Below are 57,671 nucleotides of genomic sequence, written 5' to 3'. Positions count from 1 at the left end.
CTGATTGACGCTCAAGGCATTAACTCTCTCGATGAGTACTTCGAGCTGGTTAACTTCTTATTAAAGAAGTAAGGTAATGATTAAAGGAAGCTTCGGCTTCCTTTTTTTTGCTTGTTCAAAAATCATCATTGATAAATAATTAACCTGGAAATTTAAAGCTTTACTGCTATTAATAACCCGTCCTAAGAACCGGTGGGCAAGGAGCCCTTGAATGAAAATAAAAATAACTCTTCTCGCATTGAGCGTTGCAGCCTCTCCCGCTTTTGCCAAGCTTGCAGACGAACAAGGTTTCAGTGGTGAAATATCTATCAATACCGGGGTTGCCTCTTCCACCTCAAACTTTAATACCGATGCTGATAGCACCATTTCGTCAAATACACAGAAAGCCTCATCTGAGAGCTCATTTCTTGTCGCACCTTTAGGCAGTGTCGCTTACACCTTTGGTGAAAAGCTAAATCACCAGGTGTACACAGGTACCGCTCGTGATGATGTGGCTACCGGTACTGTTGTACTGGAGGTTGGCTATAAATACCAACTAGAGTCAGGCATGACCATCGACGCGTCACTTCTGCCAACCATAATGTCAGGTGAGACTTGGGCAAATCCTTACGCAGAAGGCGTTGCTCGAAGCAAAACCGATGAAACCGGCAATGCCTTTCGTTTGAAATTAAGTAGCATCGCAGGTTCTGCATTCTCGCTAGACATGGCTTACGCGACTAAAGATGTCGACAATGATGAGATTCAAGAACAAGAGCTCAAACGAGATGCGAATACTCTCTACCTGAAAGGCCAATACCGCGTTCCATTGAGCCGCACCATGATGCTTATCCCATCGATCATTTATCAAACCAGAGATGCCGACGGTAACGCTGAGTCTTACGACCAGTTTGGTGGTGAAGTGAGTTTGTTTGGTGGCATGGGCCGTCATCAGTACGCATTAACCGCAGGCTACAACCAACGTTCTTACGATGCTAACAACTCGATTTACGACAAAACTCGCAGCGATGACAACATTAACCTTTTCGCCGCGTATGAATATGACCAATTCATGAACTGGGACAACTGGTCATTTATTTCACTGGCGGGCTACGGCACCAGCGACTCGAACATTACCTTCTACGACGAGTCTCAATATATCGTTTCAGTTGGCCTGAACTACAAGTTCTAGTTAGGCATTACTGCTCGCTAATAACCATTAGTTCATAACAATTGGTTCATAACAACGAAAGCCTGCGTAAAAAGCAGGCTTTCTTGTTTTTATACCAATCACAGTAAATAAATGACCCGTTGTTTACTACGATTGGTATGACTACACAGCTTGAGCTGAAAGTTGTTTCAGCAAGCGATCCATCGCTCGGTAGCCAAGTGCCTCTGATAAGTGCTTCTTTTCAATCTGCTCGTTACCCTCTAAGTCTGCAATAGTTCGCGCTACCTTGATGATTCGATGATAGGCACGAATCGATAAACCTAATCGATGCAGTGCGGTCTCAAGAAACTCCGCATCCTCACGCCTTAACGGGCAATATTTTTCAATTTCTCGGCTACCTAACAGTGCATTCGACTTATGGTTTCGAGATAACATCAACTGACGCGCTTGTTTAACTCGTTGCTTCACGACTTGAGTGGTTTCTCCACGATCACCGCCTTCGGCTAACATCCCTTTGGGCAATAGAGGGATCTCCAATGACATATCGAATCTATCCAATAATGGCCCAGATAAGCGGTTGAGGTAACGCAGGATAATTTGCGGGTTCGCTCGAGCTTGATTGCCCTCGTAATAACCTGTTGGGCTTGGGTTAAGTGCACCGACTAATTGAAAGCGAGCAGGAAAGCGAGTCTTACCCGCGACACGGGAGATAATGATTTCACCCGACTCTAGCGGCTCTCGCAGTGAATCAAGCACCTTACGCTCAAACTCTGGCATCTCATCAAGAAACAATAAGCCATTATGCGCCAAAGATATCTCACCGGGGCGAGGTATCGAGCCACCACCGACCAATGCTGCCATCGAACTCGAATGGTGTGGGGAACGGAAAGGTCGTTGTTTCCAGTTGTATTGATTAATCTCTTGTTGCGTTAAAGAAGCCACCGAAGCGGTTTCCATCGCCTCGTCGTCACTCATCTCAGGTAACAAATCGCGCAATCGAGAAGCCAACATGGTTTTCCCAGTTCCAGGCGGGCCGAGAAAAAGCAGGTTATGGTTGCCCGCTGCGGCGATCTCCAGTGCTCGCTTACCTTGCTGCTGGCCAATAATATCTTGTAAGTCACGATTATCAGACACATCGACATGATGATGCTCGGTTCGATATAAACCAAGCTGAGCCTGACCACACATATCCGCACAAACCTCTAGCAAGGTTTGTGCTGATTTATGGGCCCCCTTGCCGACTAAGGCCGCCTGATCACCATTGTGATGTGGAACTACTAAGCATCGCTCGACACTATCGGCGGCTAACGTCGCAGGCAGAACGCCCTTTACCGAGCGCAACTCTCCTGACAATGCCAACTCACCGATAAATTCATGTTGAGCTATTTTTGATGTCGGAAGCTGATCTGACGCCACCAAAATCCCAAGCGCGATTGGCAGATCGAAACGCCCTCCCTCTTTGGGTAAATCAGCAGGCGCGAGGTTGACCGTGATCCTTTTCGAAGGAAATTCAAAGCGAGAATTGATGATGGCACTCCTGACTCGATCTTTAGATTCTTTGACCGTCGTTTCAGGTAGCCCCACCAATGTAAACCCAGGCATACCGTTGCTTATATGCACTTCAACGGTCACTTCTGGTGCCTCTACTCCCACACTAGCCCGGCTGTGAATTATCGCGAGTCCCATAACTTTCCTTTGTCTTTGATTTAAAAGTATTCGCTCTGGGTATTCGTTGCTCACCAAAGCGATAAGGTTGTTATATAGCTTGGTGGAATGGTGTTTTAATGTGAAAAAAGAATGACATTTTCCTTGTCATACTGCAGATTTGTGTGATAACACTAGAGATGTAGACTTTTACTGAAGACAATAAACGAGAAAACTCGAATATTATGATTTTTAACGCTCGCATTTACGCACTGATTAACCTGATTATCGTAGTCATTATTAAGACTGCGCGGGGGCGAGTGGGAAGAAAGTAACCACGAATTAGAAAAAACCCCCGCACTGAAAAGTCCGGGGGTTTTTTCTAATTTAGCGATTCGATTTTTATAATTTTTATTATTTTCGGCCTTGCCGATTTACAGGAAGAATGGGAGCACAAGATGTGCAAAGACAACGGAAACAATGACCAAAATAAAGGTAATACGGAGGGATTACGATGAAAGGCGCAGAACTAGTCGTATCCGCACTCAAGCAACAAGGCATTGAGACCGTATTTGGTTACCCAGGTGGTGCCATCATGCCAATCTACGATGCACTTTATGACGGCGGTGTTGAACACATCCTTTGTCGCCATGAACAAGGTGCTGCAATGGCTGCCATTGGTATGGCGCGTGCAACACAAGACGTGGCTGTTTGTATGGCAACCTCAGGCCCAGGCGCGACTAACCTAGTAACAGGTCTTGCTGATGCCTTTATGGACTCCATCCCACTCGTCGCTATCACAGGTCAAGTTGCTAGCTCCCACATCGGTACCGATGCATTCCAAGAAATGGATGTGATTGGTATGTCTCTGTCATGTACTAAACACAGCTACCTCGTTACCGATATTGAAGATCTTGCGCCAACATTGGCTGAAGCATTTATCGTTGCAAAAGCAGGGCGTCCCGGTCCGGTTATTGTCGATATCGCTAAAGATGTTCAACTAGCCGAATCCCCTGTAAAAATTCTTCCTGAATTTACACCACCAGCCATTCCTGTTGTGACAACGGATGCTATTGAACAAGCTCAGTATTTCTTGTCTCAAGCGACTCGTCCTGTTTTATACGTAGGTGGTGGCGTTCAACTGGCGAAAGCAACCGATGCAGTTCGCGAGTTTTTACACCTTAACCCAATGCCGGCCGTAAGCACACTGAAAGGCTTAGGCACCATTGAACGTGACGACCCGCACTACCTTGGCATGCTTGGTATGCACGGCACTAAAGCCGCTAACCTAGTGGTTCAAGAAAGTGACCTATTGATTGTTGTCGGTGCTCGTTTTGATGACCGAGTAACAGGCAAGCTTGATACTTTTGCTCCTCACGCAAAAGTTATCCATATCGATATCGATGCCGCAGAGTTCAGTAAACTGCGCCTTGCTGATGCGCCAATTCGCGGTGACATCAACAAGATCCTGCCTCAACTAGAACTGAGCCAAGACATCTCATCTTGGGTTCACCACTCAGAAGGCCTTCGTAGCTCATTCAAGTGGCGCTACGACCACCCAGGTGATCTGATCTTTGCTCCACTACTGCTAAAGCAGTTATCAGACATGATGCCAGCAAGCTCTATCATTTCGACGGATGTTGGCCAACATCAGATGTGGGCCGCTCAGCACATTCAGCCTCGCGATCCACAAAACTTCATCACCTCAGCCGGTTTAGGCACTATGGGCTTTGGTTTACCAGCCGCTATGGGTGCATCGGTTGGCCGTCCTGATGACCAATCGATTCTTATCTCTGGTGATGGTTCATTCATGATGAACATACAAGAGCTTGGCACGCTAAAGCGTCGTCAGATCCCAGTGAAGATGGTGCTTCTGAATAACTCTCGCTTGGGCATGGTTCGCCAATGGCAATCTCTGTTCTTTGATGGCCGACACAGTGAAACCATCTTAGATGACAACCCTGATTTCGTCATGCTCGCGAAAGCATTTGATATCCCGGGCAAAACCATCACTCGTAAAGAAGAAGTAGAGCCAGCATTGAAAGAGATGCTAGAAAGCAAAACTGCTTACCTACTTCACGTCCTTATCGATGAAGAAGAAAACGTATGGCCACTAGTACCGCCAGGTGCTTCAAACAGTGAGATGTTGGAGAACACATAACATGAAAAGATACCTATTAGACATCAAAGCCGATGATAAGCCTGTACTACTAGAGCGTGTTCTTCGTGTTATCCGCCACCGTGGCTTCATTGTTAAGCAAGTTGCGGGCACTCAAAACCACGAAAGCAAAGTGGCGAGTGTTGAGATCATTGTCGACAGTGACCGTCCGATCTCTTTTTTGGTAAACCAAATCGAAAAGCTGTGGGATGTACGTTCCGTTGACGTTATCTCTATCAGTCGTAATGAATTGCCAAACAACAACTTACAGCAAAAGATAAACGCATAAGGAACCGCAAACATGACAGCTAAAACAGCAGACTATATTTGGTTTAACGGTGAAATGGTTCCTTGGGCAGAGGCGAACGTTCACGTCCTGACTCACGCAATGCACTACGGTACTTCTGTGTTTGAAGGCGTTCGTTGTTACAACACGCCAAAAGGGCCGGTAATCTTCCGTCACCCAGAGCATGCAAGACGCCTAAAAGACTCAGCGAAAATCTACCGCTTCCCTATTCCTTTTACTGAGGAAGAAATTATGGAAGCGACTCGCGAAACGCTACGCCAAAATAAGCTACAGTCTGCGTACATACGCCCACTGGGCTTTGTCGGTAATGTTGGTTTGGGTGTGTGTCCGCCAGAAAATACTGAGATGGATCTGATCATCGCTGCGTTCCCTTGGGGTTCTTACCTAGGTGAAGAAGCGCTAGAGAATGGTGTAGATGCGATGATTTCAAGCTGGAATCGTGCCGCTCCAAATACTATCCCTACCGCTGCGAAAGCCGGTGGTAACTACCTATCTTCATTACTGGTTGGTGGTGAAGCTCGTCGTCATGGTTACGATGAAGGTATCGCACTGAGCGTCGATGGTTACCTTTCAGAAGGTGCTGGCGAGAACATCTTTGTGATTCGTAATGGTGTGTTATCAACGCCACCAGCAACCAGCGCGATTCTACCGGGCATCACCCGTGATTCAATCATGACACTAGCAAAAGACATGGGTTACGAAATCCGTGAAGAGAACATTGCTCGTGAAGCGCTATACCTTGCCGATGAAGTATTCATGACAGGCACAGCTGCAGAGATCGTTCCGGTTCGCAGCGTAGACAAAATTACAGTAGGTGAAGGCAAACGCGGTCCTATCACTGAAAAAGTTCAAGCAGCTTACTTTGGTTTATTCAATGGCACTACTGAAGATAAGTGGGGCTGGTTAGATTATGTTTATCCAGCAGACCACGCGTCAGAAAACCAAACACAGACAACTAAGTAAGCAACAGCCAAATATTTTATAAGGATTTAAGCAATGCCAATCTATCGTTCAGCAACTACTACCCACGGACGCAACATGGCTGGTGCGCGCGCTTTATGGCGTGCAACTGGCGTTAAAGATGATGACTTCGGTAAGCCGATCATCGCGGTTGTAAACTCTTTCACTCAATTTGTTCCAGGCCACGTTCACCTTAAAGATATGGGTCAGCTGGTTGCGGGTGAAATCGAGAAAGCGGGTGGTATCGCAAAAGAATTCAACACCATCGCGGTCGATGATGGTATCGCAATGGGTCACGGCGGCATGCTGTACTCACTGCCATCACGTGAGCTTATCGCAGACTCAGTAGAATACATGGTCAATGCACACTGTGCGGATGCAATGGTATGTATCTCTAACTGTGACAAAATCACTCCGGGAATGATGATGGCAGCAATGCGCCTTAACATCCCAGTGATCTTTGTATCAGGCGGCCCAATGGAAGCAGGTAAAACCAAGCTTTCAGATCAAATCATCAAGCTCGACCTTGTTGATGCAATGATCCAAGGTGCCGATCCAACGATTTCAGACGAGCAAAGTGAGCAAGTAGAACGTTCTGCATGTCCAACCTGTGGTTCATGTTCAGGTATGTTCACAGCAAACTCAATGAACTGTCTAACAGAAGCACTTGGCCTATCTCAGCCGGGTAACGGTTCAATGTTGGCGACGCACGCAGACCGTGAAGAGCTATTCATCAACGCTGGTAAACGCATCGTTGATCTAACCAAGCGTTACTACGAGAAAGATGACGAGTCAGCACTGCCTCGCAACATCGCAAATCGCGCAGCCTTTGATAATGCTATGGCGCTTGATATCGCAATGGGTGGCTCAAGTAACACAGTACTTCACCTTTTAGCCGCTGCTCAAGAAGGTGACATTGATTTTGATATGGATGATATCGATGAGATGTCTCGTCGCGTTCCACACCTATGTAAGGTTGCTCCCTCAACACCGAAATACCACATGGAAGACGTTCACCGTGCTGGTGGCGTAATGGCTATCCTAGGTGAGCTTGATCGTGCTGGCCTACTGAATAATCAAACTCGCACCGTACTTGGCCTAAGTATGCAAGAGCAGCTCGCTCAATACGACATCATGCAAACAGAAGACGAAGCCGTGCTTAAGTTCTTCCGTGCAGGTCCTGCGGGCATCCGTACCACCAAAGCTTTCTCACAAGATTGCCGTTGGGATCGTCTAGATGACGACCGCAAAGAAGGTTGTATTCGTACCAAAGAAAACGCGTTCAGCCAAGAAGGTGGCCTAGCGGTACTTTCAGGTAACATCGCGGTTGATGGTTGTATCGTTAAGACTGCGGGTGTTGATGAAGAAAACCTTAAATTCCAAGGCCCTGCAATCGTATTCGAAAGCCAAGATACGGCAGTAGAAGGCATCTTAGCGGGTAAAGTAAAAGCAGGCGAAGTGGTTGTCATTCGTTACGAAGGTCCTAAAGGCGGCCCGGGTATGCAAGAAATGCTCTACCCAACGACTTACCTAAAATCTATGGGTCTAGGCAAGTCTTGTGCTCTTCTAACCGATGGTCGTTTCTCTGGTGGTACATCAGGTCTGTCTATCGGTCACGCTTCTCCAGAAGCAGCAAGCGGTGGTGTAATTGGTCTAGTGAACACAGGCGATATCATCACTATCGATATCCCTAGCCGCTCAATCACGCTTGATGTTCCTGAAGCAGAACTAGAAGCGCGTCGTGAAAAACAAGATGCATTAGGCTGGAAACCAGAAAACCGTCAACGTGAAGTGTCTTTCGCACTGAAAGCTTACGCAAGCATGGCGACCAGTGCCGACAAAGGCGCAGTGCGTGATAAGTCTAAGCTTGAGGGCTAACTATGAGTGATGACACCTCCAGTCCCAAAAAACAAAGTGGCGCAGATTATCTGCGCCAGATCCTGAGAGCACCGGTTTACGAAGCGGCAATCGTGACACCTCTGCAAGATATGCCACGCTTAAGCGCTCGTATCGGTAATCAGGTTCAGCTAAAACGAGAAGACCGTCAGCCGGTACACTCGTTTAAGCTGCGCGGTGCTTACAACATGGTTTCAAGCCTTTCTGAACAACAGAAAGCAGCCGGTGTTATCGCAGCGTCCGCAGGGAATCACGCACAAGGTATGGCGCTATCTGGCTCTAAGCTGGGCATTCAAACCACGATCGTGATGCCAAAAACGACACCGGATATCAAGGTCGATGCAGTACGCGGATTTGGCGGTAAAGTCGTTTTACACGGCAGTAATTTCGATGAAGCGAAAGCGGAAGCGGAACGTCTGTCGGCTGAACATGGCTTCACCTTTGTTCCTCCTTTCGATCACCCACTCGTGATTGCAGGGCAAGGCACTATGGGCATGGAGATGCTGCAGCAAAACGGCCACATGGATTATATCTTTGTGCCGGTTGGTGGTGGTGGCTTAGCCGCTGGTGTTGCAGTGCTTATCAAACAACTGATGCCAGAGATTAAAGTGATTGCGGTAGAGCCTGAAGACTCGGCTTGCTTGAAAGCAGCACTGGATGCGGGTGAACCTGTGGTGCTGGATCAGGTCAGCATGTTTGCTGATGGTGTTGCGGTTAAACGCATTGGTGAAGAGACATTCCGTCTTTGCCAACAGTACATTGATGGTCATATTACCGTCTCTAGCGATGAAATCTGCTCTGCGGTAAAGGACATCTTTGAAGACACCCGTGCGATTGCTGAGCCTTCAGGAGCACTTGCTCTGGCTGGCTTGAAGAAGTTTGCAGAACAAAACCAACTGCAAAATAAGCAACTAGCAACGGTACTTTCTGGTGCGAACACCAACTTCCACGGTCTACGTTATGTCTCTGAGCGTTGTGAATTGGGTGAGAAGCGAGAAGGTCTACTTGCGGTAACGATTCCAGAGCGACAAGGTGCGTTCCTAGAGTTCTGTAACATTATTGGTGGTCGAGCGGTGACTGAGTTTAACTACCGCCACAACGACGAAAGCCTGGCGAATATCTTCGTTGGTGTACGTCTACAAGGTGGACAAGAAGAACTCGAACACATCATCAATGACTTACGTGAGGGTGACTACGCGGTTGTCGACTTGTCTGATGACGAGATGGCAAAGCTGCACATTCGTTACATGATTGGCGGTAAACCATCGAAGCCATTGAAAGAACGTCTTTACAGCTTTGAGTTTCCTGAATACCCAGGTGCATTGATTAAATTCCTTGATACCTTAGGGACTCACTGGAATATCAGCTTGTTCAACTATCGTAACCATGGTGCTGACTACGGTCGTGTGCTGTGTGGTTTTGAGCTTGGTGATGACGATTTGGCTCAGTTCTCTACACACTTAGAAGAACTCGGCTACCAATGCAAAGATGAAACCGATAACCCTTCCTACAAGTTCTTCTTGTCTTGAGAGTTAACGACCGAATCAAAAAAGAGCGAGTATTTACTCGCTCTTTTTATTGGTGCTGATTCAGCTCAAGCTTGAAAAGGATCTTCTTGTAAAGAGAGCATTAGATCGCCTTGCGATGATCCAACCAATCTTGGTGAAGCTGTTCACTCGATCCTAAATACTTAACCATCCACTCGATCAACTTATGGTTGTCGTCTTTACGCCACACTAAGCAGCAATGACTCTGCGGGCTTGGCTCAGGCAATATTTTTTCCACCAGCAAACCTTGCTCAATAATAGGTGCGGCGATATGCCTTGGCATGTAACCCACCCCTACACCATTTTTAAGACACTCTATTGCGCTGTACCAGTTAGGTAATAGAAGACGTCTCTGACTTGCATAATGGCCAGTGTGACGCTTAGGCAGCACGCTGGAGGTATCATCCAAACAGATCGCTGGATATTGACTGACAAAGGCTTCATTGAGGTTTTGTTCTCGCACACAAGGATGACTGGGTGACATGACGAATGCCCAATCTAACCGCCCCATATCCTTTACTTCAAAATCACCGCCAACCGGAATCGCTGAAGTGGCGCCAATCACGACATCCGCCCTGCCCTGAGCAATGGCTTCCCAAGAGCCGTTAAACACTTCCATGTTGATCTGCAGCTCAGCGAACTCAAAGGTTTGATAAAACTCTTCAATCATCGGCTTCATCTTGTCGAGCTTAACCACGTTATCAAGGGTTAGACGTAAGGTTTTCTTCCAACCACGCGCAGCTCGGCGAGTTTGCGCACTGAGTTCTTCCATCTGTCTCAGCAGTTGACGAGCCTCTTCAATAAACAACTCCCCAGCAGGCGTCAGCTCTACTTTTCTTGGTAAGCGTCTGAAAAGTAGAACATCAAGCTCTTGCTCTACCTGCCTAACCCCATAGCTGATCGCCGATGGTACTTTGTGCAATTGCTCTGCAGCCGCAGTAAAGCTGCCCAAGCGAGCAACGGTATCAAGCATTTCTAACGAGGATTTAGAGAACATAAGCCTTCAAATTTTTTGATTGATAACTACATATTTTAGCGTTTTATTTTATCAGCTATGAAAAATAGAATGTCAGCATAAATAAACAGGGGCTTCTACTCCTGAGTATCTAACAATTTTTTTGATGATAAAAACATCACTACCTTTAGTTTAATGGCATCTTATGAATATTTCTAAATTTCAATTGGTCTACCTTGCAGTTCTTTCCATGCTTGGCTTTATTGCGACCGATATGTACCTTCCTGCATTTAAGGCAATGGAAGTCGATTTTGCAACCGGCCCTGAGCAGATTGCTTTGTCTCTAACCGTATTCCTTGGTGGTATGGCAATGGGTCAGCTTCTTTGGGGTCTGGCGAGTGACAAGTATGGTCACCGTAATACGCTAGCGGTTGGTCTTGTTATCTTTACTGCAGCTTCATTCGGCTTAGCATTCAGTACCGAAGTATGGCACCTACTAACGCTGCGCTTCATTCAAGCGATCGGTGTGTGCGCGCCTGCGGTAATCTGGCAAGCAATGGTTATTAAGCGTTACTCTCAAAGCAGCAGCCAGCAAATTTTTGCGACTATCATGCCTCTAGTAGCGCTATCTCCAGCATTAGCACCGCAACTGGGTGTGTTGCTAGCAGACAGCTTTGGTTGGCACAGTATCTTTATCACACTGACGCTAATGGGCGCATTGTTGATCGCAACGACCATGGCTCAACCAAAAGAAGCGCCAGAAGTAAAACAAACGTCGATCAAAACCGATATCAAAGCACTGCTTCATTCAAAGCCTTACATGGGTAATGTGTTGATGTTTGCTTCAGCGTCAGCAGCGTTCTTCGCTTACCTAACCGGTATGCCAGAGATCATGGCTCAACTGGGTTATGAAGCAAAAGACATCGGTTTGAGCTTTATTCCACAAACCATTGCATTCATGGCGGGTGGTTACTTCGGTAAGCAGGCAGTGAAGAAGTATGGCGATGGTGTCGTACTAAGAAATCTTATTGGTTTGTTTAGTGTTGCCGCATTACTGATTTTCATTGCATCACAATGGGAACTGACTTCAATCTGGCCTCTACTCGCACCTTTCTGTCTAATTGCCGTAGCGAATGGCGCACTTTACCCAATCGTAGTAAACCGTGCTCTATCAAGCGCGAAACAGAGCCCTGCGACAGCGGCTGGCTTACAAAACAGCCTGCAAATCAGTATTAGTGGCCTAGCAAGTGCATTGGTTGCAGCAATGGCAAGCCAAGCACTAAGCGCAACAGGAATCGCGGTAGTGATTTGTTTAGGTGCATTGTGGGTTGGCTATATTGTTTCGAACAAAGAGCTTTCTGAACACTTCGCAACACCGGATAACTCTCGAGTGGTTGCTGACGATAAGCAAGACTAGTTTCTCGTTTAACGAAAACAAAAAAGAGCGAGTAATCTCGCTCTTTTTTTATATGAAAGCAGCCAGTAGCATTGCTACTGGCTTGTATCAGAATATCTTTTGGACGTTAGTACTTACTTCTTAGTTGGACGTTTCCAATCAGCAATCTTACGTTCTTTAGCACGGCTGATAACTAACTCATTTTCAGCAACATCACGAGTTACTGTAGAGCCAGCACCAACGGTAGCGCCATTACCAATCGTAACTGGAGCAATTAATTGACTATCTGAGCCAACGAATACGTCATCGCCGATGATGGTCTTAAACTTATTTGCGCCATCATAGTTACAAGTGATAGCACCTGCACCCACGTTTACGCGCTGACCAATTTCAGCATCGCCTAAGTACGTTAGGTGATTCGCTTTAGAGCCTTCACCAAGGCGAGTATTCTTCATTTCGACAAAGTTACCAACGTGCGAGTTATTACGCATGTCAGCACCAGGACGTAGACGAGTGAAAGGACCAACCGTACAGTCTTCACCGACCGTTGCACCTTCAATTACACTGTATGGACGCACTATGGTGTTGTCATCGATCTCGCAGTCTTTCAATACACAACCTGTACCGATAACCACGTTGTCGCCAATGCTTACGCTACCTTCAATGATAACGTTAGTATCAATTTCAACATCCATACCGCACTGCAATTCACCGCGTAGATCAAAGCGGCTTGGGTCACGTAGCATAACGCCTTGCTTCAATAGTTTGTCGGCTTGCTCAGCTTGATAAGCGCGTTCTAAACGAGCCAGTTGAGAGCGGTCGTTCACGCCTTCAACTTCAATAGGGCTTACTGGGTGTACAGCTTCTACAGCACGACCTTCATCGTGAGCCGCTGCAATAACGTCAGTCAGGTAGTATTCACCTTGTGCGTTATCGTTGCTTAAGCCAGACAACCAACGCTTCAGATCGCCACCAGTCGCAACCATAACGCCAGTGTTGATCTCTTTGATAAGCTTCTGCTCATCCGTTGCATCTTTCTGCTCAACGATAGCCACAACAGGGCCATTACGACGAATAATACGACCGTAGCCCATTGGGTTGTCTAACACGACCGTAAGTAGCGCGATGCCACCGTTTGGTTGAGCGTCTAATAGGTTTTCAATGGTTTGAGGTGAAATCAATGGAACATCACCGTATAGCACCAGTACTTTTTCATCATCAGCGAAATGTGCAGATGCCTGATCCACAGCGTGGCCAGTACCCAACTGCTCAGCTTGCAGTGCCCAGTTTACCGATTCTTCAGCTAAAGTAGCCTTCATCTGATCACCACCGTGACCGTAAACCAAGTTGATGTTTTGAGCGCCTAAGCCGTTACAAGTATCAATAACATGTTTAACCATCGGCTTACCCGCAAGCGTGTGCAGAACCTTTGGTGTGTTTGAATACATGCGAGTGCCTTTACCCGCTGCGAGAATTACCGCGCTAAACTTCATTGTAAACCTATCCAACATTATTTTTATTAAGCCGATATTGTAACCGTTTTTGGCAAAAAAATTAAATCGCAATAACCATTTAACCAGTAGTTATACGTAAAAGAAGCATTTTTGAGAATCCAAAAATGCAAAAAGGCGACCCTTAGGTCGCCTTTATCTCAGAGTCAGTAATCTTATAAAAGATTAACGACGCTGTTTTGTCAGTTCGATAACTCGTAACTGAGCAATGGCTTTAGCCAGTTCACCGGCCGCTTGTGCGAAGTCTATATCGCCATGCTGATTTTGGATATTCTCCACAGCCTTGCGTTTAGCTTCTTCCGCCTTTGCTGCGTCTAGTTCTTCACCACGGATAGCCGTATCAGCCAGTACAGTCGCTGTACCAGGTTGAACTTCTACCATACCACCAGAAACATAAATAATTTCTTCGTGGCCGTGCTGCTTAACAATACGCACCATACCAGGCTTGATAGCGGTCAGCAGTGGAGTGTGACCATGGAAAATACCAAGCTCACCCTCACTACCGGTCACCTGAAACGTCTCAACAAGGCCTGAGAAAATTTGTTTCTCTGCACTTACAACGTCTAGGTGAAAGGTTATTGCTGCCATATCGCCTCCTAGTTAGCCTTATAGCTTCTTAGCATTCTCAATAGCTTCGTCAATTGCACCACAGTACATGAACGCTTGCTCTGGAATGTCATCGTATTCACCAGATAGAAGACCTTGGAAGCCACGTAGAGTCTCTTTAAGAGGAACGTAAACGCCTGGGTCACCTGTAAATACTTCCGCTACGTGGTAAGGCTGAGTTAGGAACTTCTCAATCTTACGAGCACGAGATACAACTTGCTTATCTTCTTCAGATAGCTCGTCCATACCTAGGATAGCAATGATATCTTTCAGCTCTTTATAGCGCTGAAGAGTAGACTGAACGCCACGAGCGATGTCGTAGTGCTCTTGTCCAACTACCAATGGATCCAGTTGACGTGAAGTAGAATCTAGCGGGTCGATCGCTGGGTATAGACCCATAGATGCGATATTACGGTTAAGTACTACCGTTGCATCTAAGTGAGCGAACGTTGTTGCTGGAGACGGGTCAGTCAAGTCATCCGCAGGTACATATACCGCCTGTACAGACGTGATAGAACCAGCTTTAGTTGACGTGATACGCTCTTGCAGAACACCCATTTCTTCAGCTAGTGTAGGTTGGTAACCTACCGCAGAAGGCATACGACCTAGAAGTGCTGATACTTCAGTACCTGCTAGTGTGTAACGGTAGATGTTATCAACAAACAGTAGAACGTCACGACCTTCGTCACGGAAGCGCTCAGCCATTGTTAGACCAGTCAGTGCAACACGTAGACGGTTACCTGGTGGCTCGTTCATCTGACCGTAAACCATCGCTACTTTTGATTCTTCAGGGTTTTCGATGTTTACAACACCTGCTTCCTGCATCTCAAAGTAGAAATCGTTACCTTCACGAGTACGCTCACCTACACCTGCAAATACAGATAGGCCTGAGTGTTGAAGTGCGATGTTGTTGATAAGTTCCATCATGTTAACGGTCTTACCTACACCAGCACCACCGAATAGACCGATTTTACCACCCTTAGCGAATGGACAAATCAAGTCGATTACTTTAACACCAGTTTCTAGAAGAGAAGTCTCATTAGACTGCTCTTCGTAGCTTGGAGCTTCACGGTGAATTGCGTAATGCTCTTCAGCACCTATTTCACCACACTCATCAATTGCGTCACCTAGGACGTTCATGATACGACCAAGTGTCTTAGTACCTACTGGTACCGAGATTGGAGCGCCAGTATTTTCAACTGTCAAACCACGACGTAAACCATCAGAGCTACCCATTACGATTGCGCGTACTACGCCACCGCCAAGTTGTTGCTGAACTTCAAGAACTAGACGCTCTTTCACTTCATTAACATTCAGAGCATCGTATACACGAGGTACTTCGCCCTGTGGGAACTCTACGTCGACTACCGCACCAATGATCTGTACGATCTTACCTGTAGCCATCGTTAATCCTCTAACTATTTAGTTTTACCTAAGCTTAAACCGCAGCTGCGCCTGAAACGATCTCAGAAAGTTCTTGTGTAATCGCCGATTGACGGGCTTTGTTATACACAAGTTCTAAGTCATCAATAATGTCACCAGCGTTATCTGTTGCTGATTTCATTGCAATCATTCGAGCTGCTTGCTCACAAGCAAGATTCTCGACCACACCTTGATACACTTGAGATTCGACATAGCGAACTAATAGTGCATCTAGTAGTGGTTTTGGCTCGGGCTCATAAATGTAGTCCCAAGAATGACTGCGTTTCATTTCTTCGCTGTCTGATTTAGGCAAAGGAAGTAATTGATCGATCGTTGGTTCTTGAACCATAGTGTTTTCAAATCTGTTAAACACTACGAACAGGCGATCCAATTCACCTTCATCATATTTCTTCAGCATAACGCTTACAGAGCCAATCAAGTCTTCAAGGCTTGGGCGATCACCCAGACCAGAAACTTGAGCTGCTACTTTCGCGCCGCTGTTATTGAAAAATGCTGTTGCTTTAGAACCTACAATTGCAAGCTCTACATCAGCACCTTTCTCAGACCAATCTTTCATGTCGTTCATAGCTTTTTTGAACAAGTTAATGTTCAAACCACCACAAAGACCACGGTCTGTAGAAACGATGATGTAACCAACACGTTTGGCTTCACGTTCCTCAAGATAAGGATGCTTATACTCGAGGCTACCATTAGCCAAATGACCGATCACTTTACGCATTGTTTCTGCATATGGACGAGTAGCTTCCATTGCGTCTTGAGAACGACGCATTTTCGAAGCTGCTACCATTTCCATTGCTTTCGTAATCTTCTGTGTGCTTTTAACACTACCGATTTTATTACGTATCTCTTTTGCGCCGGCCATCGTTACTCTCCGTTAATGGTATGAGGTGGCCCTAAGACCACCTACCAATTACCAGGTCTGGGTTGCCTTGAAATCGTCAACAAGCTTCTTCAGCTCAGCTTCGATTTCTTTGTTGAAAGCACCCGTTGCGTCGATCTGTGTTGCTAGATCAGCGTATTGACCGCGAGCAAACGACAGTAAAGCAGCTTCAAAATCTAGAACTTTAGACAGCTCTACGTCTTGAAGGTATCCACGCTCTGCAGCGAAGATTACTAGAGCTTGGTCAAATACAGACATAGGAGCGTATTGCTTCTGCTTCATCAGTTCTGTAACTTTTTGACCGTGGTCTAGTTGCTTTTTGGTCGCTTCATCAAGATCCGATGAGAACTGTGCAAATGCTGCTAGTTCACGGTATTGAGCTAGAGCAGTACGGATACCGCCAGATAGCTTCTTGATGATTTTAGTCTGCGCCGAACCACCTACACGAGAAACTGAGATACCAGGGTCAACAGCTGGACGTACGCCCGCGTTGAATAGTTCAGTTTGTAGGAAGATCTGACCATCAGTAATCGAGATTACGTTCGTTGGTACGAATGCAGATACGTCACCAGCTTGCGTTTCGATGATAGGAAGAGCAGTTAAAGAACCAGTCTTGCCTGTCACTTCACCGTTAGTGAACTTTTCTACGTATGCTTCGCTTACACGAGCAGCACGCTCTAGTAGACGAGAGTGAAGGTAGAAAACATCACCAGGGAACGCTTCACGGCCAGGTGGACGCTTAAGTAGTAGTGAAATTTGACGGTAAGCTACCGCTTGCTTAGATAGATCATCATAAACAATCAGTGCATCTTCGCCGCGATCACGGAAGTATTCACCCATCGCACAACCAGCATACGGTGCAAGGTATTGCAGCGCAGCAGATTCAGAAGCAGATGCAACAACAACAACAGTGTTAGCCAGTGCGCCGTGCTCTTCTAGTTTGCGAACTACGTTAGCAATAGTCGACGCTTTTTGGCCGATAGCTACGTAGATAGAGAAAATACCAGAGTCTTTCTGGTTGATAATCGCATCGATCGCCATTGCTGTTTTACCAGTCTGACGGTCACCGATTACTAGTTCACGTTGACCACGACCGATAGGGATCATTGAGTCAACTGACTTGTAACCAGTTTGAACAGGTTGATCTACCGATTTACGGTCGATTACACCTGGTGCGATAATTTCTACAGGCGAAGTTAGTTTCGCTTCGATAGGACCTTTACCATCAATTGGCTCACCTAGCGTGTTTACAACACGACCAAGCATTTCAGGACCTACTGGTACTTCAAGAATACGACCAGTACCTGTAACTTTCATGCCTTCCTGTAGGTCAGCATACGGGCCCATTACAACAGCACCAACCGAATCACGGTTCAAGTTTAGTGCTAGCGCGTAACGGCCACCCGGTAGTTCGATCATTTCACCTTGCATCACGTCCGCTAGGCCGTGGATGCTAAGGATGCCATCGCTTACAGAAACGATAGTACCTTCATTGCGAGCTTCACTAACAACGTCGAAAGATTCAATACGTTGTTTAATTAGATCGCTAATTTCAGTGGAATTAAGTTGCATGCTCCAATCCCCATTAAGACTGCAATGCATCGCTCAGGCGGTCTAAACGACTGCGCGCTGAGTTATCGATGACTAGGTCTCCGGCTCGAATAATAACTCCACTAAGTAGAGTCTCATCTATACTGCAATTCAGCTGAACTTTGCGCGCTAGGCGCAGTTCCAATTTGCTGATGATGCTTGTGCGCTGTTCTTCAGAAAGTTCAACCGCTGAAGTAACGTCAACGTCGATTTCTTTCTCGTGCTCTTGTTTAAGCAATAAGAACTGTTTACAAACATCAGGAAAGGCCATTAAACGACCATTCTCTGCCATCACTTTAATTAAGTTTTGGCCGAATTCATCAAATTGTTCGCCACAAATTACAATGAATATTTCAGCTAACTTTTCAGCAGTCATTGAACTGCTTAATAAATTATGAACATCATCATTTTGTGCCACTTCGGCAGCAAAAGTAAGCATTTGACCCCATTGGTCTAGCTCACCTTTATCTACCGCAAAGTCAAACGCTGCTTTAGCATAGGGGCGTGCGATTGTAGTCAAATCAGACATATACAGCCCCTTGCTTTAAAGTTTTGCAGTAATGTTGTTAAGAAGATCATTGTGTACATCTTTATCGATTGTACGCTCAAGGATTTTCTCAGCACCAGCTATAGCCAGAGTTGCGACTTGTTTGCGCAGGTCATCACGGGCACGTGTGCGTTCAGCTTCAATTTCAGCTTCAGCTTGCGTTAAGATCTTCTGGCGTTCTGCCTGAGCCTCTTCGCGAGCTTCATCAATAATTTGAGCTTTACGTTTGTTTGCCTGATCAATAACCTCAGTTGCAGTGCGCTTCGCTTCCTTCATTTGCTCAGAAGCGTTGGCTTGTGCCAGGTTCAAGTCTTTAGCAGCGCGTTCAGCGGCTACAAGACCGTCAGCAATTTTCTTCTGACGTTCTTCAATTGCTTGCATGATTGGTGGCCATACATATTTCATGCAGAACCAAACAAACAGCGAAAAAGCAATTGCTTGACCTAACAGAGTTGCGTTCATATTCACAACAGCTACTCCTCGTTAAGAATCAACTACAAAAATTTAATTAACTATTAAGAGTTAATTAGCCTGCTAGCTGACTTACAAATGGGTTAGCAAACGTGAATAGTAGTGCGATTACGATACCGATCATTGGAACAGCATCCAGTAGACCAGCGATGATGAACATCTTAACTTGTAGCATTGGAGCCATTTCAGGTTGACGCGCAGCGCCTTCTAGGAATTTACCACCAAGAATAGCAAAACCAATTGCAGTACCTACGGCACAAAGACCAACAATGATAGCAACAGCGATTGCTGAAAAACTTAGTACAGTTTCCATTTACGTTCTCCGATTAACATTAATAGTTAGAATAAAGCTTAAAAATTTTTTTAGTGATCACTATCTTCATGGGCCATTGATAGATAAACGATTGTCAACATCATGAAAACAAACGCTTGAATCAAAATAACCAAGATATGGAAGATAGCCCAAGGTAGTGCACCTACCCATTGTAAGTACCACGGTAGCATTGCCGCGATAAGAATAAACACCACCTCACCCGCAAACATATTACCAAATAAACGCATACCTAGAGATAGTGGCTTCGCTAATAACGAAATTACCTCAAGCACCAAGTTAAATGGAATCATGATTGGGTGATTAAATGGATGCAGTGCCAATTCTTTAGCAAATCCGCCCAAGCCTTTCACTTTGATGCTGTAGTAGATCATCAGAGCAAAAACACCTAAAGCCATTGCCATTGTTATATTTACATCAGCTGTAGGAACCACTTTCAAGTAAGGGATACCTAGCCAATGCTCTGCAGGATATGGTAAGAAATCGATAGGCACTAAGTCCATCAAGTTCATAATGATAATCCAGCAGAATATAGTCAGTGCTAATGGAGCTACCAGAGGATTGCGGCCATGGAAAGTTTCTTTAACGTTGTCGCCAACGAATTCCACTACCATTTCAACAAAACACTGAAGCTTACCAGGTACACCTACTGTTGCTTTCTTAGCGACTGAGCGAAAAACCCAAAGGAATAACACCCCTGTCAGCACAGAAAAAAACAGACTGTCTATATGTACGTTCCAGAAACTTGTCTCCTCTACAAGACCAAACTTAGCTAAAGAAAGGTTTTGTAAATGGTGTTCAATGTATCCGGATGCTGTTGGCGCAGCCATAACTCATCCTATTTTTTATTGTTAATGAAAAGCACTGGCGCAAAGATATTAATACCTAGAACCAGTAAATAGGTCAGTTTGAGGGGAATTAATTCCACCTGCATATACATGTAGACAATAGAGAATAGTAAAACTGTGATTAAGATTTTGAGCACTTCACCAGCATAGAACGACGCCGCAACTAACTTAGTTGCGCGAGCTCCACAAAATAGGAAAGCACACACACAAAAAACTACATTCGCGATGACAAAAATACCGCCACCGATTAATGCAGCAAAACCCCAATCAGGATTAACAGCTAAACCTAACCCTATCGCCACTAATATAACCGCGCTAAGCTCGATCAATAACATTTGCTTTGCAAGCACTCGTCCTGGTCTTGCTAACGCCGCTACCATGTATTCGTTCCTCTTTAAGCCCACTTTACCACTCGCTTCAAAGCGTGCTGAGAAATTGGCGAAAATTATACGTTCAGCCAAATTGATTGCAATCACAATGCAGCAATCATTTACATTTTTGCATACAAACCGACAACTTTTGTACGAAATTACTTGTTTATTACATAATTGACCTAAATCAATTATCTCATTTAGTACTCTAGTTTAGCAATAAGTTGCTCTAATTTGTGAGGCTCATCAAGAGTAATTGTCACTTTTGACTTACCGCTAACAGAACGAGTAACTGAAACGTTTGCTTGCAATTTTTCCGTGAGTCTTCGTGAAAGTTCGATAGCTTCTGTGTCTTCAGGCTTCGATTCTGGTTCAACGTCTGGTTTTAAGCACTTTTTGACAAGCTGCTCAGTTTGACGCACGGTCATTTTTTTGGTTGCCGCAGTGTTTGCTGCTTCAATCTGGGTATCGCCTTCAAGCGCAAGCAATGCTCGAGCATGACCCATTTCCAGTTGTTTATTGGAAACTAAACCTTTTACTTCATTTTCTAGCTGATTTAGACGTAATAAGTTACTAACCGTTGCTCTCGATTTACCGATCACTTCAGCGACTTGTTGATGTGTCAGCTCGAATTCGTTCTGTAAGCGCTCTAGCGCTTGTGCTTCTTCGATAACATTCAAGTCTTCACGCTGAATGTTTTCAATCAATGCCATCGCAATCGCAGCTTTGTCTTCAACCTTCTTGACCAAGCACGGCACCTGTTTTAAGCCAGCTTGACGCGCAGCTCTCCAACGGCGCTCACCAGCAATAATCTCATATTGTCCATACGCTAAAGGACGCACGACAATAGGTTGAATAATACCTTGAGATTGAATAGATGCGGCCAGCTCTTCTAGCGCTTCTGGCGCCATATCCTTACGCGGTTGATATACACCTGGCTTCAAGCTACCAATAGCAATCTCTGTGAACTCGCCTTCTGCAGACAAAGCCTGACTATGAGAAGCAACTTGTTGTTTTTCACGAGCCAATGAGCTAGTTGCAAGCAATGCATCTAACCCTTTTCCTAAACCACGCTTAGACATTGAGCGAATTCCTTTGGTTAGACCTATACTGGGACTTCTTCACGACGCAACATTTCGCCTGCAAGAGCAAGATATGCCTTAGCACCTGCGGAATATTTGTCGTAGTACATTGCTGGCTTGCCATGACTCGGCGCTTCTGCCAAACGTACATTTCGAGGGATCACAGTTCGGTAAACTTTGCTACCGAAGTGTTTTTTGAGTTGATCAGAGACTTCATTCGATAAGCGGTTACGAGGATCATACATTGTACGAAGAAGACCTTCGATCTTCAGGTTCTCGTTTACTACCGCAGCCAGCTTACTGATGGTATCCATCAACGCAGTCAAACCTTCCAAAGCAAAATATTCACATTGCATAGGAACCAATACGGAATCGGCCGCAGCCATCGCGTTGATTGTAAGAAGGTTTAATGAAGGTGGGCAATCAATAAAGATGAAATCATAGTTGTCGCGAATGGATTCGAGTGCGTTTTTTAAACGAACTTCACGAGCAAATACTTCCATTAACTTGATTTCTGCCGCAGTCACATCACCGTTTGCGGCGATGAGGTCATAGTTGCCAGATGTACTTCGGCAAACTACCTCATCAAATGGGGTGTCTTCAACCAGCAAATCGTAAGCAGTTGCTTCAACTTGATACTTGTCGACACCGCTCGCCATAGTGGCATTACCTTGAGGATCGAGGTCAACAACCAATATCTTGCGTTTTGTTGCCGCCATTGATGCTGCCAAATTAATGCAAGTTGTTGTTTTTCCTACGCCGCCCTTCTGGTTGGCAATTGCTACGATTTTACCCACTATGGCCTCGCTGATTATCCCTGACGCGATAAAGTAACTAGATGACGCTCTCCATCAAGCTCTGGCACTTGCAAAGCTTTAATGTCTGTCACTGAACACCATTCAGGTAACAGGTCGATTTCGTCTCTAGGATGTTGTCCCTTAAGAGCCAAAAATACACCGGATTGCTCTTTAGGTAAATGGTGACACCACTCTACCATGTCTGTCATTGACGCAAATGCGCGACTGAGCACGGCATCAAACTTTTCTTCGGGTTGAAATTCTTCAACACGACTTTGAACCGGTACCACGTTGTCGATGCCTAATTCATGAATCACTTGTTTAATAAAACGAATACGCTTACCTAGGCTATCGAGCAAGTAAAACTCGCAGTCAGGGTTCATGATTGAGAGCGGAATCCCAGGAAGACCAGGGCCTGTTCCTACATCAATAAAGCGCTTGCCTTGTAAGTGAGTGCTAACAATGATGCTATCTAAGATATGTTTCACCATCATTTCTTGCGGGTCACGAACTGACGTTAGGTTGTAAGCCTTGTTCCATTTGTTCAGTAACTCAACGTAGCCAACCAATTGGCCACGTTGCTTTTCAGATACTTCAAGTTCAGTCTGGCCAATCAGGTGATCCAGTTTTTCGCGTAATGCGCTCATTATGCTTCCTCACCTTTTTTCAGCAGGCCGTGTTTTTTCAAATAAACCAACAGAATTGAGATTGCTGCAGGCGTAATACCTGAAATTCGAGAAGCAATACCAATTGAGTCAGGCTTAGCAGTCGTTAGTTTAAGAACCACTTCGTTAGAAAGTCCTTTCACCTTGCTGTAATCGATATCAGCAGGCAGTTTGGTATTTTCATGACGCAGTGATTTTTCAATTTCGTCTTGTTGACGCTGGATATAACCATCGTACTTCACTTGGATCTCAACTTGCTCAGATGCTTGTTGATCTTCCAATGCCGGGCCAAAACGATCCAATGCCGTTAGCTGTGAATAAGTCATTTCAGGGCGACGAAGAAGATCTTCACCGCTTGCTTCACGAGACATAGGTGTTTTAAGAATTTGGTTCAGTTGATCAACATCTTCAGATTTTGGATTAATCCACGTTTCTTTTAGACGTTGACGTTCCTTCTCCATGTTTTCGACTTTCTCGTTGAATCGAGCCCAACGAGCATCATCCACCAAGCCAAGTTCACGCGACTTCTCAGTCAAGCGGATATCAGCGTTGTCTTCACGAAGTAACAAACGGTATTCCGCACGAGACGTGAACATACGGTAAGGTTCTTTGGTACCCATCGTCGATAGATCATCAATAAGAACGCCCATGTAAGCTTGGTCACGACGCGGGCTCCAGCCTTCTTTGCCTTGTGTGAACAAACTTGCATTCAGACCGGCCATCAAGCCTTGTGCTGCCGCTTCTTCGTAGCCAGTGGTACCGTTGATTTGACCGGCAAAGAATAGACCCTTAATAAACTTAGTTTCGTAAGTCAGCTTAAGGTCACGAGGATCAAAGAAATCATACTCGATCGCATAGCCTGGGCGGACGATATGAGCATTTTCAAAACCTTTCATTGAGTGAACGATTTTTACCTGAACATCAAATGGCAGACTTGTCGAGATACCATTAGGGTATAGCTCATGTGTCGTTAGACCTTCAGGTTCAATGAAAATCTGGTGACTGTTCTTGTCAGCAAAACGCATCACTTTGTCTTCAATCGATGGACAGTAACGCGGGCCAATACCTTCAATCACGCCCGCGTACATTGGGCTGCGATCGAGATTGGCACGAATAACGTCATGCGTATTTTCGTTAGTGTGCGTGATGTAGCATGGAATTTGGCGAGGCTGTTGAGCTCGGTTACCCATGAACGAGAATACAGGTGTTGGGTTATCACCGTGCTGAACCTCTAACTCAGAAAAATCAACGCTACGTGCATCGATACGAGGAGGTGTACCCGTTTTCAGGCGATCAACTCGGAATGGAAGATCACGAAGACGGTCAGCCAGTGCGATCGATGGTGGATCACCAGCACGACCACCTGAAGAACTTTCCATACCAATATGGATCTTTCCACCTAGAAATGTACCGACCGTCAGTACCACAGCGTTAGCGCGGAACTTAAGGCCCATCTGTGTAACAACACCCACCACTTGATCCTGTTCAACGATCAAGTCATCAACCGATTGTTGAAACAGAGTTAGGTTTGGCGTGTTTTCAAGAACATTTCGAACAAAGGCTTTGTAAAGCGCGCGGTCAGCTTGTGCACGAGTTGCACGTACCGCAGGACCTTTTGATGCGTTTAACGTTCTGAACTGAATACCTGCATGATCAATAGCTTGCGCCATTAATCCACCCATTGCATCGACCTCTTTTACCAAGTGGCCCTTACCGATCCCGCCAATAGCAGGGTTGCAAGACATTTGTCCCAACGTATCGATATTATGAGTGAGTAGTAACGTACTTTGACCAGTACGTGCAGATGCGAGTGCGGCTTCCGTTCCTGCATGGCCACCACCAACAACGATGACGTCAAATTTTTCGTGATAAAGCATGAACCGACCTCGGGTATTCAAACGTTTTCTAGATTGATAAAAAGGAGCGATATTCTACCTGTTTTCATAGCTTGAGAAAACGTTTTTGGGATTTTTCGATAAAGCTGTTTTTAATTAATATAGATAAGATCTTTATAGAGATCTTTTATTATATCTATTATTAGGATCGAGGGTGTCTGTGGATAAGTCAAAAATGATCAACAAGATCATGGATCTTTTTTGGATCAAAGTATGTGATCTAACTTTGATCATGATGAGGATTAGCTGGGATCAAAATGGCTACTTATTCACAGGGGAGAATTGGCTAGAAAGTTGTTATTTGGATAACTATAGGTTAATCACCGTATATGTATGATCTTATCCACAGAGAAAATTGAGGTTTTTGCTTTAATTTTCGAATTTTTTTCAAAAAAGTTATTCACAATCACGATATTCAGAGACAAAAAAAGCGGCATAAGCCGCTTTTTGGGGAAATTGAGGGACTAGAACTGGTCACTATGATCGTTAAACCACTCTTCAGCTGCATCCTCAGGTACCGGAGTTTCCAATACATCGATGGTAAAGCAGTCTGAAATAGGCTGTGCACCGAGTTTTTTCAGTTGGCTGTGGACTGATTTTCCCGCAGAACAGAAGGTATCGTAACTTGAATCACCAAGTGCGATAACAGCATAACGAAGAGCACTTAAATCTGGAGACTCTTGGGTCAATGCGTTGATCAACGGTTGGATATTATCGGGAAAATCACCCGCACCATGTGTTGATGTCACCACTAACCAAGTACCTTGCTGAGGAATATTATTGTATTCAGGCTGATTATGAAGTTCTATCTCGTGCCCTTGAGCCTCTAGAAGATCGTTAAGGTGATCGCCAACGTATTCAGCGCCACCTAAGGTGCTGCCTGTAATAATGTGGATCATTAAGCTGTCCTTACAAAAGAAAAGGCCAGCGTAAGCCAGCCTTTATGGTTATTTACCGATACAGAATGAAGAGAAGATTCGACCTAAAAGATCATCGGAACTGAACTCGCCTGTGATCTCATTGAGGTGCTGTTGGGTGATACGAAGCTCTTCCGCTAATATCTCTCCGGCCATGTAGCCTTCAAGCTGCTGTTGCCCAATATCAAGGTGTTCCGATGCGCGTTCTAGTGCATCCAAGTGGCGGCGGCGCGCCATAAAGCCACCTTCATGACCACCAGCAAAGCCCATGCAATCCTTGAGGTGGCTACGCAGAGCGTCGACACCTTGGCCTGTTTTTGCTGATAAGCGAATCAGGGTTGGATCGTTAACATGACAAATGCCTAACTCTTCACTGGTTTGATCCGCTTTATTACGAATTACCGTCATTCCGATGTTGTCTGGTAAACGATCAACGAAATCTGGCCAGATATCTTTCGGGTCTGTTGCGTCTGTTGTCGTGCCATCAACCATAAATAAAACTCGGTCTGCCTGAGCAATTTCTTCCCAAGCGCGTTCAATACCGATTTTTTCTACTTCATCAGAGGCATCACGCAGGCCTGCGGTATCGATAATGTGCAGTGGCATACCGTCAATATGGATATGTTCACGCAATACATCACGTGTGGTGCCTGCAATATCGGTCACAATCGCAGATTCTTTGCCAGACAGCGCATTCAATAGGCTCGATTTACCGGCATTTGGGCGACCTGCAATCACGACCTTCATGCCTTCACGCATGATGGCACCTTGATTCGCTTCTTGGCGTACAGCTTCGAGGTTATCGATGATAGCCTGTAAGTCAGTACTGACTTTACCGTCAGCAAGAAAATCAATTTCTTCTTCTGGGAAATCGATCGCTGCTTCAACGTATATTCTTAAGTAAATCAGAGAATCTACAAGCGTATTAATGCGTTTAGAGAATTCGCCTTGTAGCGATTGAAGCGCCGATTTAGCCGCTTCTTCTGAGCTGGCATCAATGAGGTCAGCAATCGCTTCGGCTTGAGTTAAATCCATCTTATCGTTCAAGAAGGCACGTTCTGAAAACTCACCTGGACGCGCTGCACGCACGCCTGAAATGGCTAGGATGCGTTTGATTAACATGTCCATAACCACTGGGCCGCCGTGGCCTTGCAACTCTAATACGTCTTCGCCGGTAAACGAGTGCGGGTTAGGGAAGTAAAGCGCGATGCCTTGGTCGAGTTCGATGCCATCGTCAGATTTAAACGGTAGGTACTCAGCGTAGCGAGGCTTGAGTGTTTTTCCTGTTACTTCTAGGGCAACCTGAGTCGCCAATGGGCCGGAAACGCGGATAATACCGACGCCACCACGGCCGGGCGCGGTCGCTTGAGCAACAATCGTATCTGTAGTCATAGTTGTGCCTGCTAGCATGTGAGAGCCAAAAAGGGGCGTTCACGATTAATCAATTAGCTGAATTGTAATCAGCTAAAAACAAAAAGGCGACCTTTTGGTCGCCTTTCTTTATCTCTTTCTATTATCGAACTTACTTAGAATGTAAGCCTTTCTTTTCCAGCGCGCGGTAGATAAGCGTTTGCTGAATCAGAGTTACGATGTTCGATACTAGCCAGTAAAGAACCAGACCTGAAGGGAAGAACAGGAAGAAGAATGTAAACATAACCGGCATAAAGGTCATGATCTTCTGCTGCATTGGATCCGTTACAGTTGTCGGGCTCATCTTCTGGATTAGGAACATTGAAGCACCCATCAGAAGTGGCAAGATGTAGTATGGGTCTTGTGCTGAAAGGTCAGTAATCCAACCGAAGAACGGTGAGTGACGCAGTTCAACAGACTCCATTAGTGCCCAGTATAGCGAAATGAAGATAGGCATTTGCAAGATGATAGGTAAACAGCCACCAAGTGGGTTTACTTTCTCTTTCTTGTACAGCTCCATCATTTCTTGGCTCATGCGTTGACGGTCGTCGCCAATACGCTCACGCATTGCAGTCAGCTTAGGCTGAAGCATACGCATTTTCGCCATAGACGTGTACTGAGCTTTCGTTAGTGGGTACATAGCACCACGAACGATAAACGTTAGACAGATGATTGCTAGACCCCAGTTCACAACGATGCCTTGAATGAACGAAAGCAGAGTATGAAGTGGTTTAGCAATGAACCATAACCAACCGTAGTCAACTACTAGGTCTAGGTTTGGTGCTACAGCAGCCATTTGGTCTTGAAGTTTAGGACCAACCCAAAGCGTTGCTTTAAAGCTTGCTTCATCGCCAGTAGCGATGGTTTTGTTCGGCATGCGAACACCGATGTCGCCAAGGTTACCAATGACACGAGTGTAAAGGTTGCTGCCTGCTTCGTCGCGTGGGATCCAAGCACTTGCAAAGTAGTGCTGAATCATCGCTGCCCAACCTTGACCATTGGCTAGGTTAAGAGACAGGTTGCGATCTTGCATGTCGTCGAAGCTGTATTTTTTGTAACGCGTATCTTCCGTAGAGTAAGCACCACCACGGTAAGTTGGCATTGTTAAGCTACCGCCGTCATCCATAACGTTTTGACGTAGGTGAGCGTACATGCCGAATGTCGCGTTAGTACCAGAGTTGTTGACTACATCGTATTCAACATCCATTGCGTAGCTGCCACGCTTAAGGACGAATGTTTTCGTGTAATCAAGGCCGTTCGCTTGGTAAGTCATCGGGATGCGTAGTTCATCCTGACCATCAGCAAGCGTGAAGCTGTCTGCTGAAACCGTGTAGCTAGGGCGGTTAGTGCTGCTTAAATCGATACCTTGAGGGCCAACTAGACCGCTTTGTGCGATAAATTGGTGACCAGGTTCGTTCTTAAGAAGAACAAATGTATCTTCAGAATCAAACTCAGCAGAGTAATCATTTAGGTTTGCTTGAACGACATCACCACCAACCGTATCAATTGACAGAGTCAGTACATCAGTTGTTACTGTGATAGTTTTTGCAGAAGCGACTTGTTGGCCCGGAGCTGGGTCTAAGTCATCTGCATAAGATGGCGCTGGTAGGGTGCTGCCAGATTGTGCCTGCTCAATCGCTTGTGGAGCTGGGTTCTGAGCTACGTTCCATTGTTGGAACAGTAGGAAAGAAACCAAAGCCAATGCGATTAACAGGATATTACGTTGAGAATCCATCGTTATTTATCTCTGTCTTGTTTTTGGACTGGTGGAACGGGGTCAAAGCCCCCTTCGTTCAAAGGATGGCATTTTAATAGACGTTTGCCTGATAACCAACACCCTTTTACAAAACCGTGAGCTTTCAACGCTTCTATCGCATATAAAGAGCAGGTTGGAGTAAATCGGCAGCGTGGGCCGATGAGTGGACTAATAAACCATCTATAAAAATAGATGGGTATTAGCGCTATCCACGCGAAGGGCGAGACAGGCGAAGCCATAATTTGTCGAGTAGCTTGAACATTTCTTCATTGCTTAAATCTTGCGCGCTCTTCTTAGCGATTACAACAAAATCTTTGTTAGGAAGTTTGTGTTGAGTGTTACGAAAGCTTTCACGAGTAAGACGCTTGAATCGGTTACGACCCACGGCGGTTTTAATCTGCTTTTTCGGAACAGCTAATCCAAGGCGAGGATTTGAAAGAGAGTTATTTCGGGCAATGATGGTGAAATGAGGGGAGCCTGCTCGATGAGCTTGCTTGAAGACATTCTGATAATGTTCGGGAGTTAACAAGCGTAACTCCCGACCGAAGGCTAGCTTATTCAAAATAATCAAAGATTACTTAGAAAGACGCTTACGGCCTTTTGCACGACGTGCATTGATTGTTGCGCGACCGTTCTTAGTAGCCATGCGAGCACGGAAACCGTGAGTACGCTTACGCTTTAGAACTGTAGGTTGAAAAGTGCGTTTCATTGTAATTACCTTACTGATCAGTAGTTTTAGGTTTTTGTTAAACCCGGCGTGGGCATTTTTTCTCTTCTTTATATAAGAAAGGAAAACCGACGCCTCTCAACAAAGAGGCGGAATTGTAATCACTGTCACAAAAAGTGTCAATGATTGGGTTAACTAAAATTCCGGTCGGGGGATTATACGTAGAATAACTAAAATCACAAGGATCCTTATTCGATCCCGACCTTATTTAAGAATTTCTTTAATTTAGGATCCTGTGGATTACCAAAAATATCCTGTGGAGATCCCTGTTCGACAATGTGACCATCAGCCATGAAGATCACTCGGTCTGCGACCTCTTTAGCGAACTGCATTTCGTGCGTAACCACCAGCATGGTTTGATGCTGATTTGCCAGTTTTTTCATTAAGTTAAGCACTTCGCCAACCCACTCAGGATCGAGCGCTGAAGTAGGCTCATCAAACAATAAAAGCTCTGGTTGTAGAGCCATCGCACGGCCAATACCAACACGTTGCTGCTGGCCACCAGAGAGCGCTGCTGGATAGCTATCTGTTTTCTCTCCTAGGCCAATATCATCGAGTATTTGTTGTGCTTTTTCATGAGCTTGCTGCTTTTTCCAACCACGAACGGTAATCAAACCTTCCGCAATATTCTGCCTTGCCGTTTGGTGAGCGAACAGTGCATAGTTTTGGAACACAAAACCGGTCTTACGGCGCAGTGCAAGCACCTCTGCTTTAGTGTGTTTCTGAGTATCAACCTTGATATCATCAATCGAAATCGTACCTTGATCGGCTTGCTCTAGAAAATTCACACAACGCAGCAGGGTAGACTTACCCGTACCACTTGAACCTATGATGACAATTATCTCACCTTGCTTGATTTCGAGGTCGATCCCTTTCAATACTTCGGTGTCACCAAACTGCTTGTGGATATTTTGTAATTTGATCATCGTACATACGCCTTATTCAGTTTCACTTCGGCCCAAATTTGAATACGAGTGAGGATAACCACCACGCCCCAGTAAATCAGCGCGACTGCTAAGAAAGCCTCGAAGAAGCGGAAACTTGAAGAAGCTTCCATCTGAGCTTTAGCCATGATTTCGGCTACACCTAGGGTGAATGCAAGTGAAGTCGACTTAATCATGTCGATGAAATAGTTCATCAAAGAAGGCAGTGCTACACGTGTCGCTTGCGGCAAGATCACTCGACGCATGGCTTGGCTGGTTGTCATACCGACTGACAGGCTTGCTTCCATTTGGCTACGATCGATACCGATAATCGCGGCACGAATACTTTCAGCCATGTAAGCAGCAAAGTGTAAGGTTAAGCCGATAACCGCGGCGCCAAACGCATCAAGTCCAACCATCCACGGAAACACTTGTGGTAGGCCATAGTATAGAAGGAACAGTTGCACCAGCAGTGGCGTGCCTCGGAAGAAGCTAATATACAGCTGGCTAAGCTGGTCGAGTACTGGGATTTTGAATACACGAATGTTCGCCAGTATCAAAGATAGAATTAGGGCGAAAAATAAGCCCCAGATTGCCATCTCCATAGTGGTGCCTAAATACTTCAGCAGTATTGGCAACAGACCTAGCATGTAATTAAAGTCAAATCCCATAATCTATCTCATATTTTTATTGGAAGTATTGTTTGGAAATACTGTTATATCAGGCTTTTTAATCAGTGCACAAAAGCAAAAAGCCCACCGCTGTGTAAAGCAGTGGGCCTCAAATGGGAAAGTGAGTCGTTACTTCTGAGTAATGTCCGCACCAAACCATTTCTGAGAGATACTTTCTAGCGTACCATCTGCGCGCATTGCTGCTAATGCTTCGTTTACTTCTGCTTGCAGTTTTTGACCGTTGTCGTTGTTAACGAAAGGCCAAGCATTTTCGATTGTCTCGAATGGTTGTCCTGCTAGCTGTAATGGTAGACCAGTCTTCTTGATAAGCTCTAGTGCTGATAGGCGATCCATTACGAACGCGTCGGCACGACCAAGAGCGACATCATGTTCAATACCAGTATCGTAGGTTTTGACATTGATTTTGCCATCTTTGTCGTAGCTGCGCAGCAGTTGCTCAAAGTTTGAGCCAAGGTTTACCGCAACCGTCTTACCATCTAGGTCTTCGATGCCTTTAATGCTGTCATTACCTTTACGAACGGTAATTTGTGCGCCGTCTACTACGTAAGGGTCTGCGAATAGGTATTTCGCTTTACGTGCATCCGTTATTGTAATTTGGTTTGAAATGGTATCGATTCGACCCGTTTCAAGAAGACCAAACAGACCAGAGAAGTTTGCCGTTACGTATTCAACCTTGTAATCGTTACGTTTACCGATCTCATCCCATAAATCCACTTCAAAACCTTGTAGTTGGTCTTGTTTAACGAACGTAAATGGGAAGTAGCGACCAGACATGCCGACTTTAACTTCAGTCGCGGCTTGAACAGTAGCAGCAGAGAGTGCGATAGCCGCAATTGCAGCCTTAATCCAGTTATTCATTTGGTAACTCCTTATATTTATAGGGTTGGATGTTACTGGGAAAATGCTCAATAGAATAAATAACCAGATGTTATTAACCATAACCAGATCGTATTCTCGATTTGGGGATAACTAGCAAGGATCCGGGCATAAGTGGATCGTTGTGTGAGTAAAGTAGGGGCAAGATGTGTGGATCCATCCAGTTTTGCACTATTTATTGTGAATAACTTGGATCTTATTCACTGGATCTGTGATCAATTGCTGGTGATCTGACTTATCAACAGGTAAAATTAGCGGTCATTTCATATAACTTAAATAGAGTGGGGCACCGTGTCATCTTCGCTTTGGTTGCAATGCTTGCAACAGCTTCAAGAAGAGTTACCAGCTACAGAATTCAGTATGTGGGTACGTCCGTTACAAGCGGAGCTCAATGGTAATACTCTAACTCTATTTGCACCAAACCGATTTGTACTCGATTGGGTGCGCGATAAGTACCTAAATAGCATTAACCGTTTGCTACAAGAATATTGTGGTAATGATATCCCGCATCTTCATTTTGAGATTGGAAGTAAACGAGTCATTGCTCCAAGATCTGAGGCTATCGCCCCTGCTCGTACTCGTACTGCTGCTGATGTAGCCGCTGAGTCGTCAGCACCTGCGCAGCTACAAGCACGTAAACCAGTACACAATATCTGGCGTGATGAAGAACCTGTAGCGGTTGACCTTAATCACCGTTCAAACGTGAACCCAAAACATAAGTTCAATAACTTTGTTGAAGGTAAGTCGAACCAACTGGGTTTGGCTGCGGCACGTCAGGTTTCTGATAACCCAGGAACCGCTTACAACCCGTTGTTTTTGTATGGCGGTACTGGTTTAGGTAAAACGCACTTGTTGCATGCGGTGGGTAACGCCATTGTTGATAATAAGCCGAATGCTAAAGTGGTTTACATGCACTCAGAGCGCTTTGTTCAAGACATGGTGAAAGCGCTCCAAAACAATGCGATTGAAGAATTTAAGCGCTACTACCGTAGTGTTGATGCATTGCTTATCGATGATATCCAATTCTTTGCTAATAAAGAGCGTTCTCAAGAAGAGTTCTTTCATACCTTTAATGCGCTGCTTGAAGGCAATCAACAGATCATCCTAACGTCTGACCGTTATCCAAAAGAGATCAACGGGGTAGAGGATCGTCTTAAATCCCGCTTCGGTTGGGGTTTGACGGTTGCGATTGAGCCACCTGAGCTTGAGACTCGTGTGGCGATCTTGATGAAGAAAGCAGAAGACCACCAAATTCATCTTGCGGATGAAGTGGCGTTCTTTATTGCGAAGCGTTTACGCTCTAACGTTCGTGAGCTAGAAGGCGCATTGAACCGTGTTATTGCGAATGCAAACTTCACTGGTCGTCCGATCACGATCGATTTCGTGCGTGAAGCACTGCGTGACTTACTTGCCCTGCAAGAAAAACTGGTCACCATTGATAACATTCAAAAGACAGTCGCTGAATACTACAAAATCAAAGTCGCTGATCTATTATCTAAACGTCGTTCTCGTTCTGTTGCTCGTCCGCGCCAATTGGCGATGGCACTGGCTAAAGAGCTGACTAACCACAGCTTACCTGAGATTGGCGATGCATTCGGTGGCCGTGACCACACGACCGTGCTGCACGCTTGTCGTAAGATTGCTCAGCTGCGTGAAGAGAGCCACGATATTAAAGAAGATTATTCGAACTTGATTCGTACCCTTTCTTCTTAATACACAGTATTCTTAACCTTAATAAGCAGAATCTTGGCCACGTACTATTACGCAGTGCCATTTAGACCGTAAGAGCAAGATATGAAATTTACCATTGAACGTAGTCACCTGATAAAGCCATTACAACAAGTATCTGGCGCACTCGGTGGCAGGCCAACGCTTCCAATTCTAGGAAACCTACTGATTAAAGTAGAAGATAACGTGTTGTCGATGACAGCGACGGATCTAGAAGTTGAATTGATCAGCCGTGTAACGCTTGAAGGTGATTTCGAAGCGGGCAGCATTACCGTACCTTCACGTAAGTTCCTAGATATCTGTCGCGGTTTGCCAGATAGCTCAGTGATCACTGTGGTATTGGATGGTGACCGTGTTCAGGTTCGTTCTGGTCGTAGCCGTTTCTCATTGGCAACATTACCTGCGGCAGATTTTCCAAATATTGAAGATTGGAGCAGTGAAGTTGAAGTGTCAGTGACACAAGCTGAATTGCGCGGTCTTATCGAGAAAACACAATTCTCAATGGCGAACCAAGACGTTCGTTACTACCTCAACGGTATGTTGTTTGAGATTGAAGGCTCTATCCTACGTAGTGTTGCAACTGATGGTCACCGTATGGCGGTATCTCAAGCGCAACTGGGTGCTGATTTTGCTCAGAAGCAGATCATTGTTCCTCGTAAAGGTGTGCAAGAGTTGGTGAAGCTACTGGATGCTCCTGAACAGCCAGTAACGCTGCAGATTGGTAACTCTAACGTGCGTGCTGAAGTGAACAACTATGTCTTCACTTCTAAGCTGGTTGATGGTCGTTTCCCTGATTATCGCCGCGTAATGCCACAAAATACCACTAAGACATTAGAAGCCGGCTGCGATGAGTTACGTTCAGCGTTTTCTCGTGCTGCGATTCTGTCGAATGAAAAGTTCCGTGGTGTTCGCGTTAATCTTGTCGATACCGAGATGCGTATTACCGCGAACAACCCAGAACAAGAAGAAGCGGAAGAAGTGCTAGACGTCACCTTCGACGGTGACGCACTAGAGATTGGCTTCAACGTAAGCTACGTATTGGATGTATTGAACACACTGCGTTGTGAACAGGTTCGAATCTCAATGTCAGACGCGAATGCGAGTGCCTTGATTGAAAACGCACAAGATGACAGCGCGATGTACGTTGTTATGCCGATTCGTTTGTAACTGTGTTTATTTATACATTATGTTTGCTTATCAACAACGTTTGTCTATCGAGCCGTGATTGAAGATTAATATGAAGACGTTATGCCTTTATCGCGCTTAATCGTAAAGCAGTTTAGAAATATTGAAGCCTGTGACATTCAACCGTCATCAGGCTTTAACTTTCTTATAGGGGCTAACGGAAGCGGCAAAACCAGTGTCCTTGAAGCGGTGTATCTGCTCGGACATGGTCGCTCATTCAAAAGCTCCTTAACCGGTCGTATCATTCAAAATGAGTGTAGCGAACTGTTTGTCCATGGCCGTTTTATGACCTCGGATCAATTTGAGCTGCCAATTGGCATTAATAAGCAGCGCGATGGCACCACAGAGGTTAAAATAAGCGGTCAAACTGGGCAAAAATTGGCTCAGTTAGCTCAAGTCTTACCTTTGCAGTTGATTCACCCCGAAGGGTTTGATTTACTAACCGATGGACCTAAGCATCGCCGCGCATTCATTGATTGGGGAGTCTTCCACAGTGAGTCGGGTTTTTATGATGCTTGGGGCAGGGTAAAGCGCCTCAATAAACAGCGTAATGCATTATTGAAAACGGCGACGAACTATCGAGAACTGAGCTATTGGGATCAAGAATTAGCCCGTTTAGCTGAAAGCATCAGCCAGTGGCGTGCCACGTACGTTGAACAGCTTAAAGAAGTCGCTGAAGAAATCTGTGCAACCTTCTTACCTGAGTTTGAGATAAAGATTAACTACTATCGAGGCTGGGATAAAGACACCCCATACGCCGAGATATTAGAAAAGAATTTTGAAAGGGATCAGCAGCTTGGTTACACCTTTAGTGGGCCAAACAAAGCGGATCTAAAGATAAAAGTGAACGGCACTCCAGTGGAGGATGTCTTGTCACGAGGTCAGTTGAAGTTGATGGTGTGCGCGCTACGAGTAGCACAAGGGCAACACCTCACTCAAATGACAGGTAAGCAGTGCATCTACTTGATAGATGACTTTGCTTCCGAATTAGATAGCCAACGCCGAGCACGTCTTGCTGAGTGTTTAAAGGCGACCCAGGCTCAAGTTTTTGTAAGCTCTATTACCGCTGATCAGATTGCAGATATGCATGACGAAAATAGCAGGATGTTTCATGTGGAACATGGCAAAATAGAGCAAGGATAATTAGTCAGAGAGTAACTATGTCAGATAATTACGATTCATCGAGTATTAAAGTACTGAAGGGTCTGGATGCGGTACGTAAGCGTCCTGGAATGTACATTGGCGACACGGATGATGGTACCGGTCTGCACCACATGGTTTTTGAGGTGGTAGATAACTCTATTGATGAAGCACTCGCTGGTCACTGTAATGACATCATCGTAACTATCCATGAAGATAGTTCTGTGTCAGTAAGCGATGACGGCCGTGGTATTCCAACTGAATTGCACCCAGAAGAAAAAGTATCAGCAGCAGAAGTAATCATGACGGTTCTTCACGCTGGTGGTAAGTTCGATGATAACTCGTACAAAGTATCTGGTGGTCTGCACGGTGTTGGTGTTTCAGTAGTTAACGCACTTTCTAAGCAAGTTACTCTTACTATCCATCGCGGTGGCAAAATCCACACTCAAACATACTGCCACGGTGAGCCTCAAGCGCCACTAGCGGTTGTGGGTGACACGGACAAAACAGGTACAGAGATTCGTTTCTGGCCGAGTGAAGAAACCTTCAATAACATCGAGTTCCATTACGATATTTTAGCCAAGCGTTTACGCGAGCTATCATTCTTGAACTCAGGTGTATCAATTAAGCTAATTGATAAGCGCGAAGAAGACAAAATGGATCACTTCGAATACGAAGGCGGTATCCAAGCGTTTGTTGAGCACTTAAACACCAACAAAACACCGATTATCCAGAAAATATTCCATTTCGATCATGAGCGTGAAGACGGTATTACCGTTGAAGTTGCGATGCAATGGAATGACGGTTATCAAGAAAATATTTATTGTTTCACCAACAACATCCCTCAACGTGATGGTGGTGCTCACTTAGCGGGTTTCCGTGGTGCACTAACGCGTACCTTGAACAGCTTCATGGACAAAGAAGGCTTCTCGAAGAAAGCGAAGACTTCAACATCAGGTGATGATGCTCGTGAAGGTTTGACAGCGATTGTTTCAGTGAAAGTGCCAGATCCTAAGTTCTCAAGCCAAACTAAAGATAAGCTGGTTTCTTCAGAAGTGAAGTCTGCCGTTGAGTCTACGATGGGTGAGAAGCTATCTGAGTTCCTAATTGAGAACCCAGGTGAAGCGAAAATCGTTTGTTCTAAAATTATCGATGCAGCGCGTGCTCGTGATGCAGCGCGTAAAGCTCGTGAGATGACTCGTCGTAAAGGCGCATTAGATTTAGCGGGTCTTCCAGGTAAACTAGCTGACTGTCAGGAAAAAGATCCTGCACAGTCTGAACTATATATTGTGGAAGGAGACTCTGCTGGCGGATCAGCTAAGCAGGGGCGTAACCGTAAGAACCAAGCAATCCTACCGCTTAAAGGTAAAATCCTTAACGTAGAGAAAGCGCGTTTCGATAAAATGCTGTCTTCTCAAGAAGTCGCAACGCTAATCACAGCCCTTGGTTGTGGTATTGGCCGTGATGAATACAACCCAGATAAACTGCGTTACCACAACATCATCATCATGACCGATGCCGATGTCGATGGTTCTCACATCCGTACTCTGCTACTGACGTTCTTCTACCGTCAAATGCCAGAGTTGATTGAACGTGGTTACATCTACATTGCTCAACCGCCACTTTACAAAGTGAAGAAGGGTAAGCAAGAGCAGTACATCAAAGATGAAGATGCGATGAACCAGTATCAAGTATCTTTGGCTTTAGACAATGCAGAACTGCACGTAAATCCTGAAGCACCTGCGTTTGCTGGTGAAGGCTTAGAGAAGCTTGTTCAGCAATACAATGCAGGCATCAAGCTAGTTGATCGTATGAGCCGCCGCTACCCACGCGCATTGGTTCACGAACTGATTTACGTTCCTCGCCTAACCGCTGAGCAGTGTCATGATGATGCGGTGGTTGAAGCTTGGGGTAAGCAGCTTGTAGAGCAACTAAACGGTAAAGAAGCGGGTGCGAGCCAATATTCTCTTGAAGTTGAAAAACACGAAGAGCTAGGTTTAAGCGTTCCTAAGATTGTGGTTCGTACTCATGGTGTAACTCATGAGCACGTACTGAGCATTGATCTAATTAACTCTAAAGAGTTTGGCAAGCTAGCAGATCTTTCTGAAGCTCTTGATGGCCTGATTGAAGAAGGTGCTTACATTAAGCGTGGCGAGCGTACTCAAGAAGTTTCTAGCTTCGTTGAAGCTCTGAACTGGTTAGTGAAAGAGTCTCGTCGTGGCCTGAGCCTACAACGATACAAAGGTCTAGGTGAGATGAACCCTGATCAGCTTTGGGAAACGACAATGGATCCTGAAACTCGTCGTATGATGCAAGTAACGATTGAAGATGCTGTTGGTGCTGACCTGTTGTTTACAACGTTGATGGGCGACCAAGTAGAACCGCGTCGTAACTTCATCGAAGAAAACGCACTTAAAGTAGCTAACCTAGACGTTTAGTATCTTTGATACTTCGCTCTTTCGCTTAATTTCTGTGTCAGAGGTGCTCACATACATTCGTATGCTCCGCGCCTCTTCTTTGAACTAAAACGAAATAGCTTCGTCTCAAAAAACTAAATTTGTTATTAAAAAGACTGCCCAAAATGGCGGTCTTTTTTATTGCCGTTATTTTGATTATTTTTCAATAAGTTGGAGCGTCATCCTCAAGAGGGAGGAACGACCGAGTTGGGGATCTCTTAGTACGATTCTATAATTTTTTAACGAATAACCCTTGAAACTATTTTGCTCAATCCACATATCTAGTTGTGAAGAAGATGACTGTCTTGCTCTACAAGAGAAGAAACAAAACCTTCATTTCCGCTAACTAAGTATCGCTCAATAGAGGATAACTTTGGCAGCTCACAATTTAAAAATTGATTCATTGCCATGTCCCAGCGTTGTCGCCAATAGAGGTGAAACCCGAGGAATGCGAACTGAATCCCTTAGCTGTTTACTGGGTCACACACAGGTTCGATCTCAGTAAAAATCACGGCTAAGACTATTGCTTACTAAAAGGATAGCATTATGAGAACTGTAGATTTCACTCCACTTTACCGCAACGCAATCGGCTTCGATCGTCTTTTCAATATGATGGAAGCGAACACATCAAAAAATGCTTCTGGCGGTTACCCTCCGTATAACATCGAGCAAAAAGACGAGAATAACTACCGTATTACTATGGCAGTCGCTGGTTTTTCAGATGACCAATTAGACCTTACTCAAAAAGAGAACATGTTAATTGTTAAAGGTGAGCGTAAAGCTGAAGCAGAGAAAACCTTCGTATATCAAGGTATTGCCGAGCGCGATTTCGAACGTAAATTCCAACTGGCTGACTACGTAAAAGTGGTAGGTGCAAGCATGGAAAATGGTCTTCTTCACATCGACCTAGAACGCGAAATCCCAGAAGCGATGCAACCACGTAAGATTGCTATCAATGGTAATAGTCTTCTAGAAGGTTAAGCGTTATTAGCTCATTTGAGCTAATAAATATCGGGAAGTAAAAGTGAAAGAGCACCAGTACCTTGAAGAAGGTCGGTGCTCTTTTTTGTATTTGGCCTACAGTAACCTAAAAGGTTTTATTACTGTTCTGAGTAAGCCTTTTTCACTTCTTCAGCAATGATTGAAATGCCTTTCTGCATCGCCTCATCATCTTGCACGTAGTTCATGCGTAGACATTGATGGGCATGATCCCACTCGTCTTCTTGGCCGATAAAGAAGTATTCACCCGGAACAATCAATACGCCACGAGCTTTGAGGCGGTCGTACAGCTCCATGGTGGTAATCGGCAGTTCATCAAACCATAGCCATAAGAAAATCGCGCCTTCAGGCTTGTGGATACGGAAGCGAGGGTCATCGATCGCTTCTTGTAAGAGCTCAACTGCACGTAGAGATTTATCTTTATAGAAAGGTTTGATTACCTCGCTGCTTAAGCGCAGTAAATCGCCTTTTTCAATCATGTGGTTAGCAATCGCAGGACCAACACTATTGGGTGCTAGGCTGATAATGCCATTCATGTTGGTCAGAGCTTGTGTTACTTCTTCGCTCGCAATCACGATACCGCAACGCACACCCGGCAAACCAAGCTTAGATAGGCTCATGCACAGAATGGTATTTTCATTCCAGAACGGCTCGACATCTTCAAAGATGATGTTTGGAAACGGCAGGCCGTAAGCATTGTCGATCAGCAGTGGGATGTTGTTTTCACGCGCCAGTTTATCCAGTTTACGTACTTCTTCGTCGGTCAGCACGTTACCGGTTGGGTTGGTTGGGCGAGAGGCACAGATAGCGGCAACCGAGTCATCAACCTTGAGCTGTTCAAAATCAACGTGGTATTTAAACTGGCGGTTTTCTAGCAGTTCGATCTCTGGGTGGTAAGAGATAAAAATATCGTCATCAATGCCAGCATCGCCGTAGCCGATGTATTCCGGCGCGATCGGTAGCAAGATTTTCTTGTGTGATCCGTCTGGCTGTTGGCCTGCTAAAAGATTGAATAGGTAAAAGAAGCCACTTTGACTGCCGTTGGTCAGGCTGATGTTCTTCTCGCTGATGTCCCAACCATAAGTTTCTTTCAGCATTGCCGCTAACGACTTAATGAAGCTGTCTTTGCCTTGCGGACCATCGTAGTTGGCGAGGGCGGCGATGAGTTCTCCACTGGCGAGCATGTCGGCACTGGCTTGGTTAAAGTAATCGAGCATGGCTGGGATAGCGGCTGGGTTGCCACCACCGAGCATGATTGCGCCAGGAGTGCGCAGGCCATCATTCAAATCATCCATTAAACGAGTGATTCCAGAGTATCGATTAAATTTTTCACCAAACTTAGAGAACTGCATTACTTATTTTACCTAATTCATTGTGATTGCTTGTTATGTGTCATTAAGGCAGACCTTATGTCTACCATCAGTGTGTTCCTTGAACATACCGCAATGTTTTTGCGACGCATAGCGCCAAATGCTCTAACGTGAAAAAAACTTCTATAAAGTTTAACTAATGAGTGTCTGCTTTCTTATTGAACGAGTGTTTCGTGATCAAAAAAGGAGAAGCCTAAGCTTCTCCTTTTAATTTGTGCGGGTTATTTCAATCAGCGTTTACTTTGAGCCGGTATAAACGACTAATACCTTGTCATCTTGGTATTGGCGTTCGAACGCATAGTAGCCCTGGCTGTTACGAATGATGTGCTTACCTTGGGCTACCGCTGGGTGGCGTTGGCGGAATTGGCCAAGGGTTTGCCAGTGTTCTAACAGCTGCGCTCGTTCGCCTGTGATTTGATCCCAAGGCATGTCTGAACGGGTGCCCTGCATCGGATCTGATCCTGTTGGGCCGAAATCACGAGCGATTTCATCACCGTAATAGATCTGCACTGCACCAGGAGTCAGCATCAACGCGTTTGCAGCTTTGGTTTGTTTAGCAAAGTCACTGCCGTGCTGTGTCCAGAATAACGAGGTGTCGTGAGATGAAAGGTAACTCAACACGTTGAACTCACTGTCACTGTTGATCTTGTCTGCGTAGCGCAGGTAGTCAGCATCGAGATCGGATAGACACTTAAGTGCTTTGGGTGCGATATCACTCTGGAATTCAAAGTTGATGATCGAATCAAACCCGTTAGCGAAATAGTCTGATTTCACCACGCTGTGTGCCCATACTTCACCCGTCATCCAGAATGGTAGGTCATCCAACGCTTTGTCTGGGTTGTTCTGCTTCCATTCTGCAAGCGCTTGATTAGTGCTCTCTTTCAGTTCTGCCCACGCATCTAACTCAACGTGCTTCGCGGTATCGACTCTAAAGCCATCAACGCCATATTCGCGTACCCAGTCAGACAACCAAGTGATGAGATGTTCACGAGGGGTTTTGAGTTCATCGGTCGCGCTGGTGGACTTATTGAGATAGAAATTAGGCAGCCCGGTTGTCTCTGTCGACTCTGTTTTGAAATCGGGCAGGTGCGCCAAAGACATGGTGAGGTTATTGTAACCCGGAGAGTCATAGGCGCCGATATCGCTGCGCAACCAAGCTTTGCCCCACCACTTTTCCCACGCTTCTTTGTCGCTGTAAGAGATGTAGTTGTTGAAGTAGTGCCAGTTCTGACCTTTAGCGGGTTGCCAATCTGTCCAATTTTCGCCAAGTGTTTGTTTGGCTTCTTCGTCAGTTAGGTTGAGCTTACCAAAATCAAACTCTTGCATGTCGGCAAGTGTCGCATAACCGGTGTGGTTCATTACCACATCCCAAACAACGCGAATGCCTTTGCTGTGCGCGGTATCGATGAAGGTTTTCAGCTCGTCTTCGGTGCCCATGTTGTCATCGAGCTTGGTCCAATCTTGATGGTAGTAGCCGTGGTAGCCGTAGTGTTTGAAGTCACCGCGATCACCGCCGCCAACCCAGCCATGGATCTGCTCTAGTGGAGAGGTAATCCAGATGGCATTGGCACCGAGTGATTCTATGTAGTCGAGTTTTTCGGTTAACCCGGCTAAGTCACCACCGTGGAAGGTGGCTATTTCATCTTGTCCATCTTGGCTACGATTGTAACTGTTGTCGTTATCAGGGTTGCCATTGTGGAAGCGGTCGGTCATCACGAAGTAAACCGTGGCGTTGTCCCAACTAAAATCGGCTTTGGTTTCTGGTTCTACTTTCTCGAGTAGCAGAACGCCTTGGCTATTTTCTGCTGGCTGCATGGTGACGCTGCCGTTGGTAACTGTGACTTGTTTTCCTGAAAGGGCGTCTCTTACCAAGGTGCCATCATCAAAGGTTTGAGCAACGTTGATGGTGGTTGGCTGGTCACTAGGTACTGGGCAGGCAAAGCTTTGAACTTGTTGCTGCTTTGGCTTTATCTGAACCGTGAGTTCATTGGTCTGTGGGTTGAGCGTAAACTGGTAGGTGTTAGCGCGAAAGACCTTGATGGCGATTTCAGAATTCTCGGCACAGTCGTCTAGACGAAGGGGTTTATTGAATTTGATGCGACTCTCTTCAGCCAAAGCATAGTTAGTACCACAGGTATTTTGAGCGTCGCTGATAGAGAAGGTATAGCTACCTTTGGCGAGTTCCTGTTCTGCAATTACGGTGCCTTTACCTGATGATTCAAATACGACAGTGTCGTTATCAATTGTCAGTAATAGGTTATTGTCACTGGTTTGGCTGCATGCGCTGAGTGCGAGCATTGAAAGCGCGAGTACTGTTTTTTTCATTGTTCCCTTCCCCTGAATAAACAGGTTATTTATAGCAAACAATGCCCTCTACAGTCTGAGTGCTGTTTCATTCAGTTAATCAATAATACGCCTACAAACAAATGCTTGGTTCACAAAAACAAAAAGGGAAGCTTTCGCTTCCCTTTGGGTGTTTACCGTTAGTTACTCAGAGTATGACTTAGAGCAACTGTCTCACTCGTGCTTATTTTTGCAGTAGAGAGATGTCAGCAATCTGTAGGAACAGGTTACGTAGGTTGTTCAGTAGCGTTAGACGGTTTTTCTTAAGCGCTTCATCATCAGCCATAACCATTACGTTATCGAAGAATGCATCAACGGGTTCGCGTAGATCAGCAAGTTTGCTTAAGGCTTCTTGGTAGTTGCCTGTCGCGAATGCTGGTTCTAGTGCTTCCGTCATTACTTCAACGTTTTCAGCCAGCGCTTTCTCTGCGTCTTCTTGAAGAAGCGCTAGATCGATTTCAGCGGGTAGATCGCCATCGAATTTCGCGAGGATGTTACCTACACGCTTGTTCGCTGCTGCTAATGCTTCTGCTGCTTCCAGTTCACGAAAGTGAGAAACCGCTTTAACACGTTGGTCAAAGTCAGCTGGCTTGGTTGGACGACGTGCTAGTACCGCTTGGATGATATCAACGCTGAAACCAGCATCTTGGTACCATGCGCGGAAACGACCTAGCATAAAGTCGATAACGTCAGCTTCTACGTTTTCGTTAGTTAGCTTGTCGCCTAGTAGCTCTTTCGCTTTACCGATAAGGTCAGTTAGGTCTAGGTTGTAGCCGTTTTCAACTATGATACGTAGCACACCTAGTGATGCACGACGTAGAGCGAATGGGTCAGAACCTTTTGGTGCTTGGCCAATACCGAAGATACCCACGATAGTGTCTAGCTTGTCTGCCATTGCTACAGCAGAAGAGATGCCAGTGCTTGGTAGTGTGTCACCTGCGAAACGAGGCATGTACTGCTCGTAAAGTGCCAGTGCTACTTGATCGTCTTCACCATCGTGCGTTGCGTAGTGCATGCCCATCACACCTTGAGTATCCGTAAATTCGAATACCATTGATGTCATTAGGTCACACTTAGCTAGTAGGCCTGCGCGCTTAGACTTTTCAACGTCAGCATCGATTTGCTCAGCAATGTAGCCAGCAAGTTCTGTGATGCGGTCTGTTTTGTCTTTTATTGTACCCAATTGCTTCTGGAAGATAGCTTGGTCTAGTTCAGCAAGACGGTCGATAAGCGGACGCTTACGGTCGGTGTTGAAGAAGAACTCAGCATCAGCAAGACGTGGACGGACAACCTTCTCGTTACCTTCGATAACGTGACGAGGCTCTTTAGACTCGATGTTCGATACGAAGATGAAGTTTGGTAGAAGGCTTCTTTCAGCGTCACCAATCTCATGCGAATAAACAGGGAAGTACTTCTGGTCGCCTTTCATGGTGTAAACCAAAGCTTCAGAAGGCACTTTTAGGAACCCTTGCTCAAACTTAGCAGTAAGCACCACAGGCCATTCAACCAAAGAGGTAACTTCTTCAACAAGGTCATCTTCTAGGTCAGCAATACCGCCAACCGCATCTGCTGCTTTTTTAGCATCAGCAAGAATGATCGCTTTACGCGCATCGTAATCTGCCATTACTTTACCGCGCTCTTCTAGGATCGCAGGGTATTGGTCAGCAGAGTCGATTGTGAACTCTTGTTCGCCCATGAAACGGTGGCCACGGATAGTACGAGCAGAAGCTACGCCTAGGATTTTGCCTTCAACAAGCTCATCACCTAGTAGTACTGTCAGTGTTTTCACTGGACGGATAAATTGAATGTCTGAGTTACCCCAGCGCATTGCTTTAGGAATTGGTAGGCCAGCCAGTGCTTTCGCAGCGATGTCCATTACCAATTCTTGAACTGGTTTGCCAGCCACTTCTTGTTTGAAAAGAAGCCACTCACCTTTGTCTGTTTTCAGACGGTCAGCTTGCTCAACAGTAATACCGTTACCACGAGCCCAACCTTGTGCAGCTTTAGTCGCGTTGCCTTCAGCATCGAATGCGACAGAAATTGCAGGACCGCGCTTCTCAACGACTTTGTCTGCTTGGCCTTCAGCCAGTGCCGTCACTTTAAGTGCTAGACGACGAGGTGCTGCGTACCACTTGATGCCTTCGTGAGAAAGCTCAGCCGTTTTAAGACCCGCTTCAAAGTTAGAAGCAAAGGCTTCTGCTAGAGAACGAAGTGCCGTTGGCGGAAGCTCTTCCGTACCCAGTTCAATTAGAAAATTCTTCGCCATGATTATTTACCTTCCTTTTTTTCTACAGAACGGCACATTGGGAAGCCAAGCGCTTCACGTGACGCGTAGTACGCCTCTGCAACAGCTTTAGTCAGGTTGCGGATACGAAGGATGTAACGTTGACGCTCTGTTACAGAGATAGCTTTGCGCGCATCAAGAATGTTGAATGCGTGACCTGCTTTTAGAATGCGCTCGTAAGCTGGAAGCGGCAGTGGCTTCTCAAGCTCAAGTAGCTCTTTACACTCTTTTTCGCACTGGTCGAAGAAAGTGAATAGGAAATCTACGTCTGCGTGCTCGAAGTTGTACGTTGATTGCTCAACTTCGTTTTGGTGGAAGATGTCACCGTAAGTCACGTTAGAACCGTCTGGTGCTACGTTCCATACAAGGTCGTAAACAGAGTCTACTTCTTGGATGTACATTGCTAGACGCTCGATACCGTAAGTGATCTCACCCGTTACAGGCTTACACTCAAGACCGCCAACTTGTTGGAAGTAAGTGAATTGAGTCACTTCCATACCGTTTAGCCATACTTCCCAACCAAGACCCCATGCGCCTAGCGTTGGGTTTTCCCAGTTGTCTTCTACGAAGCGAATATCGTGAACAAGTGGATCGACACCAAGAACTTCAAGCGAGCCTAAGTACAACTCCTGGATGTTATCTGGAGAAGGTTTTAGAGCTACTTGGAATTGATAGTAGTGCTGCAGGCGGTTCGGGTTTTCACCGTAACGACCATCGGTCGGACGACGAGAAGGTTGAACGTATGCCGTAGACATTGGCTCTGGGCCAAGTGCACGTAGACATGTCATTGGGTGAGAGGTGCCAGCACCTACTTCCATATCTAGTGGTTGAACAATGGTACAACCGTTTTGTGCCCAGTAATCCTGCAGCGCGAGGATCATTCCCTGGAAGGTTTTGATATCGTATTTTTGCATAGTCAGGTTCGCGCGATTCTTTTAAATGAATGAGAAAAATAACCTCTGAGTATACCGAGATATTGGTAAAGCGAGTAGGGGTAATCTTGTTTAATTAGTAGTCTAAAATGTCGTTTAGTGGATTTTTTTGCCTTTAATGTTTGTTTTTCGGCACAAGTGGATATTTTGATAACTTTGACACTTGTGTTTGAAAGCGTGGGTGATTAAAATCTCGCGGTCTTTGGGGAGTAGCTTACTTATTCATATCCTATTGAATGAGTTCGTCCGTCAACATAATTGATGCAAAATCATCATGGCGTTCGAGGCAACCACCATCTTGGTGGCGCTTAGCAAGACCTTAGACAAGCATCGTGAACCGGGATGGGGCGCGAGGTTTGTCTTTGGTTAAATATAATAATCTCCGTCCCAAATGAGCATGTCGTGAGCGTTTTAGCAATTTCAATTACAACTGTCGCCTTAGCCGAGATCGGTGATAAGACTCAGTTGCTATCCCTTTTATTAGCCAGTCGATATCGCAAGCCGATACCTATCATCGCGGCTATCTTCTTTGCCACCATTGCCAATCATGCTCTTGCTGCATGGCTCGGTGTCGTTATCGCAGATTACTTATCTCCTGAAATCTTAAAATGGGTGCTGGTGGTCAGTTTCATTGCGATGGCGGGCTGGATTCTGATTCCGGATAAGTTGGATGACGATGAGCAGATCTCGAATCGAGGCCCATTTGTCGCCAGTTTTATCGCTTTCTTTATTGCTGAGATTGGCGATAAGACTCAGATTGCGACCTCCATTCTAGGGGCTCAATATTCTGATGCATTAACGTGGGTAATTCTGGGTACTACCATTGGTATGTTGCTGGCGAATGTGCCAGTGGTGATCATTGGTAAGTTATCGGCAGATAAGATGCCTCTTGATCTGATTCGCAAGATCACCGCCTTGTTATTCGTGGGTTTGGCTATCGCAGCGGCTTTCTATTAAGCGGTAGTATTGAGTCTTATTATATTCAACCAGTGGAGTAGTGTGTTGTAGGTCATACTCTTACAGTATTGTCGGGTTTATCGAGCGAATGGACATATAACTGTCATACTTGTCATGATATTTTAATCTTGTGAGTTAAGAACACGAGGGCATGATTATGTTGACGCGTTATATGGGTATTACTCCACAAAGCCAAAGTTATCTATTTACCTTTGGTCTTGCACTTACACTATTAGGCATGGTGTTGACGGACATGTGGCTACCAATGGTGGCTGGTTCGATGATCATGACTGGGCTTGCGGTAGAGGCCTGGATTCGAGTGGCGCATATTATTCCTATGCGCAAAGATATCCGAGAAATTCAGCATCAGCTTGAGCATCTGCAAAACAAGTCTAGAAACGAATAAATAAAAAGCCGCTCGTACTCTGAGTTCTGTTGAAGAACATTAAGGTACGAGCGGCTTTTTTGATGCTTGATACTCGGTGGGGCGTTATGCCTCCAATCCCTTTCTGATCAAATACTGGTAAGGTAACGTTTCTGTCGCTTGACCTACCAACTGGTGATCCATGAATCGACAAAAGCTCGGGATATCTCGAGTTGTCGAAGGATCGTCAGCTTTTACCAGTAACACATCGCCATCCTGCATGTTTCTAATTGTCTTCCTGACCATCATTACTGGTTCCGGGCAACGTAGGCCTTCAGCTTCTAAAGTATGGGTTGCCAGTTCAGGTTTGAATGTCATGGTTTGTATCTCTATTTCTATCTAACGAGTGAATAATACGTCTGCAGAAAAAATATGCAATAAGTGCTTGGCAAACAGAATCATTTCCTATAACTTGGTTAACAAGTTGATAACAACTCGAAACAAAGGCAACTAGCTAAGGAGTGGCGATGTTGACAGGATTAGATAGATTAACAATTTATTCAGTTCTCTGTTTTATTTCTTTCTGTGCGTTAGTTTTACGCTCATCGACAGAGACTTCACTGATGCCTATCTTTGGCATAGTAGCAACGATTATTGGTATTTGGGTAGAGATGCGCCGTTGGCAAGGTATAGCCGAAGAGCAAGAGCACTAACCCGAATACAACAAGCAAATTCCGATACGACAACATTCCGACACTATCCCCAGATTTTCTTGGGCTTCCCCGCATAATTGCGGGATTTTTTTTATCTAAAGCATGCTATAAACAACTTAGTAACTAATGACAGTTCTATACAACTAGGTAAGTGGCGTGGAATTAGAAGACATCTATCGTAGAGACCTGAATTTACTGGTCGCCTTAAAGGTATTGATTGAAGAGGGCAGCGTTAGTCAAGCCGCGCTTCGTCTGAACCTAAGCCAATCGGCAACCAGCCGAGTATTAGGGCGCTTAAGAGAACTACTCAACGATCCCCTGTTTACACGCCAAGGTCAGCACCTTATTCCCACCAAGAAAGCACTCGAGATCAGCCAGCGCATTGATCAGCCTTTAGAATCATTCCGTCAGTTGCTGAGTCCGAGTGATTTCGATCCTTACTATTGCAGTGAGCGTTTTTTAATTGCGACCACTGACTACGCGATGCAAACCATCTTGCCTTATGCGTTGCCTAAGATTTATGAACAAGCGCCGAACATATCTTTGGAGTTTGCTCCGCTGCAGCATGAACATTTGTTTAAACAGCTCAGCACCGAACGTGTGGATATGGCGATTTGTCGCCCGAGTGGCAGCATTGCACCACTTCATCAAGAGGTATTGGGGCCGGTCGGTGTATCGTGTCTGTTATCTAAAAACCACCCATTGGCGGATCAGCCTTTAAGCCTTGCAGACTATGTATCACTCCCGCACGCGATGATTGCGATCAGTGATGGTGTTAAAGCGTTATTAGATAATGCTTTAGCCAATCAAAACCCACGTAAAATGGTGCTACGTGCTTATCACCTTGAAGCCGCATTAGCGATTGTCGATAGAATGCCGTTGGTGATCACTGTACCAGCCGATCTGGCTTATTTGGTGGCAGAACGTTATGACTTAGTCGTCAAGCCATTACCATTTGAGTTTATGCCGTTTGATTACTCACTGATCTGGCACTCGCGCTGCGATTCTTCTGCCTCGCAACAATGGTTAAGAAGAGTGGTAAAAGAAGAGTGTGGTGAGCTGATTCAAAAACGGATTGCGGATGTAGGTTTGGGTTAACTGAGGTCTTAGCTTTGGTTCACTTGATTCTAATGACAAAAATGCAAAAGGGCAGATAGTAATCAGCCCTTTGTTGTTCTGGGATAGTTAAGCTTTAGCTGATTACTAAAGCTTTATAACTACGCGACCAGTGATTTGACCGTTAGTGATGTCTTCTGCAGCTTGAATTGCGCCATCTAAAGACACTTCTTTAGTCGCTTGGCCGTAGAAAGATTCTGGTAATAGCTCAGCCAGTTGTTCCCACGCTTTAATACGTTTTTCACGAGGGCACATTACCGAGTCCACACCTTGTAGGCGAACGTTACGCAGAATGAATGGCATTACCGTGGTTGGTAAGTCAAAACCGCCTGCTAGACCACACATTGCAACCGCGCCGTTGTAATCAATTTGTGCCAATACTTTCGCAAGTACTTTGCTGCCTACCGTATCGATAGCACCAGCCCACAGTTGTTTCTCAAGTGGCTTCGCCGGTTCTTCTAGTTCAGCACGCTCTACAATGCGTGTCGCGCCTAGTGATTTAAGTAGTTCACTGTTTGCAGAAGCACGACCAGTCACCGCAGCCACTTTGTAACCCAGTTGGTTAAGTAGCGTAATAGACACGCTGCCTACGCCGCCACTTGCGCCAGTGACTAGGATCTCACCGTCTTCTGGTTTGATGCCTGCATCCACGATAGCTTGCACACAAAGCATTGCGGTGAAACCTGCTGTACCGATCGCCATGACTTTCTTAGCGTCTAGACCCGCTGGCATTGGCACTAACCAATCACCGTTTAGGCTCGCTTTCTCAGCCATGCCACCCCAGTGACCTTCACCAACACCCCAACCAGTTAGAACAACTTCGTCGCCTGCTTTGTAACGCGGGTCATCAGATTGTGAAACCACACCTGAAAGGTCGATACCAGGAACCATAGGGAAGTTACGAACAATGCGCCCTTTACCTGTAATCGCCAAACCATCTTTGTAGTTCAAAGAAGAGTAGCTCACATCAACCTTCACGTTACCTTCTGGTAAGTGAGATTCATCAATTTGAGATACTGATGCGATAGTTTTTTTATCTTCTTGGTTTAGTACAAGTGCTTTAAACATGATCTGCTCCGTGGGAGGAATATTAGGAAACTGAAGTAACTTTAGTTGAATCATCGAAGAAAAAATAATGAAACATCAACATTGAATCTATGCGTTTTGTGCATAGATGTGAGTGATGTTTTTTCTCTCGCTAAGTTCGCTGAACGAATCGATACATTATTGGACGCCGAGCAATAAAAAGTGCAGCTATATAAATATAGCTGCACAAAAGATTACCCTACAAGTATTACAACCAACGACCGCTATGGGCGTTCAAATACCGTTGCAATACCTTGGCCTAAACCAATACACATGGTCGCTAAACCGTATTTCACGTCTTGTGCTTCCATCAGGTTGATTAGGGTCGTCGAGATACGAGAACCAGAACAGCCCAGTGGGTGACCAAGAGCAATCGCACCGCCGTTAAGGTTTACTTTCTCGTCAACCACATCCAGTAGACCTAGGTCTTTCGCACATGGAAGAGATTGAGCAGCAAACGCTTCGTTTAGCTCAATCACACCCATATCTTCGATGGTTAGGCCCGCACGTTTAAGTGCTTTTTTCGTCGCTGGTACTGGGCCGTAACCCATGATTGAAGGATCGCAGCCAGCGATAGCCATCGACTTCACGCGAGCGCGAATCTTCAGGCCAAGTGCGTTGGCTTTCTCTTCGCTCATGATAAGCATTGCCGATGCACCATCAGACAGTGCTGATGAAGTACCTGCTGTTACCGTACCGTTTGCTGGGTCAAATACCGGGCGAAGCTGAGATAAGCCTTCAACCGTAGTTTCTGGGCGAATGACTTCATCGTAATCCAGAGTGAACAGTGAACCGTCTGCTGCGTGAGCTTCTGTTGGCAGGATTTCATTCTTGAAACGACCTTCAACTGTAGCTGCTTGAGCTCGAGCATGTGAGCGCGCTGCGAATGCGTCTTGGTCTTCACGGCTAATACCGTGCATTTTGCCTAGCATCTCAGCCGTTAGACCCATCATGCCGGCCGCTTTCGCTACGTGTTTTGACATGCCAGGGTGAAAATCAACACCATGGTTCATTGGTACATGACCCATGTGCTCGACACCACCAATCAGGCAGATTTCAGCATCACCCACCATGATAGAACGGGTTGCATCATGCAGAGCTTGCATAGATGAACCACATAAACGGTTGACCGTCACCGCACCAATCTCAATCGGTAGACCAGCAAGCAAGGCAGCGTTACGTGCAACGTTGAAGCCTTGCTCTAGCGTTTGTTGTACACAACCCCAGTAAATGTCTTCAATTTCGACAGGGTTTACTTCTGGGTTGCGCTCTAAAATGCCTTTCATCAAATGTGCCGACAGATCTTCAGCTCGAGTGTGACGGAAAGCTCCACCTTTGGAACGTCCCATTGGGGTACGAAGGCAATCAACAACAACTACATTTTTCATTTTGCTATTCCTTTTCCAAATGTGGGTTACAGAGAACTGGCTTGTTGGCCGTCGTAAAAGCTTTCGCCTTTCGCTGCCATATCAAGCAATAGTTGAGGAACTTGGTACATTGCACCTAAGTCTTGGTAGCCTTTCGCCATTTCAACGAAGTTACCAATACCCACACTGTCTAAGTAGCGGAATACGCCGCCTCTGAATGGAGGGAAGCCTAAACCGTAAACCAGTGCCATATCCGCTTCTTGCGGTGTCGCGATAATGCCTTCTTCTAAGCAAAGCACCACTTCGTTGATCATTGGAATCATCACGCGCTGGATAATGGTCTGGTCATCAAAGTCTTGTGGCTGTTGGCATACGTCAGCCAAGATAGGAAGAATGTCTTCAGAGAAGGTCTTCTTAGGGCGACCGCGCTTGTCTACGCTGTACGTGTAGAAACCGCTGCCGTTCTTTTGGCCGTATTTTTCAGCGACATAAAGCGCGTCAATCGCATCACGCTCTTCTTTACCCATACGCTCAGGGAAACCTTGCGCCATTACTGCTTGGGCATGGTGTGCTGTGTCTAAACCAACAACGTCTAGTAGGTATGCTGGGCCCATTGGCCAACCGAACTTGCGCTCCATGACTTTATCGATCTTAGTGAAGTCAGCACCGTCGCGTAGCAACATGCTGAAACCGCCAAAGTAAGGGAAAAGTACACGGTTTACGAAGAAGCCAGGGCAGTCATTAACAACGATAGGGGATTTGCCCATTTTCGCTGCGTAAGCGACTACGCGATTAATTGTTTCTTCTGAAGTATGCTCGCCACGGATGATCTCAACCAAAGGCATGCGGTGTACTGGATTAAAGAAGTGCATGCCACAGAAGTTTTCAGGGCGCTTTAAAGATTTCGCTAACAGGTTGATTGGAATCGTTGAGGTGTTTGATGTAAGAACCGTGTCTTCACCAACCAGACCTTCCACTTCGCTCAAAACTGCTGCTTTTACTTTAGGGTTTTCTACAACCGCTTCCACAATCACATCTGATTGCTCAACACCTGCATAATGTAGACTTGGAGTAATAGAAGACAGAATGCCTGCCATCTTGAACCCATCCAGGCGACCGCGTGATAAGCGTTTATTCAACAGCTTAGAAGCCTCGTTCATACCAAGATCAAGAGACGCTTGTGCAATGTCTTTCATCATCACTGGCACGCCTTTCAATGCTGACTGGTAAGCAATACCGCCGCCCATGATGCCAGCGCCAAGTACTGCTGCGCGTTCAGTTGCTTTATTCGCAGACTTACCAGCTTGTTTTGCTAAGCCTTTAATGTATTGGTCATTTAAGAATAAACCGACAAGGGCTTTCGCTTCTTCAGATTTTGCTAGCTTAACGAAATGTTTGCGTTCAATGTCTAACGCCGCATCGCGATCGCTGCGCGCTGCTTCTTCAATTGCAATCACAGAAGTAATCGGAGCTGGGTAGTGAGGCCCTGCTTTTTGAGCCACTAAGCCCTTAGCCATGGTAAAGCTCATCATCGCTTCTAGTTTGCTTAGTGAAAGCGCTGACGTTTTTTGTTTGCGGCGTAGCTGCCAATCAAGTTTCTCATTGGCTGCCAAAGAAACCGTGTTGATCGCTGATTCTAGTAGTTGGTCTGTTTCAACAATCGCATCTAACAAGCCAACTTTAAGCGCTTCATCTGCACGGCATGCTTTGCCTTGAGTGATAATTTCCATCGCGCTGTCAGCACCGATAACACGAGGTAGGCGCACACAACCACCAAAACCAGGCATGATGCCAAGTTTGGTTTCTGGTAGACCTATGCTGGTGGTCTTGTCACCGATACGGAAATCGGTAGCGAGTACACATTCACAGCCGCCGCCAAGGGCATGGCCACGCATCATTGAAAGAGTTGGGACAGGAAGGTCTTCGAGCTTGCTGAAGATTGAATTAGCGAATCTTAACCATTCATCAAGTTCTGCTTCTGGCTTAGCAAATAGGCCAAGAAATTCAGTGATGTCTGCGCCCACAATGAACGCGTCTTTGTTTGAAGTTAAGATTAAACCACGTAATCCTGCGTGAGCATTAAGAGCATCTAACGCTTTATCTAGTGATTCTAAAGTTGCAAGGTCGAGTTTGTTTACAGATGCCGGTGCACAGAAGCTTAATTCCGCAATACCATCTTGTAATTCCTTTACCTGTAGGGTGTTAGCTTGGTAAATCATTGTCTATCTCCATGACATACAATCCACGATTGTTTGAGAGAATCTTGTTATCTTTCTATTATTGTAGAGCACCTGGTAAGACCAGTTGTTCTAGTCTGTACCTCTGCTTGATTAATTTCAATACATTTTTTAAACAATTGTTTAACATTGTGCGACAGCACAGATCCTCTAACCCTTATTATTCACGCGTGATACACTTCGTCGCTCTTAATAATTAAGTTAACGATATGAATGAACAGCCCTATTTAGTACCGTCAGCGTCGGCTTTATTTGAAGAAGAGATAAAAAAGAGCGTTTTTATTACTCATCTTGCTCATACTCCAAGTGTAGAAGCTGCTAAGCAGTTCGTTGAACAGGTAAAAAAAGAGCATTCTTCAGCGCGACATAACTGTTGGGGCTTTGCTGCAGGGCGACCTGAAGACTCGATGAAGTGGGGCTTTAGTGATGATGGCGAACCCTCGGGTACTGCTGGAAAGCCTATCTTGGCGCAACTGTCTGGTTCAGGTGTTGGCGAGTTAACGGCTGTAGTCACTCGCTATTCAGGCGGAATCAAGCTCGGTACTGGTGGTTTAGTTAAGGCTTATGGTGGTGGAGTACAACAAGCTCTCAAGCTGCTTCAAACTATCGAGAAAAAAATAACCACAAAATTACGGCTAGAGTTAGACTATGGCTTTGTGCCGATTGCACAATCCATCATGGCTCAGCATCAGGCTGTTGAAGTCCAAGCGGATTATGGTGTTCAAGTTGAGCTTATTATTGAAATAGAGCTCCTTCAGGTAGATTCGTTTACCCAAACCATGATCAATAAAAGCGGTGCTAAGGCACTGGTAACGAAAGTCAAAGACAACTAGGAAGTGTGAAGCATTTCGCTTCGTTCAATAGCTCATGCAATTTCGCTCAATTATTCGAATCGTCGGATTATTATTAGCACTTTTTAGTGTATCAATGCTCGCACCTGCGCTCGTCGCTCTGATCTATCGAGATGGTGCGGGTGTTCCATTTGTGACGACCTTTTTTGTTCTCTTATTCTGTGGAGCAACCTGCTGGTTTCCAAACCGACGTTATAAGCATGAATTGAAAGCGCGTGATGGCTTCTTGATTGTTGTTTTATTCTGGACGGTAATCGGTAGTGCTGGTGCGCTGCCGTTTTTGATCGCCGATAACCCCAATGTGTCGGTAACCGATGCTTTCTTCGAATCCTTCTCTGCATTAACAACCACGGGCGCGACCGTTATTGTCGGCCTCGATGATCTGCCTAAGGCGATTCTGTTTTACCGCCAGTTCCTGCAATGGTTTGGTGGTATGGGTATCATCGTATTGGCGGTAGCCATCCTTCCTGTTCTCGGCATCGGTGGTATGCAGCTATATCGTGCAGAAATCCCGGGCCCTGTAAAAGACAGTAAGATGACTCCGCGTATTGCTGAAACGGCAAAAGCGCTTTGGTACATCTATCTGAGTCTAACGATTGCTTGTGCGGTGGCGTTTTGGCTTGCAGGCATGAGCTTCTTTGATGCTATCAGTCATAGCTTCTCTACTATTGCGATTGGTGGCTTCTCGACTCACGATGCGAGTATGGGCTATTTCAATAGTCCGGCTATCAACATGATTACGGTCGTGTTCCTTCTTATCTCTGCGTGTAACTATTCGCTTCACTTTGCTGCATTTGCTTCTGGTGGTGTGCATCCTAAGTATTATTGGAAAGATCCTGAATTCCGCGCCTTTATCTTTATTCAAGCAGTCTTGTTCTTAGTTTGTTTCTTATTACTGCTTAATCACCACTCTTATGACTCGTATTACGATGCCTTTGATCAAGCCTTGTTCCAAACGGTATCTATATCGACGACAGCAGGCTTCACCACTACAGGTTTCTCCGAGTGGCCATTGTTCTTACCTGTTCTGCTTCTGTTCTCTTCTTTTATAGGGGGCTGTGCAGGTTCAACGGGCGGTGGTATGAAAGTTATTCGAATCTTATTGCTTACTCTACAAGGTGCTCGTGAAATGAAGCGTCTTGTTCACCCGCGTGCTGTCTATACCATCAAAGTTGGCGGTTCTGCGTTACCACAACGTGTTGTTGATGCGGTTTGGGGCTTCTTCTCTGCATACGCATTGGTTTTTGTGGTTTGTATGTTGGCTCTTATTGCTACTGGGATGGATGAGCTGAGTGCTTTCTCTGCCGTAGCGGCAACATTGAATAACCTTGGCCCTGGCTTAGGTGAAGTGGCAATGCACTTCGGCGATGTGAATGATAAGGCCAAATGGGTGTTGATCGTATCTATGCTGTTTGGTCGTTTAGAGATATTCACCTTATTAATTTTGTTGACCCCTACGTTTTGGCGTAGCTAAGGACATATTGTGGCAAAAGCTCTATTTTTGTATTCAAGCCGTGAAGGGCAAACCAAGAAGATCTTGAACTATATAAAAGAAGAAATGAATGAGTTCGAATGTGAGCTTCAAGATCTGCACACTATTAGTAATGTCGACTTTGCTCAATACGACAGAGTGTTGATTGGTGCATCTATTCGTTACGGCCACCTTAATAAGAAGCTATATAAGTTCATTGATGCCAACCTTACTCAGTTGCAATCCAATAAGGTTGCCTTCTTCTGCGTTAACTTAACGGCTCGTAAAGAAGACCAAGGTAAAGACACCCCTGAAGGTAGTGCCTATATTAAGAAGTTTCTTCTTAAGTCACCATGGCAGCCGACTCTAATCGGTGTATTCGCGGGTGCTCTCTATTACCCTCGTTATAACTGGTTCGATAAAACCATGATTCGCTTCATTATGAATATGACAGGCGGAGAAACGGACACAACCAAGGAAGTTGAGTATACGAACTGGGAAAAAGTCTCTTTATTCTCTAAAAAATTGCAAGAGATGTAAGAGAAAAGCCTACTTTTGAGGCGTTTTGTGCTCTTTTTAATCGAACGAATAAAAAAACGAGAAAAACTTCAAAAAGGGCTTGCCAGTGTGATCGAAATCTCTATAATGCGACCTCGTTGAAACGGGAAGGCTTCGTAAGAAACCAAAACGAATCAGCAGGTCAAATTAGCCAAGCTAAGCGCTT

General features: G+C 45.5%; 53 protein-coding genes (1 of these 53 running past the window's edge). 20 read left to right on the top strand and 33 right to left on the bottom strand.

The features are described from left to right. Window positions 1–72, top strand: partial view of a thiol:disulfide interchange protein DsbA/DsbL gene (locus tag H5300_RS07730; protein ID WP_004735755.1) — the 3' portion only. 528 nt of this gene lie to the left of the window's left edge; 72 of the gene's 600 nt are visible here — the last part of the coding sequence; the start codon falls outside the window, past its left edge; the stop codon is at window positions 70–72. Between the two features lie 139 nt (window positions 73–211). Further along, a complete protein-coding gene (locus H5300_RS07725) occupies window positions 212–1,168 on the top strand; it encodes a DUF2860 domain-containing protein (RefSeq protein WP_182795738.1) in 957 nt (318 codons plus the stop codon). 141 nt (window positions 1,169–1,309) lie between these two features. Here H5300_RS07725 and H5300_RS07720 read toward each other — a convergent pair whose 3' ends face one another. Further along, on the bottom strand, window positions 1,310–2,833 hold the full coding sequence (locus H5300_RS07720; protein WP_004735753.1) for a YifB family Mg chelatase-like AAA ATPase: 1,524 nt from the start codon (window positions 2,831–2,833) through the stop codon (window positions 1,310–1,312). A 472-nt stretch (window positions 2,834–3,305) separates the two neighbouring features. Between H5300_RS07720 and ilvG the strand changes: the two genes are divergently transcribed. From ilvG to ilvA, 5 genes are read left to right on the top strand one after another with little or no spacing between them, the layout of a single operon-like run. Next, window positions 3,306–4,952 (top strand): acetolactate synthase 2 catalytic subunit, encoded by a 1,647-nt coding sequence (gene ilvG / locus H5300_RS07715; protein WP_182795737.1) that lies wholly within the window; start codon window positions 3,306–3,308, stop codon window positions 4,950–4,952. A gap of 1 nt (window position 4,953) precedes the next feature. Then, the gene (gene ilvM / locus H5300_RS07710) at window positions 4,954–5,238 is read left to right on the top strand and encodes an acetolactate synthase 2 small subunit (RefSeq protein ID WP_017077311.1); all 285 of its coding nucleotides are present in this window, start codon (window positions 4,954–4,956) and stop codon (window positions 5,236–5,238) included. Between the two features lie 12 nt (window positions 5,239–5,250). Continuing rightward, entirely contained in the window at window positions 5,251–6,219 is a 969-nt protein-coding gene (locus tag H5300_RS07705; protein WP_171317162.1) for a branched-chain amino acid transaminase, read from the top strand. Between the two features lie 33 nt (window positions 6,220–6,252). Continuing rightward, window positions 6,253–8,094: a dihydroxy-acid dehydratase gene (ilvD, locus tag H5300_RS07700; protein ID WP_108196432.1), complete on the top strand. Its 1,842-nt coding sequence runs from the start codon at window positions 6,253–6,255 to the stop codon at window positions 8,092–8,094. Window positions 8,095–8,096: 2 nt separating this feature from the next. Then, window positions 8,097–9,641 (top strand): threonine ammonia-lyase, biosynthetic, encoded by a 1,545-nt coding sequence (gene ilvA / locus H5300_RS07695; RefSeq protein WP_017087280.1) that lies wholly within the window; start codon window positions 8,097–8,099, stop codon window positions 9,639–9,641. A gap of 100 nt (window positions 9,642–9,741) precedes the next feature. On the opposite strand, the gene punR is transcribed toward ilvA, so the two are convergent. Further along, window positions 9,742–10,656: a DNA-binding transcriptional activator PunR gene (punR, locus tag H5300_RS07690; RefSeq protein ID WP_012605101.1), complete on the bottom strand. Its 915-nt coding sequence runs from the start codon at window positions 10,654–10,656 to the stop codon at window positions 9,742–9,744. A gap of 163 nt (window positions 10,657–10,819) precedes the next feature. Here punR and punC point away from each other — a divergent pair, with 163 nt between their 5' ends. Next, on the top strand, window positions 10,820–12,031 hold the full coding sequence (gene punC, locus H5300_RS07685) for a purine nucleoside transporter PunC (protein WP_017090728.1): 1,212 nt from the start codon (window positions 10,820–10,822) through the stop codon (window positions 12,029–12,031). Between the two features lie 113 nt (window positions 12,032–12,144). Here the strand turns inward: punC and glmU are convergent, their stop codons facing one another. The 23 genes from glmU to H5300_RS07570 all read right to left on the bottom strand — a co-directional run bounded on the left by glmU (window position 12,145) and on the right by H5300_RS07570 (window position 32,330). Continuing rightward, window positions 12,145–13,503 carry a bifunctional UDP-N-acetylglucosamine diphosphorylase/glucosamine-1-phosphate N-acetyltransferase GlmU gene (glmU, locus tag H5300_RS07680; RefSeq protein WP_004735743.1) on the bottom strand — a complete coding sequence of 453 codons (1,359 nt, stop codon included), beginning with the start codon at window positions 13,501–13,503 and terminating at the stop codon, window positions 12,145–12,147. Between the two features lie 183 nt (window positions 13,504–13,686). Next, entirely contained in the window at window positions 13,687–14,109 is a 423-nt protein-coding gene (locus H5300_RS07675; protein ID WP_004735742.1) for a F0F1 ATP synthase subunit epsilon, read from the bottom strand. A gap of 18 nt (window positions 14,110–14,127) precedes the next feature. Next, complete coding sequence (gene atpD, locus H5300_RS07670; RefSeq protein WP_004735741.1) at window positions 14,128–15,531, bottom strand: F0F1 ATP synthase subunit beta; 1,404 nt, start codon at window positions 15,529–15,531, stop codon at window positions 14,128–14,130. Between the two features lie 34 nt (window positions 15,532–15,565). Continuing rightward, complete coding sequence (atpG, locus tag H5300_RS07665; RefSeq protein ID WP_004735739.1) at window positions 15,566–16,432, bottom strand: F0F1 ATP synthase subunit gamma; 867 nt, start codon at window positions 16,430–16,432, stop codon at window positions 15,566–15,568. Between the two features lie 48 nt (window positions 16,433–16,480). After that, entirely contained in the window at window positions 16,481–18,022 is a 1,542-nt protein-coding gene (gene atpA, locus H5300_RS07660) for a F0F1 ATP synthase subunit alpha (RefSeq protein ID WP_004735737.1), read from the bottom strand. 13 nt (window positions 18,023–18,035) lie between these two features. After that, window positions 18,036–18,569: a F0F1 ATP synthase subunit delta gene (atpH, locus tag H5300_RS07655; protein WP_004735736.1), complete on the bottom strand. Its 534-nt coding sequence runs from the start codon at window positions 18,567–18,569 to the stop codon at window positions 18,036–18,038. Between the two features lie 15 nt (window positions 18,570–18,584). Next, complete coding sequence (gene atpF / locus H5300_RS07650; protein ID WP_017077303.1) at window positions 18,585–19,055, bottom strand: F0F1 ATP synthase subunit B; 471 nt, start codon at window positions 19,053–19,055, stop codon at window positions 18,585–18,587. 58 nt (window positions 19,056–19,113) lie between these two features. Continuing rightward, the gene (atpE, locus tag H5300_RS07645; protein WP_004735734.1) at window positions 19,114–19,371 is read right to left on the bottom strand and encodes a F0F1 ATP synthase subunit C; all 258 of its coding nucleotides are present in this window, start codon (window positions 19,369–19,371) and stop codon (window positions 19,114–19,116) included. Window positions 19,372–19,421: 50 nt separating this feature from the next. Next, window positions 19,422–20,219, bottom strand: coding sequence for a F0F1 ATP synthase subunit A (gene atpB, locus H5300_RS07640; protein WP_004735733.1), 798 nt, complete (start codon window positions 20,217–20,219; stop codon window positions 19,422–19,424). Between the two features lie 8 nt (window positions 20,220–20,227). Continuing rightward, entirely contained in the window at window positions 20,228–20,617 is a 390-nt protein-coding gene (locus tag H5300_RS07635) for a F0F1 ATP synthase subunit I (protein WP_004735732.1), read from the bottom strand. A 191-nt stretch (window positions 20,618–20,808) separates the two neighbouring features. After that, window positions 20,809–21,690, bottom strand: a complete 882-nt coding sequence (locus H5300_RS07630; RefSeq protein WP_017081731.1) for a ParB/RepB/Spo0J family partition protein — start codon at window positions 21,688–21,690, stop codon at window positions 20,809–20,811. 23 nt (window positions 21,691–21,713) lie between these two features. Continuing rightward, a complete protein-coding gene (locus H5300_RS07625; protein WP_017077301.1) occupies window positions 21,714–22,487 on the bottom strand; it encodes a ParA family protein in 774 nt (257 codons plus the stop codon). 14 nt (window positions 22,488–22,501) lie between these two features. Then, the gene (gene rsmG, locus H5300_RS07620) at window positions 22,502–23,134 is read right to left on the bottom strand and encodes a 16S rRNA (guanine(527)-N(7))-methyltransferase RsmG (protein WP_017058801.1); all 633 of its coding nucleotides are present in this window, start codon (window positions 23,132–23,134) and stop codon (window positions 22,502–22,504) included. Further along, window positions 23,134–25,029 carry a tRNA uridine-5-carboxymethylaminomethyl(34) synthesis enzyme MnmG gene (mnmG, locus tag H5300_RS07615; protein ID WP_017077300.1) on the bottom strand — a complete coding sequence of 632 codons (1,896 nt, stop codon included), beginning with the start codon at window positions 25,027–25,029 and terminating at the stop codon, window positions 23,134–23,136. Before mnmG ends, rsmG begins: the two co-directional genes overlap by 1 nt. A gap of 482 nt (window positions 25,030–25,511) precedes the next feature. Beyond that, on the bottom strand, window positions 25,512–25,946 hold the full coding sequence (gene mioC / locus H5300_RS07610; protein ID WP_017077298.1) for an FMN-binding protein MioC: 435 nt from the start codon (window positions 25,944–25,946) through the stop codon (window positions 25,512–25,514). Between the two features lie 48 nt (window positions 25,947–25,994). Beyond that, window positions 25,995–27,356, bottom strand: coding sequence for a tRNA uridine-5-carboxymethylaminomethyl(34) synthesis GTPase MnmE (gene mnmE, locus H5300_RS07605; protein ID WP_004735804.1), 1,362 nt, complete (start codon window positions 27,354–27,356; stop codon window positions 25,995–25,997). Window positions 27,357–27,486: 130 nt separating this feature from the next. Continuing rightward, the gene (gene yidC, locus H5300_RS07600; RefSeq protein WP_004735803.1) at window positions 27,487–29,109 is read right to left on the bottom strand and encodes a membrane protein insertase YidC; all 1,623 of its coding nucleotides are present in this window, start codon (window positions 29,107–29,109) and stop codon (window positions 27,487–27,489) included. 2 nt (window positions 29,110–29,111) lie between these two features. Next, entirely contained in the window at window positions 29,112–29,369 is a 258-nt protein-coding gene (yidD, locus tag H5300_RS07595) for a membrane protein insertion efficiency factor YidD (RefSeq protein ID WP_004735802.1), read from the bottom strand. Further along, the gene (rnpA, locus tag H5300_RS07590) at window positions 29,336–29,659 is read right to left on the bottom strand and encodes a ribonuclease P protein component (RefSeq protein WP_017055478.1); all 324 of its coding nucleotides are present in this window, start codon (window positions 29,657–29,659) and stop codon (window positions 29,336–29,338) included. The genes yidD and rnpA overlap by 34 nt, the downstream gene beginning before the upstream one ends. A 45-nt stretch (window positions 29,660–29,704) precedes the next feature. After that, window positions 29,705–29,839 carry a 50S ribosomal protein L34 gene (gene rpmH / locus H5300_RS07585; protein ID WP_004735800.1) on the bottom strand — a complete coding sequence of 45 codons (135 nt, stop codon included), beginning with the start codon at window positions 29,837–29,839 and terminating at the stop codon, window positions 29,705–29,707. Between the two features lie 206 nt (window positions 29,840–30,045). Continuing rightward, window positions 30,046–30,783, bottom strand: a complete 738-nt coding sequence (locus H5300_RS07580; RefSeq protein WP_017081730.1) for an amino acid ABC transporter ATP-binding protein — start codon at window positions 30,781–30,783, stop codon at window positions 30,046–30,048. Continuing rightward, window positions 30,780–31,451 carry an amino acid ABC transporter permease gene (locus H5300_RS07575; protein ID WP_004735796.1) on the bottom strand — a complete coding sequence of 224 codons (672 nt, stop codon included), beginning with the start codon at window positions 31,449–31,451 and terminating at the stop codon, window positions 30,780–30,782. The genes H5300_RS07580 and H5300_RS07575 overlap by 4 nt, the downstream gene beginning before the upstream one ends. Before the next feature lie 129 nt (window positions 31,452–31,580). Next, window positions 31,581–32,330 (bottom strand): amino acid ABC transporter substrate-binding protein, encoded by a 750-nt coding sequence (locus tag H5300_RS07570; protein ID WP_026012349.1) that lies wholly within the window; start codon window positions 32,328–32,330, stop codon window positions 31,581–31,583. A 309-nt stretch (window positions 32,331–32,639) separates the two neighbouring features. On the opposite strand from H5300_RS07570, the gene dnaA reads away from it, so the two are divergent. The 5 genes from dnaA to H5300_RS07545 all read left to right on the top strand — a co-directional run bounded on the left by dnaA (window position 32,640) and on the right by H5300_RS07545 (window position 39,838). After that, window positions 32,640–34,061 carry a chromosomal replication initiator protein DnaA gene (dnaA, locus tag H5300_RS07565; RefSeq protein ID WP_017081729.1) on the top strand — a complete coding sequence of 474 codons (1,422 nt, stop codon included), beginning with the start codon at window positions 32,640–32,642 and terminating at the stop codon, window positions 34,059–34,061. 81 nt (window positions 34,062–34,142) lie between these two features. After that, complete coding sequence (gene dnaN / locus H5300_RS07560; protein ID WP_017073815.1) at window positions 34,143–35,243, top strand: DNA polymerase III subunit beta; 1,101 nt, start codon at window positions 34,143–34,145, stop codon at window positions 35,241–35,243. A gap of 81 nt (window positions 35,244–35,324) precedes the next feature. Then, window positions 35,325–36,404: a DNA replication/repair protein RecF gene (gene recF, locus H5300_RS07555; RefSeq protein WP_017080844.1), complete on the top strand. Its 1,080-nt coding sequence runs from the start codon at window positions 35,325–35,327 to the stop codon at window positions 36,402–36,404. A 17-nt stretch (window positions 36,405–36,421) separates the two neighbouring features. Beyond that, a complete protein-coding gene (gene gyrB, locus H5300_RS07550; protein ID WP_102474466.1) occupies window positions 36,422–38,839 on the top strand; it encodes a DNA topoisomerase (ATP-hydrolyzing) subunit B in 2,418 nt (805 codons plus the stop codon). Between the two features lie 564 nt (window positions 38,840–39,403). Further along, window positions 39,404–39,838: an Hsp20 family protein gene (locus tag H5300_RS07545; protein WP_102571935.1), complete on the top strand. Its 435-nt coding sequence runs from the start codon at window positions 39,404–39,406 to the stop codon at window positions 39,836–39,838. Window positions 39,839–39,957: 119 nt separating this feature from the next. Here the strand turns inward: H5300_RS07545 and H5300_RS07540 are convergent, their stop codons facing one another. From H5300_RS07540 to glyQ, 4 genes are all read right to left on the bottom strand, one after another. Continuing rightward, on the bottom strand, window positions 39,958–41,208 hold the full coding sequence (locus tag H5300_RS07540; protein ID WP_017092348.1) for a valine--pyruvate transaminase: 1,251 nt from the start codon (window positions 41,206–41,208) through the stop codon (window positions 39,958–39,960). Window positions 41,209–41,463: 255 nt separating this feature from the next. Beyond that, window positions 41,464–43,551 carry an alpha-amylase gene (locus H5300_RS07535; protein ID WP_182795736.1) on the bottom strand — a complete coding sequence of 696 codons (2,088 nt, stop codon included), beginning with the start codon at window positions 43,549–43,551 and terminating at the stop codon, window positions 41,464–41,466. Window positions 43,552–43,753: 202 nt separating this feature from the next. Beyond that, window positions 43,754–45,835 carry a glycine--tRNA ligase subunit beta gene (glyS, locus tag H5300_RS07530; RefSeq protein ID WP_182795735.1) on the bottom strand — a complete coding sequence of 694 codons (2,082 nt, stop codon included), beginning with the start codon at window positions 45,833–45,835 and terminating at the stop codon, window positions 43,754–43,756. A 2-nt stretch (window positions 45,836–45,837) separates the two neighbouring features. Continuing rightward, entirely contained in the window at window positions 45,838–46,767 is a 930-nt protein-coding gene (gene glyQ / locus H5300_RS07525) for a glycine--tRNA ligase subunit alpha (RefSeq protein WP_017073808.1), read from the bottom strand. Between the two features lie 420 nt (window positions 46,768–47,187). Between glyQ and H5300_RS07520 the strand changes: the two genes are divergently transcribed. Next, entirely contained in the window at window positions 47,188–47,742 is a 555-nt protein-coding gene (locus tag H5300_RS07520; RefSeq protein WP_017077289.1) for a TMEM165/GDT1 family protein, read from the top strand. A 151-nt stretch (window positions 47,743–47,893) separates the two neighbouring features. Beyond that, entirely contained in the window at window positions 47,894–48,148 is a 255-nt protein-coding gene (locus tag H5300_RS07515; protein WP_004736676.1) for a hypothetical protein, read from the top strand. A gap of 84 nt (window positions 48,149–48,232) precedes the next feature. Here H5300_RS07515 and tusA read toward each other — a convergent pair whose 3' ends face one another. After that, window positions 48,233–48,484 carry a sulfurtransferase TusA gene (gene tusA, locus H5300_RS07510; RefSeq protein ID WP_004736675.1) on the bottom strand — a complete coding sequence of 84 codons (252 nt, stop codon included), beginning with the start codon at window positions 48,482–48,484 and terminating at the stop codon, window positions 48,233–48,235. Window positions 48,485–48,633: 149 nt separating this feature from the next. On the opposite strand from tusA, the gene H5300_RS07505 reads away from it, so the two are divergent. Together H5300_RS07505 and H5300_RS07500 are read left to right on the top strand one after the other, a co-directional pair. Beyond that, window positions 48,634–48,819, top strand: coding sequence for a hypothetical protein (locus tag H5300_RS07505; protein ID WP_004736674.1), 186 nt, complete (start codon window positions 48,634–48,636; stop codon window positions 48,817–48,819). A gap of 156 nt (window positions 48,820–48,975) precedes the next feature. Beyond that, window positions 48,976–49,917: a LysR family transcriptional regulator gene (locus H5300_RS07500; RefSeq protein WP_017083704.1), complete on the top strand. Its 942-nt coding sequence runs from the start codon at window positions 48,976–48,978 to the stop codon at window positions 49,915–49,917. A gap of 105 nt (window positions 49,918–50,022) precedes the next feature. Here H5300_RS07500 and H5300_RS07495 read toward each other — a convergent pair whose 3' ends face one another. The 3 genes from H5300_RS07495 to fadB all read right to left on the bottom strand — a co-directional run bounded on the left by H5300_RS07495 (window position 50,023) and on the right by fadB (window position 54,607). After that, a complete protein-coding gene (locus H5300_RS07495) occupies window positions 50,023–51,003 on the bottom strand; it encodes an MDR family oxidoreductase (RefSeq protein ID WP_182795734.1) in 981 nt (326 codons plus the stop codon). A gap of 242 nt (window positions 51,004–51,245) precedes the next feature. Then, window positions 51,246–52,409 (bottom strand): acetyl-CoA C-acyltransferase FadA, encoded by a 1,164-nt coding sequence (gene fadA, locus H5300_RS07490; protein ID WP_004736671.1) that lies wholly within the window; start codon window positions 52,407–52,409, stop codon window positions 51,246–51,248. Between the two features lie 26 nt (window positions 52,410–52,435). Continuing rightward, window positions 52,436–54,607, bottom strand: a complete 2,172-nt coding sequence (fadB, locus tag H5300_RS07485) for a fatty acid oxidation complex subunit alpha FadB (protein WP_102451428.1) — start codon at window positions 54,605–54,607, stop codon at window positions 52,436–52,438. Between the two features lie 227 nt (window positions 54,608–54,834). On the opposite strand from fadB, the gene H5300_RS07480 reads away from it, so the two are divergent. From H5300_RS07480 to hemG, 3 genes are read left to right on the top strand one after another with little or no spacing between them, the layout of a single operon-like run. Next, window positions 54,835–55,458: a YigZ family protein gene (locus tag H5300_RS07480; protein ID WP_102462813.1), complete on the top strand. Its 624-nt coding sequence runs from the start codon at window positions 54,835–54,837 to the stop codon at window positions 55,456–55,458. A 34-nt stretch (window positions 55,459–55,492) separates the two neighbouring features. Next, window positions 55,493–56,950: a TrkH family potassium uptake protein gene (locus H5300_RS07475; protein WP_017077285.1), complete on the top strand. Its 1,458-nt coding sequence runs from the start codon at window positions 55,493–55,495 to the stop codon at window positions 56,948–56,950. 9 nt (window positions 56,951–56,959) lie between these two features. After that, window positions 56,960–57,487, top strand: a complete 528-nt coding sequence (hemG, locus tag H5300_RS07470; protein ID WP_017077284.1) for a menaquinone-dependent protoporphyrinogen IX dehydrogenase — start codon at window positions 56,960–56,962, stop codon at window positions 57,485–57,487. Window positions 57,488–57,671 lie beyond the last annotated feature (184 nt).

This window comes from Vibrio sp. SG41-7, assembly GCF_014164465.1.
GTDB classification, from domain to species: domain Bacteria; phylum Pseudomonadota; class Gammaproteobacteria; order Enterobacterales; family Vibrionaceae; genus Vibrio; species Vibrio splendidus.
The sequence above is the reverse complement of the archived record's forward strand: the minus strand, read 5'-3'. Positions and strand labels throughout refer to the sequence as shown.

What these genes read in the sequence shown, in the direction of transcription:
- gyrB (WP_102474466.1), top strand. Translation starts at nt 36,422, where the DNA reads ATGTCAGATAATTACGATTCATCGAGTATTAAAGTACTGAAGGGTCTG.
- punC (WP_017090728.1), top strand. Translation starts at nt 10,820, where the DNA reads ATGAATATTTCTAAATTTCAATTGGTCTACCTTGCAGTTCTTTCCATG.
- H5300_RS07580 (WP_017081730.1), bottom strand. Translation starts at nt 30,783, where the DNA reads ATGATCAAATTACAAAATATCCACAAGCAGTTTGGTGACACCGAAGTA.
- H5300_RS07635 (WP_004735732.1), bottom strand. Translation starts at nt 20,617, where the DNA reads ATGGTAGCGGCGTTAGCAAGACCAGGACGAGTGCTTGCAAAGCAAATG.
- glmU (WP_004735743.1), bottom strand. Translation starts at nt 13,503, where the DNA reads ATGAAGTTTAGCGCGGTAATTCTCGCAGCGGGTAAAGGCACTCGCATG.
- ilvM (WP_017077311.1), top strand. Translation starts at nt 4,954, where the DNA reads ATGAAAAGATACCTATTAGACATCAAAGCCGATGATAAGCCTGTACTA.
- mioC (WP_017077298.1), bottom strand. Translation starts at nt 25,946, where the DNA reads ATGATCCACATTATTACAGGCAGCACCTTAGGTGGCGCTGAATACGTT.
- H5300_RS07570 (WP_026012349.1), bottom strand. Translation starts at nt 32,330, where the DNA reads ATGAATAACTGGATTAAGGCTGCAATTGCGGCTATCGCACTCTCTGCT.
- H5300_RS07630 (WP_017081731.1), bottom strand. Translation starts at nt 21,690, where the DNA reads ATGTCTAAGCGTGGTTTAGGAAAAGGGTTAGATGCATTGCTTGCAACT.
- glyQ (WP_017073808.1), bottom strand. Translation starts at nt 46,767, where the DNA reads ATGCAAAAATACGATATCAAAACCTTCCAGGGAATGATCCTCGCGCTG.
- atpG (WP_004735739.1), bottom strand. Translation starts at nt 16,432, where the DNA reads ATGGCCGGCGCAAAAGAGATACGTAATAAAATCGGTAGTGTTAAAAGC.
- H5300_RS07480 (WP_102462813.1), top strand. Translation starts at nt 54,835, where the DNA reads ATGAATGAACAGCCCTATTTAGTACCGTCAGCGTCGGCTTTATTTGAA.
- H5300_RS07675 (WP_004735742.1), bottom strand. Translation starts at nt 14,109, where the DNA reads ATGGCAGCAATAACCTTTCACCTAGACGTTGTAAGTGCAGAGAAACAA.
- atpH (WP_004735736.1), bottom strand. Translation starts at nt 18,569, where the DNA reads ATGTCTGATTTGACTACAATCGCACGCCCCTATGCTAAAGCAGCGTTT.
- H5300_RS07705 (WP_171317162.1), top strand. Translation starts at nt 5,251, where the DNA reads ATGACAGCTAAAACAGCAGACTATATTTGGTTTAACGGTGAAATGGTT.
- mnmE (WP_004735804.1), bottom strand. Translation starts at nt 27,356, where the DNA reads ATGACTACAGATACGATTGTTGCTCAAGCGACCGCGCCCGGCCGTGGT.
- H5300_RS07535 (WP_182795736.1), bottom strand. Translation starts at nt 43,551, where the DNA reads ATGAAAAAAACAGTACTCGCGCTTTCAATGCTCGCACTCAGCGCATGC.
- H5300_RS07575 (WP_004735796.1), bottom strand. Translation starts at nt 31,451, where the DNA reads ATGGGATTTGACTTTAATTACATGCTAGGTCTGTTGCCAATACTGCTG.
- yidD (WP_004735802.1), bottom strand. Translation starts at nt 29,369, where the DNA reads ATGGCTTCGCCTGTCTCGCCCTTCGCGTGGATAGCGCTAATACCCATC.
- punR (WP_012605101.1), bottom strand. Translation starts at nt 10,656, where the DNA reads ATGTTCTCTAAATCCTCGTTAGAAATGCTTGATACCGTTGCTCGCTTG.
- ilvD (WP_108196432.1), top strand. Translation starts at nt 6,253, where the DNA reads ATGCCAATCTATCGTTCAGCAACTACTACCCACGGACGCAACATGGCT.
- H5300_RS07475 (WP_017077285.1), top strand. Translation starts at nt 55,493, where the DNA reads ATGCAATTTCGCTCAATTATTCGAATCGTCGGATTATTATTAGCACTT.
- atpD (WP_004735741.1), bottom strand. Translation starts at nt 15,531, where the DNA reads ATGGCTACAGGTAAGATCGTACAGATCATTGGTGCGGTAGTCGACGTA.
- tusA (WP_004736675.1), bottom strand. Translation starts at nt 48,484, where the DNA reads ATGACATTCAAACCTGAACTGGCAACCCATACTTTAGAAGCTGAAGGC.
- ilvA (WP_017087280.1), top strand. Translation starts at nt 8,097, where the DNA reads ATGAGTGATGACACCTCCAGTCCCAAAAAACAAAGTGGCGCAGATTAT.
- H5300_RS07505 (WP_004736674.1), top strand. Translation starts at nt 48,634, where the DNA reads ATGTTGACAGGATTAGATAGATTAACAATTTATTCAGTTCTCTGTTTT.
- dnaN (WP_017073815.1), top strand. Translation starts at nt 34,143, where the DNA reads ATGAAATTTACCATTGAACGTAGTCACCTGATAAAGCCATTACAACAA.
- H5300_RS07545 (WP_102571935.1), top strand. Translation starts at nt 39,404, where the DNA reads ATGAGAACTGTAGATTTCACTCCACTTTACCGCAACGCAATCGGCTTC.
- mnmG (WP_017077300.1), bottom strand. Translation starts at nt 25,029, where the DNA reads ATGCTTTATCACGAAAAATTTGACGTCATCGTTGTTGGTGGTGGCCAT.
- atpE (WP_004735734.1), bottom strand. Translation starts at nt 19,371, where the DNA reads ATGGAAACTGTACTAAGTTTTTCAGCAATCGCTGTTGCTATCATTGTT.
- ilvG (WP_182795737.1), top strand. Translation starts at nt 3,306, where the DNA reads ATGAAAGGCGCAGAACTAGTCGTATCCGCACTCAAGCAACAAGGCATT.
- H5300_RS07720 (WP_004735753.1), bottom strand. Translation starts at nt 2,833, where the DNA reads ATGGGACTCGCGATAATTCACAGCCGGGCTAGTGTGGGAGTAGAGGCA.
- recF (WP_017080844.1), top strand. Translation starts at nt 35,325, where the DNA reads ATGCCTTTATCGCGCTTAATCGTAAAGCAGTTTAGAAATATTGAAGCC.
- fadA (WP_004736671.1), bottom strand. Translation starts at nt 52,409, where the DNA reads ATGAAAAATGTAGTTGTTGTTGATTGCCTTCGTACCCCAATGGGACGT.
- H5300_RS07495 (WP_182795734.1), bottom strand. Translation starts at nt 51,003, where the DNA reads ATGTTTAAAGCACTTGTACTAAACCAAGAAGATAAAAAAACTATCGCA.
- rsmG (WP_017058801.1), bottom strand. Translation starts at nt 23,134, where the DNA reads ATGAGCGCATTACGCGAAAAACTGGATCACCTGATTGGCCAGACTGAA.
- fadB (WP_102451428.1), bottom strand. Translation starts at nt 54,607, where the DNA reads ATGATTTACCAAGCTAACACCCTACAGGTAAAGGAATTACAAGATGGT.
- atpA (WP_004735737.1), bottom strand. Translation starts at nt 18,022, where the DNA reads ATGCAACTTAATTCCACTGAAATTAGCGATCTAATTAAACAACGTATT.
- H5300_RS07540 (WP_017092348.1), bottom strand. Translation starts at nt 41,208, where the DNA reads ATGCAGTTCTCTAAGTTTGGTGAAAAATTTAATCGATACTCTGGAATC.
- atpB (WP_004735733.1), bottom strand. Translation starts at nt 20,219, where the DNA reads ATGGCTGCGCCAACAGCATCCGGATACATTGAACACCATTTACAAAAC.
- H5300_RS07515 (WP_004736676.1), top strand. Translation starts at nt 47,894, where the DNA reads ATGATTATGTTGACGCGTTATATGGGTATTACTCCACAAAGCCAAAGT.
- H5300_RS07725 (WP_182795738.1), top strand. Translation starts at nt 212, where the DNA reads ATGAAAATAAAAATAACTCTTCTCGCATTGAGCGTTGCAGCCTCTCCC.
- glyS (WP_182795735.1), bottom strand. Translation starts at nt 45,835, where the DNA reads ATGGCGAAGAATTTTCTAATTGAACTGGGTACGGAAGAGCTTCCGCCA.
- rpmH (WP_004735800.1), bottom strand. Translation starts at nt 29,839, where the DNA reads ATGAAACGCACTTTTCAACCTACAGTTCTAAAGCGTAAGCGTACTCAC.
- yidC (WP_004735803.1), bottom strand. Translation starts at nt 29,109, where the DNA reads ATGGATTCTCAACGTAATATCCTGTTAATCGCATTGGCTTTGGTTTCT.